The following is a 54,273-nucleotide window of genomic DNA, read 5'->3' as shown; positions in this document are numbered from 1 at the left end:
GGTAAAACCGTTTTCCCGGGCGTACTGCCGCAGCCGCTCCATCTGCCGGTCCAGGTTGCCCGCGTCGGCCTGCTTTTTTGTCGATACCCGGGCGTAAAGCACAACTGTTTCTTTTTCGTCACCTAACTGACCGGATGTTAAAAGCCGGTTCAGTTCGTCCATGGAATAACGGCGCTGGCCTCCGGGCAGACGAACAGGCTTGATTAAGCCGCGCTTTTCCCAGTTGCGCAGGCTGTTGGGATGTACACCTAATTTTTTTGCCGCTTTGCTGATGGTTAACAGTTCCATAATTTTATGGTAGCATTATTGTTATATTTTGTCAAGTATTATTGGGATACTGGTAGCTGCTGCAAACCTCCTTCGCTAATTATAAAATATTTCCTGAAAACTGTCCAGTATAACGTTATACTGAAAAGAAATTTTCCAACGGCTTGCCGGCTCGTTCGCCTGCCAGCCGGCCGTCTCCTCCGGTGTAACAATACCATTTTCCACGGCCAGGGCCAGGGCCAGGCTGTTCCGCGTCCAGTCGGGAAAACGCCCGTTAAGTCCGGCCGCAATGCCACCCCGGCTTTCTTTCCTTCCAGCCCCAGCATCCGCACCAGCATGGCCAGGGCTTCCTCCCTTTTAATACTTGCTTCCGGCAACCCTGTGGTCAGATGAAAAAGGTGCGGCGTTATCCGGAGCGAACGATATACTTAATCGCCGGTAACTGCATCCATGCCATTCACCGAGCCCTGGCTATGGAGGACGCCAGGGAAACCAGCCGGGATAATTGTAGCAGGAGCAACCGGTGCTGAAGAATTATCGCCGGAAAAAGCTCCATACGTTCGTTGAAATTTAACGCCAAAAGATGTACCATATTCATATCTGATTAACAAAGGGGAAATGCCTGGTGATCACTGCGGGGGAATTGATGAGGCGTGACGTTTATACGGTACACGCCCGGGATAAGGTGCGGGATGTGTTAAACCTCTTTGTGGAAAAGCATGTAAGCGGCGTCCCGGTGGTGGATGACCGGAACAACCTGGTGGGAATCATAACCGATGCCGATATATTAAGGCAGGTTCATGAGCCTCCTTCTTTTCTGGACTTTATATCTTACATTGTGTTCTATGACGGCGAGGCGGCGCTGGAGGGGAAAATACAGGCCATGCTGGAAGAACCGGTGCGAAAGCTGATGACCACCGATGTGATCACGGTAACCGAAGACACCGGCCTTTCCGATGTGGCGCAAATTTTAAGCCGCCGCCGCTTTAAGAAGGTGCCGGTGGTACAGGGGCGCAAGCTGGTGGGTATTATCAGCCGCAGCGATGTGGTCCGTTACCTGGTCCGGGAATTCTTAAAAAAGGGCGGCGGTGAGCGTTCAAGCCGGCAAATTTGAAACCATGGGCCGCAGTTCCTTTGCTTCCTCCAGCCCCCTGTAAACCCGGGGTATGGATTCCCGCAGCACGGTGCGCCTCACGGGAAGAAGGGCGGGCATACCGATATCCGCCTCCGGAATATTGCCCACATCCACACAGCTCAGGTTCATCCCGATACGCCCCACCACCGGGGCCGTCTTTCCGTTTATTCTGACGTGGCATGTGCCCCAGGGCAGCCCGTAAAAAGCACCGGCCGTTTTAACCAGCACTTTGAGTAAATCCATAAAACCCGCCGGCCGGGGAGTCACATCCACACCAAAACCATCGGCGTAACCCACGGGCACCACGGCCAGCACCGTATCCCGCCGCACCCGGTAGGTTCGGCCGTAGCCCACCGTGGTTCCCCGGATCACGGGCAGCAGGTGGACGATCCTGGCCCAGAAGGACCACGTATCCTGCAGGGAAAGGGAAACATCCGTCACACCGGCCGGCAGTTGCCCGTATAAAACAGTGCCGGCCCGGACCATATCCAGGTGCATCTCCGGATAGAGCAGGAGGGCCGCGCTGTTGCACACGTGGCGGAGGGGGATGCGGATACCCCGCCTTTCCAGATCATTGACCAGATCCATGAAGGTTTGAAACTGGTGTAAGGTAAAGGCGCGATCCGTAGCCGCCGCAAAGTGGGTATAAATGCCTTCCCAGATCAGTTCCGGAAATTGCAGCAGTTCGTCCACATGCCCGCGCAACGCCTCCGGGGTGAATCCCGTGCGGGACATGCCCGTTTCTATCTTGGTATGGACACGAACCGCCTGCCTGGCCCGGCGGGCGGCGGCCGCCAGGCGCCCGGCCTGCTGCACATCACTCAACGAGGCAGTCAACCGGTAAGCAACAATTGTTTCCTCCTCCCCCGGCAGCAAAGGGCGAAAAACCAGAACCGGCCCATTGATGCCGCTCTCCCGCAAAATCACCCCTTCCTCGGGATGAGTCACCCCCAGCATGGTGGCCCCGCGGGCCAGGGCCACCCGGGCCGTTTGCACCAGACCGTGGCCGTAGCCGTCGGCCTTCACCACGGCCATCAACCGCACACCGGGTTTTAACAACAGCCTGACCTGCTCCACATTATGGGCAATGGCCTGTAAATTGATTTCCAGCCAGCGGGACCGGCCTGTCCCATTGCCTTCCATACCCATTCCTCCTCCTTCTCCGGGGAAACATCATTCTTCTACCGTAGCCGGCGGCACCTGTTCCGAAGATTGTTTTTTCCGGCGCAACCAGCGGAGAAACCGCTGGTATGAGGGCAGGACCCTGGTCCACAGGAAATACCAGAAGGGCGAAAAGACCAGATCGAATTCCCCGATGAACTCCGTAAAGGTAGCCGCAAATCCTTCCTTAAAACGGTACAACCCGTGCAGCGGGTTTGCGGGGTCGGCATCACCGGGTGCGCCCCGGAAATCGTAAATGCGGCACCCCAGGGATTTGGCCCAGCGGATCATGGTCCACTGCAGCAGGTAGTTGGGCATGACATTGCGGTATCGGTTTCCCGAAGCGCCGTAAAGGTACCAGACCAGGTCCCCATAGTGAAAGGCCAGAGTACCGGCAATCACCCGATCCTGGTATTCGGCCAGAAAAAGCCGGGCCGTACCCGGAACCACAAAAAGGTCCCACATCTTTTCAAAGTAATCGTACGACCGGATTAGAAAGCGATCCCGGTTGGCTGTTTCCGTGAGTAACTCATAAAAAACAGCCAGATCTTCCTTGTTCCCGGCCAGCCGCACCCGGACCCCCTTGCGTTCCGCCAGACGGATGTTATATCTGGTTTTGGGTTTCATGGCCGCCAGGAGCTCTTCCTCGGAAGGGGCCAGATCCAGGCGGAAAACAAAGCGGGGCTGCACCCCCCCGAAGCCTTCCCGGTGGCCCTGGGAGATAAACCCCCACCTTCGCAATCTGGCCCGGTATTCCTGATCATCTTTATTTACGTCGGGATCTATTTTCAAAAAAATGGCGCCGTGCTGCCGGGCAATTTTTTTGACCTCCGCCCAGAAAAAATCTTCCCCCTCCCGGTTACAATCCTCCCCCAGGATGGGGCCCCGGGGCGCGTAAAAAATGCACCGGTTGAAAAAGGGAAGCCGCCGCTTTAACAGGGATATGGCCGCCACCGGCCGCTTATTATCTGTGATCAGCAAACGTATGGGCTCCCAGCCCGTACCCTTCTTCAGTTCCCCCCACTCGTAACTCTGCAGGAAATGGGGTTTTAACGAGGATTGAATGAATTGATTAAAAACATCTTTTTCTTTCTCTCCAATCAAAAACGCCTCATACAAATGTCCCCTCCCCCCCTCCGTGGACGCAGACCTGGTGCTTGATATGATAGTCCGGGAAACTTTCGACATGATGAATCAAAAATCCTGCCCCGGGGAAAATATTCCCCTTACCGGGTTTTTACCGTGAAAAAAGTCATTTCCTATGGGGAAGGAATTGGACGACAAAAGTCAAAATCTATTATGGGGAGAAAGAGGCATTTTCCCGCCCGCTTGCCTGTCCGTCCGGCCTCCGGCAAAGGAGGGATTTATATCAACGATCCGCTGTCTATATTAAAAGATCTCGAAGAAAAATACGTAACGTTTTACCGGCAGGGCCGGTACGCCGATGCGGAAGCGGTAGCCGAAAGGGCGCTGGACATCGCCCGGCAGACCCTGGGCCCCGGTCACCTTTATACGATCACCTTTCAGAATAACATTGCCTGCCTGAATAGAATACGGCAAGACAAAGCCGGGACTGCTATCCAGCCGGCGGAAAGGTCCACCGGAAAAGCAACCCTTTCCCTCTGGCTGGCGGCGGTACTGCTGGTACTTACCCTGATCATCCCGGTCACCTGGTCCGTATTTCCCTTTTTTTCCCAAAGCGGCCCCGTTTCCGCCGCTCCCGCCCTTAACCCCGGGGAAGGGGATGCGCTCCCTTTTTACCGGGTCAGGGCGGTCTTTTACCCCCGGGAAAAAACAATTGCCGGGGAAGAGGAAGTCACCTTTGAATGTGCCGGACCAAAGAATGAGATCCTGTTTAACCTCTATTTTAACCGTTACCGGGACGTCGGCCTGGACTCCTCCGAAATCCGCCAGTACGCTTTTCAGCGGGGGAAAGACCGGGGATATATCAGCATCCAGCGGGTTTTGCATAATGGAACCCCCGTTCCTTTTAAAGCGGAGGGGGAGGTCCTCCAAATTCTACCTCCGGAAGGCGTCTTTCCTCCGGGCAAACAGAACATCACCATCGACTTTGAACTGAAAATCCCCTACATAGCCGACCGGTCGGGAGGGAATGAACGGGGTATCTGGCTGGGCAACTGGCTGCCCACCTTAAATGTGGACGGCCGCCCTTCACCCCCTACCGAAATCGGGGACCCCTTCGTAAACCTTTCTTCGACTTATGAAGTGCTTTTCACCGTGCCCAGGGAATACAGCCTGGTTTTAAGCAATGTGCAAAAGATCCGGGAGGAGGGGAACCAGCAGGTTTACCACGGCATTGTGGAAAGGGTCCGGGATTTGCCCATTTTCTTGAACCGCTCTTATAAAGAGGCGGTGATCACCCTGGGTGACGTGCAAATTCATTATTATTTCTATTCGCCGTCGTCCCGGGTGCAAACGGTGCTGGAAACCGCCAAAAGGGCTCTGGCCTATTTCCAGGACAATGTGGGCGAATATCCCTGGCAGCAGCTCAATATCGTGGAGAACGACATGTACCTGGAGGGAATGGAATATTCCACCATGGTACTTGTTTCCACAAGGGCGCTGCAGAACAATCCGGCGGGGACGGTATTTCACGAAGTGGCCCATCAGTGGTTTTACAATATCATCGGCAGCGACCAGATCAATGCCCCCTATATGGACGAAGGATTGGTCCAGTTCTTCACCGCCTATGCCTTGAACGGACAGGAACCCCGCTTCCACGGGGATGTTTACGGGTTAGACAAAAGCGTGGATGAATTTAATACCTGGTCCCGGTATCAAAACGTGCACTACCGGAACGGCCAGAAGCTGTTTGAAAACCTGTACGTGGTCATGGGAAGGGATAAATTCCTGCAGGCCATCCGGGAGTATTACCGGCAGTACCGGTTCAGCCTGGTTTCCCCTCTGGAGTTCAAGCACTTTTTTGCGGAAAAAACCGGGGATGAGGGTTTATTGCCTGCCGGCCGGCGTAATTAAACGGACGCGGCAGGCAAAGGGCCAACCGGCCTTTTCCGGGATTAGCTCATGCTCTGATGGGAAGGGGCCGTTGACTCCCCCTTCTGACCGCGCCGGTGCAGGTACCATCCGGCCAGCAGAACCAGCACAGTGATGCCCACCTGCACGGCGGTTTCCACCGGCAGGTGATCGATACCTGTAATTCCGGTCAACTGCCGGACCAGCCTGTCTTCCACCAGCATCCGGCCGGCGGTCCAGGCCAGCACCGCCGCCCCGGCAAAAAGCAGCACCGGATATTTTTCCACCAGCAGGGACACCAGCTGGCTGCCGCCAATGACAATGGGGATGCTTAAGGCCAGCCCGAAAACAACCAGCCCCGGATGGCCGTTGGCCGCCCCGGCCACCGCCAGCACATTATCCAGGCTCATGACCACATCGGCCATAATGATGGTCTTGATGGCACCCATGAGGCCGGTGTTATGGCAAACCCCGTTGTTTACACATACCTGCTTTTCCGGCAGCAACAGTTTTAAGGCCACCCAGATCAGCAGTATACCACCCAGAGCCTGCAGGAAGGGGATGACCAGGAGCAGGGTAACTCCGCCGGTCAGCAAAATGCGCAGGGCCACCGCGCCGCCGGTACCCCAGAGCAGCGCCAGGCGCTTGTGTGCCGGCGGCAACCCCCGGCAGGCCATGCCGATAACCAGGGCGTTGTCACCGGCCAGCATCAGGTCGGCCATGACAATGGTCAGCAGAGCAAATATTTTTCCCCCACCAAAAAAATCCACTTCGTCTTTCACCTCCATACTTGCATTTTACTTTCACCGGGAGCGGCAAAATGAAAAGACCTCCACCTTGCGGTGAAGGTCTCGCAACCGGCAATTACCGTCCCGATCGCGGGCCTGGAGGCCGGATTGACGCAACCGGGAAAATTTGCTACTCCCCTTCTTTCCTGTTTAAACATACCAGAGGATGGGGGCTTTGTCAACACTTCATTTTTAAAGATAAACGAAGAAAAACTGCTCTTTTACAAACCAGAAGGGGAATAAACGCCGCTTAAGTCCATTTTTACCGGACTGGCCCAAAAGAACTCCTTTCCCATTATGGGGTCCAGGATATCCAATCCCGAAACTTACCTTTCCGGGAACCCGGCACCCCATGCCGGGCCGGTTCCGCCCATGAGCCGTTTGTTCGTATAGCCGTATTGTTTGCCTGAAAGTGGGAAACGAGGCACTCTACCCGCCGGGCGTTGTTCATAACGCTTCAACCAGGGCTGTGCCTAAACTGTACCGGCCGGCATTAATATACCACCGGTTTCACTCCGCCACAGGTAATTCCCTCAGGGCCGTTTCTACCGGCTGCAGGGCGGCCAGCTCCTTTCCCGGTGGTCCGGCGCCCAGTTCTTTTAAACGCCTGGCCCCCGGCACCACCCGGCCCTCCCAGGAGCCCACGGCCTGGTTATAGGACTGGGCAGCCCTTTGCAGACCGTCCCGGATTTTCCCAAGATGTTCGGCAAATTTACAGATCCGCTCGTACAGTTCCATCCCCGTCTCCGCTATACGCCGGGCATTTTCCGCCATGTGATGCTGCTGCCAGCTTATAGCCACCGTACGTAACAGGGCGATTAAAGTGGTGGGTGTGGCCAGGATCACCCGGCTGGCCAGGCCGTCTTCAATCAAACCCCGGTCCTGCTCCAGGGCGGCGCTGAAAAAGGATTCCCCCGGCAGGAAGAGCACCACGAAATCGGGGCCGGGAGTAAACTGGCTCCAGTAGGACCTGGAACCCAGGGACTGCATATGTGCCCGTACCGCCCGGGCATGCCTCTGCAGGGCCAGGCGCCGCCCGTTTTCATCGGCGGACTCAATGGCCTCCATATAGGCCTTCAAGGGCACCTTGGCATCCACCACCACCGTCCTGTCCCCGGGCAATTTCACCACCAGGTCCGGACGAGATCGCCCCCCTTCCGTTTCCACGGACAGCTGTTCCACAAAGTCGCAGTAAGGGGACAGGCCGGCCACTTCCACCACCCGCCTCAGGGTAATTTCCCCCCAGCGCCCCCTTACCTGGGGAGATTTCAGGGCGGTGACCAGGTTGCCCGTTTCCCTTTGCAGCAACTGCTGGGTCTGCTGCAGGCTTTCCAGTTGCTTTTGCAAACTGCCGTAGGCCTCCTGGCGAACCCTTTCCATTTCCCGCACCCCCGCCGCATAACGCTCCAGTTCCTGCTGCAGGGGTTTGAGCAGGCTGCCTATGGCCTCCTGACGCTGTTGCCAATCCCCCCGGGCCTCCGCCAGCACCCTTTCCATGACCTGCCGGGCCAGGTCCAGAAAGGCCCGGTTGTTACTCTGCAGAGCATCGGCCGACAGCGCCCGGAAGGCATCGCTGAACCGCCGGCCCGTTTCGTCCAGAAACTTCTTCTGTTCCGCCAGTTTTTCAGTAGCCTCCCCCAGAGAAGTTTCCGCCTTCACCCGGGCTTCCCGCTCGGCTTCCAGCCTCTGCCGCTGTTCCACCAGTTCCTGCTGCAGCCGGCCCACCTGCTGGCGCAATTCCCCGGAAAGGCTCTCCGCCGCCCGGGCACGGCTCTCTACCTCCAACAACTGCCCGGCCAGGACACCCCGCCAGCGGGCCCCGGCCAGCAGCCAGCCGGCCAGCAGCCCCAGTACTGCTCCAGCCGCCAAATAACCCATCTCCACTTTCGGCCCACCCTTCGCAATGAAAAGAATGTCCGCTCTCCGGGCATAAACCGTTTCCCGGAAAGAAACGATAGGGAAAAATTTCCGCCATTCTTTCCCCTTAAAACATTCGTTGGTCATCCATAGCTTTCCTGTTCCCGGTTGAAATCTATTTTCCTGGGCACTCTTTCAGGGGTAACCCGCGAAAAAAATTTTTAAGCCCGCAGGCCCGCAGGACATAGCTACTTTTAAAATCACCGGCCCTGTGGTACAATTTGCCTGTAGGTAAAGGCAAAGAATACCGGCATGAATGTCCCGGGGAAGGACGAAAGTTTCCGGCCACCCTTTAAAAGATAGGGGAGTTGTGCCTTTATGCAGATTCCGGGCATCATCCTGCAACCCGCACCCGGGCTACAGCCAGCCCGGCAAATACAACCCGGCCAGCTGGTACCTGTGGAAGTGCTCTCGCTGGAGGGCGGCTCCGCCGCGGTACGGGTGGCCGGGCAGGTCATGTGGGCCGGGGGGGAAGTGGCTACCCTGCCCGCCAGATTCTGGGCGCAGGTAACGGCGGTCACCCCGGAAATGTTGCATTTGCAGCGTCTGACGGAAACCCCCACCATGGAAACCGCAGTATTTAATCCGACACGCCTCCTCAACCTGCCTGCCGGACCGGACACGGACCAACTGCTGCAGGAAATGTTCCGCTGGCGCCTGCCCCTGGACCGTTCCCTGGCCCTGACCCTTTTACGCTCCGCGGCAGAATTGCCCCCGGAAGAACGCCCCGCCTTCCTGGCAGCCAGGGCGTGGCTGGAGACCCTGGATCTGAAAACCGGTCCCGCCGGGGTGCGGACCGCCCTGGCCTATCTCCTGGGGGAAACCTGGGCCTCCCCCCGGGGGCAGGAAATATTGAATGGAGCGGTTCCCCTTTTTCCGGGCCAGGAGATGATCAGCTTTTTTACCTTCCGCGGGCGGGATGGGAGCGGGGAACTCTACCTGGTGGAAAAAGAGTCCGGGGACAGCCGGGAACAAAAAAATGGGCGGAAATTCCCTCTCGCCCTGGTGGTACGGGTGGACACACCCGCCCTGGGGGAAACCTGGGTCTACCTGGCCCGGAAGGAAGCCGGGTTGACGGCCAGGGTGAACGTATCCGCGGAATCCTTCGTACCCCTTTTTCAAAAAGCCGCCGCCGGATTAAAGGATAGGCTGGCCGCCCTGGGGTACCGGGTGGAAGACATTCAGGTGGCCGCCCGGCCGGTTAAATGTGTTTGCCAGTTGCTGCACCCGGAAGGCCTGCCACCATACCGCCCCCTGGATGCGGTGATTTGAACCGGAAGGCAGGCTGCTGGCAAAAAATCGTGACAGAAAGGCGGTATTGAAATCATGACTGAAAACAAACCAGGGGCTGCCGCCGCCCTGACCTACGACCCGGAAAAGGATGACGCCCCCCGGGTGGTGGCCGCCGGCCGGGGCCGGCTGGCCGAAATAATTGAACGGCTGGCCCGGGAAAACAACGTGCCCGTTTACCGGGATGAACGGCTGGCTCTTACCCTCACCGGACTGGGCGCCGGCCGGCAAATCCCTCCGGAGCTGTTTCAAGCAGTGGCGGAGGTCATTGCCTGGGTATATGAAACAGAAAAAAAGGCGGGGAAATAATTCCCGGTCCCCGGCGAATAGAACACCTGTCCCCGCCGTATGCGTCAGGGCTTTTAGTCACCCGTCGCCCGGGTCGGCGGGCTTTTTTCCGGCGCCGGGCTGCCTGCCGAAACATATTTAGCTTCCCTTTGCCCGGGAAAAGCCTTCCTGCATTATCTCCCTGTTCATGGGACCGGTATGCACGTAACGGATAACCCCTTGAGCATCAATGAAAAAGGTGGTGGGAATGTACCGGATGAGATATTGCTTTGCCACATCACCCTTCACGTCCAGCAGGACCGGGAATGTATAACCACCGTCCTTTAAAAACCGGGGCACCTCCCCGGGAGTCCTTTCACTGGACGTGAGGTTAACCGCCACCACCTGTATCTCCTGTCCCCTGGTGGTAAAAAACTGCTGGACGGCGGGCATCTCTTCCCGGCACGGGGGGCACCAGGTGGCCCAGAAATTGAGCATTACCGGTTTTCCCCGTAAAGATGCAAGGGAAACCGTTTTCCCTTCCGGAGTGCCCAGGGAAAAATCCGGCGCCACCTGGCCCACCTCCGTACCGGTTTGGCCGCTTTTTTGCTCTTCGCCACCGGCCCGGGGCGCACCGGCACCGGGAGTGTTGGCCGGCTTTTCCCCCCGGGCGGACCAGAGCAGCGCTCCAATCACACAGATGACCACCACGGCCAGTATAGTTATGGAAACAACCTTTTTATTCACCCCAAACCCCCCTCGGAAAATAGTCGCCGGTCATCCCATTAAAATGAAAAGGGAACGTATCCCGACAGCCGGCCAAAGGAATTGGTCAGTACCAGCAGGCCCACGCCAATCATCAGCCACCCCCCCGCCCTGGCAATCAAAGGCAGCAGGGCGGCATGGCGCTGCAGCCCCTGCACCAGGAAGCCCAGGGCCAGGGCGGCGGCCAGGAAGGGCAGGGCCAGGCCCAGGGAATAGATCAGCAGCAGGCCCGCCCCGGTCCAGAGGCTGGCGCTCTGACCGGCCAGCAGCAAAATGGAAGCCAGAATGGGGCCGGTACAGGGCGTCCACCCGGCGGAAAAGGCCATTCCCATGAGCAGGGAATTCACACCCCCCGCCCGCCGGGGTAAAAAGTGCACCCTTTTTTCCCTCAGCAGCCAGTTAAAGGGCAACAGACCGGCCATATACAGGCCAAAAAGGATGATCAATACCCCGCTCACCTGACGCAAAAGGTTCTGATGGCGGATGAGCAATTTTCCCAGGGCGCTGGCTGAAATTCCGAAGGCCAGGAAAACCAGGGTGAACCCGGCGATAAAAAGCAGGGCGTTGACCAGCAGGGACAGGCGCAGGCGCGCCCCCTCCGGTGCGGTCAGTTCCGTCACGGAAACACCGGTGAGGTAGGTCATATAAGTGGGTATCAGCGGCAAAACACACGGGGATAGAAAAGAAACCACCCCGGCCAGAAAGGCCATACCCAGCGAAACATTGGTTTCCAGAAACACCCCCCCTGAGTGTCGCTTTAATAACATTATTTACAAGAGGCGTCCGGCTTTCCCGCCAATCAGGCAATACCCGTACGGGTTTGCCGTATTCATTTTACACGAACTTTAAAAAACGCAATATCCGCTGGATGACAATTGGCGGCAAAAGTCCCGGAAAGTAATTAGCCCCGGCGGTTCACCTGTTTTCATGACCGGCGGACAAATACCATCATACTGGAATTATATGATACCGGGCCTTCCCGGACAAGTGCCGGACAATACCCCCGGGAGCCGAAATAGAAACCTGCCGGGGTAATTGGGGTAAATTTACACCGGCAGGGTTGGCTGTAATATTTTTCTTTTTACTGAACGCTGATCTTTTCTATTTTGCCGTCTTTTATCTGCGCCTCCACCATGTATCCTTCCAAATGCGCCAGGTCCGGTGACTCCCCTTCCCCGCCCGTGATTACCACACCGGCCATTACGGGGAAGGTAAAATTCCGGCCGCCAATATCCAGGGTCAGCCGCCATTTATCCCGGTTGACGCCGGCCACCCGCCCTTCCACGGTCAGGTTCCGGTCATCCAGCACCTCCAGTTCATCCACCCGGCCGTCCTTCAGCAAAATGCGCGCCCTGGAGCCGGGTATGACATCACTCAGGTTGATTTCATCCCCATCCCGTAAAATGGTGGCCCCGGCGGCCACATCATAATCCATCTCCAGTCCGCTGCCGGTCACAATGGTTATATTCGGGGGACCCCCATAGGTGATATATTTTAAAGTACCTTCAAATTCCCCCTCTTTCTCGTCCAGGACCTCGATATAAATGAGGCGTCCCTCTCTGTCCAGCTCATAATGCACATAATCCCCCCGGTTCAACCTGTCCGGGTCCACCGTGCGGCCGTTTTTGATTACTTCCGCCCCGTTATCCAGTTCATAACGTTTTTCTTCCTTTCCCACATAGAGGTAGACGGCATCATCCCGTACCCGGGAAACCATCCCCATCTGGTCCGCATCCCCACCGCCGGAAAGGCAATCAATCTGGAACACCGTGCGGTTCATAACCACCGCTTCCACCCGGTCGCCCTGCCTGAGTTCGTCGTAGTTCATTTCACGGATGTAGTTTCTGGTCACCCGCACCTGCTTGCTCACGTCATAGGTAACTTCCCTGCCCCGGCTGCGCAGGGTCAGCTCCCGGTCAGCCACCTTCACTACGGTAGCGGCAATTCTCTGCGGGGTGAACACCTCAATGCTCACCACCCGCCCGTCCTCACTTAAGCCGGCTTCCACATAGTCTTCCTTTAATACATCCCGGGCGTCCAGCTCTTGTCCTCCTTTCTCCAGAAGGGCATCATCCTCCACCGGATAAGTAACCCGGTCACCTGTACCGTTTTCCAGGGTCAGGGAATAACCCCCGTCCCCCCGGTCGAAAGCCACCACCATGCCCTCCACCCGGGAATCCACCGGCGGGCTTTCGTCCAGCAAGCTGGCATAGCGGACACGGCCCTGGCTGTCGGCGATACATTTTAAACGCTTACCTTTATCCAGGGAGGTCGGGGAGACCGTTCCCGTAGACGTGTATATTGCCAGATCAGTGGGTAAATAGACGCTCTTTTCACCAACCAGATTACGCAATGTTACTTTTTGTTCATCCTTGTTTATTTCAGTAATCCGCCCCCGCACCAGGGCCATTGATGAAGGCGGGGCCACCATCTTCCGGTCGATCAAACGGTTCAATATGGTGCACATTTGCGCCCGGGTAACCGGCATACCGGGCAAAAACATATTTCCGGGCATACCCATTATGATCTTGTTTTTCACCACAGCACCCACATAACCCCGGTACTGCTGTGGAATATCAGCGGTATCATTGAAGGTTAAATACTCGGGAGCGGGCGGCAAACCCAGGGCCAGACAAACCATGGAGGCCACCTCCACCCGGCTGGCCAGCCGCCGGCTATCAATCAACGGCAAACCCTGACGGGTTAACATGCCCCTTTCCGCTGCCAGAGCCAGATGCCCTTTGCCCCAGCTGACGGTGGGATGAAACTGCAGGCCGGACAGGTCCACCCGGCCGGCCTTTTCATTCAAGCCCAGGGTGTTGATGATCATCACTACCGCTTCCAGCATGGTTACCTGATTATCGGGAAGAAACCGCCCGCCGGGGTAACCATGTACAATGTCGTAGGCGTTCATTTCCAGCATGGATTTTTCCGCCCAGTGGCCACGGATGTCGTTAAAGGGCTCTGCCGCCCCCATAACCACCCCCGGAAAGGCCAGAATAAAAAGTAACAGGACGGTCGGTATCACCCCGGGGCAGATTATCCTCCATCTGTATCCTGACAATGCCCATACCCCCCTTGTTCTTTTTCCCTATCCCCTTTCGACAGAAGATCAGGCAAATCCTGCAAAATTTTCCTCGGATGGCAGGGCACCTTTATCTGCTAAGAGAAACGCCCGTGAAAGGCCGGATAACCCCTTAAGCCGGCATGTCCTGGCAAAAGGGTTTGCCGGAAGCGGCAAATCCGGACGCAAACATAATTTAAACCTCGCAGGTTTCCCCTTCCTTTGGTAAAGCCACCTCGTGGACACTGGCGCAGCGTTTGCGCTTCTCCACAAAGCCGATTTTCTCTTTAACCATTTTTACCCTGGATTCCAGATCCCCGGTGACTATGGTATAGGGCACATTCATGATATCCAGGAAATTCTTGATTTTGGCGTCCACAATCACGGCAAAATCGTTATCTTGATACCGGATGCCGTCCTTTTCCACGGCAAACTCCCGGGGCACGTAAAAAATATCATATTCCGGCAGGTCCCGCATGGCCCATTCATACAGCTTCATCAGGGCATAGACTTCCTTGGGATTCTTGAAGTCACAACTCAAAAGGCCGTAAACATAATTCAAAATGGTGGCGTTGTCGCAAAAGATGATATCGCAGTAGGACAGCTCGTCTTCCCGCCTTTTCTGCCCTTCGTAAAGCAAAAACTGCTCAAAAATGCTCCGGGGTACCCCGTACCAGGCAATGTAGGTACGGGCAAATTCCAGGCAGACATCGCTGATGTAGCCGGCCATGCTGTAATCCACGTCCAGTTGCTTGCACAGGGTGGTTTTCCCCGTCCCCGGACCGCCCAGGATGGCAATCTTTCTGGTTTTCTTTTGATCGGGCATGAAAATAGACCTCCCCTTCCATGAATGTGCTCGTCCGGCAGCCACGATAAATACGGTGATCGCCGTAATTACTAAAGTGTGCTAACTCAACTAAAGCGATCCCGGTATTTATGTCTAAATTCGCCGGGGGGTGGCCAGTTCCCTTTTCCCGTCCCGGTTAACTTTAAGCCGGCCTGTACCAGCTTTTCGTTAAAAACGATTTTTTGTTCGGCGGGTATAAGGCGGGCTTCGTTTTGCAAACCGTCCCGGGGCCCCACCTCCCGGATCAATATCTCTTCCGGCCACAGCAAATTTACCACCACCCAAAGTAAAAGTTTGCGTGCAACGCAGATTGTGGTATTATTTTTTAAGCGGGTTCATGATGGCCCGGAACCGCTTACGCCGCCATACTCTACCGGAAAAGAACGGTTAAATACCGGAGCAAACTTTTCCGGTCACCCGGTTTTCGCTGCCCTATCGCTTATACATTTTCATTATACCGTACCAACTACCTGCAGGAAGGAGAACATTATGCCCAGGCGTACGGATATAAAAAAAATCCTGCTCATCGGCTCCGGCCCCATAATCATCGGTCAGGCCTGCGAATTCGACTACTCCGGCTCCCAGGCCTGCCGGGCGTTAAAACAGGAAGGCTACGAAGTGGTGCTGGTGAACAGCAACCCGGCCACCATTATGACCGACCCCCACATGGCCGATAAAACCTATATCGAACCCATCACCCCGGAAGTGGTGGAGAAGATCATCGCCCGGGAACGCCCCGACGCCCTGTTGCCCACCCTGGGCGGCCAGACCGGCCTGAATACGGCGGTGGAGTTATATAAGCGGGGTGTTCTGGAGCATTACGGGGTGGAACTGATCGGCGCCCAGTACGAGGCCATTCAGAAGGCCGAAGACCGGGACCTGTTCAAGCAGGCCATGGAGCGCATCGGTTTAAAAGTGTGCCGCAGCCGCCACGTAAACACGGTGGAGGAGGCCCTGGCCTTCGCCGCGGCAGTGGGGTACCCCATCATCATCCGCCCCTCCTTCACCCTGGGGGGCACCGGCGGCGGCATCGCTTACAACGTGCAGGAATTGCGCCAGCTGGCCGCCAGCGGCATCGAGCAGAGCCCCATCGGGGAGATCCTGGTGGAGGAGTCCATCATCGGCTGGAAGGAGTTTGAGCTGGAGGTGATGCGGGACCGCCGGGACAACGTGGTGATCATCTGCTCCATTGAGAACTTCGACCCCATGGGCATCCACACCGGCGACAGCATTACCGTGGCCCCCGCCCAGACCCTGACCGACCGGGAATACCAGGACATGCGGGATGCGGCCATCAGGGTGATCCGGGAAATCGGGGTGGAAACGGGCGGCTCCAACATCCAGTTCGCCGTCAACCCCGCGGACGGACGGATGATCGTGGTGGAGATGAATCCCCGGGTTTCCCGTTCCTCGGCCCTGGCCTCCAAGGCCACCGGCTTCCCCATTGCTAAGATTGCCGCCAAGCTGGCCGTGGGCTACAACCTGGACGAGCTGCCCAACGACATCACCCGGGAGACACCGGCCTGCTTCGAACCCACCATCGACTACTGCGTGGTCAAGATCCCCCGCTGGGACTTCGCCAAATTCCCCGGTGCCGACCGCACCCTGACCACCCAGATGAAATCGGTGGGCGAGGTGATGTCCATCGGCCGCACCTTCAAGGAGGCGCTGCAGAAGGCCATCCGGTCCCTGGAACAGGACCGCTACGGCCTGGGCGCCGACGGGAAGGAAGAGATCACCCCGCCGGTATCCGCGAAGGAAAGAAACGGCCTGCTGGAGGAAGTACGGGCGCGGCTGGTCACCCCCGGGCCGGAGCGCATCTTTTACCTGCGCCACGCCCTGCGTTTGGGCATGAGCATTGACGAAATCTACGCCGCCACGGGCATCGACCGCTGGTTCCTGGATAACATCCGGGAAATAGTGGAAATGGAAAGGGAACTGGTGGCGGAGTTGCAGGGTAACGGCGGCGTGCATGTTACGGATGACCGGTGCCTTCCGGCAGGGGAAACAGCAGCCGCTGCACAGCCGAACGGTGGTCAGGATGGCATTGCAGGGCCGGTTAAGCCGCCTTTGGAAACGGGCGGTTGCGGACTGTCCAATCACGGGGCAGGCACCGGTCAGGCCCGGGCAGGTAACAAATTGAACCATTATTCATACGAAGCAGACGGCCCGCACGAAACCGCCCTTGCCCCCGGCGGGGCGTCAGACCAGAAGACGGCCGGCGCCTGCAGGGAAAACGGGAAGGATGCCGCACGTCCCCTGGACCGCCTTTCCCCCGCCACCCTCTACCGGGCCAAGCAGTATGGCTTTTCCGACCGCCAGCTGGCCCACCTGGCCGGTACCGACGAACTGGCGGTGCGCCGTTACCGGCTGCAGCAGGGTGTTAAGGCCGCCTTCAAACTGGTGGATACCTGTGCGGCGGAATTCGAGGCCTACACCCCCTATTTCTATTCTACCTACGAGCGGGAAAACGAAGTGGCCCCGGCGACGGGCAAAAAGGTGATGATCCTGGGCGGCGGCCCCAACCGCATCGGGCAGGGGATTGAATTCGACTACTGCTGCGTCCAGGCGGCCTACGCCCTGAAAGAAGCCGGCTACCAGGTGATCATGGTCAACTGCAACCCGGAAACGGTGAGCACCGACTACGACACCTCCGACAGGCTGTATTTCGAGCCCCTGACCCTGGAGGACGTGTTAAATATCTGCGATCTGGAAAAACCCCATGGGGTGATTTTGCAGTTCGGCGGCCAGACGCCCTTGAAGCTGGCCCGGGCTCTGGAGAAGGAGGGCATCCCCATCCTGGGCACCAGCCCGGCCAGCATCGACCTGGCCGAAGACCGGGAGAAGTTTTCCGCCCTGCTCAAAGGGCTGGGACTAAGGCAGCCGGCCAGCGGCACCTGTGTGACGGTGGAGGAAGCCAAAAGAATTGCCGGCGCCATCGGCTACCCCGTGCTGGTGCGGCCCTCCTACGTGCTGGGCGGCCGGGCCATGGAAGTGGTTTACGATGAGGAATCCCTGGCCGACTACATGACCCGGGCGGTGGCCGTGTCCTCGGAACGCCCGGTACTCATTGACAAGTTCCTGGAAGGGGCCATCGAGGTGGATGTGGACGCCATCTCCGACGGCCGCACCACCATCATCGGCGGGGTGATGGAGCACATCGAGGAGGCCGGCATCCACTCCGGGGACAGCGCCTGTTCCCTGCCGCCCTTCGGCCTGGCGGAAGGGCACATCGAGGAAATGAAGCGGCAGGCCCGCCTGCTGGCCCGGGAACTGCACGTGGTGGGTCTTTTGAACATCCAGTTTGCCGTGGAAAACGGCCATGTCTATGTGCTGGAGGTAAATCCCCGGGCCTCCCGCACCATCCCCTTTGTAAGCAAGGCCACCGGCATCCCCCTGGCCAGGCTGGCCACCCGGGTCATGCTGGGCGCATCCCTGGAGGAACTGGGCCTGACGCAAGAAGTGACGCCCCGGCACATCGCGGTGAAGGAAGCGGTGTTTCCCTTTATCAAATTCCCCGGGGTGGACATCATCCTGGGGCCGGAAATGCGCTCCACCGGCGAGGTGATGGGCATCGACCACAGCTTCGGCATGGCCTTTGCCAAGTCCCAGCTGGCCGCCGGCACCCCGTTGCCGCTGCAGGGCACGGTACTCCTCACCGTGGCCGACCGGGACAAGGAGGCCCTTTTGCCGGTGGCCCGGGGCTTCGCCGAACTGGGCTTCAAGCTGCTGGCCACCCCGGGCACGGCCCATTTTCTGAAGGAACACGGCCTGGCGGTAAAGGTGGTGCACAAAATCGGCAAGGGCCGGCCCAATATCGTGGACCACATCAAAAACGGCGACATCGACCTGGTGATCAACACCCCCATCGGCAAGGGGCCGAAATACGACGAATACCACCTGCGCCGGCAGTCCATCACCCACAACGTGCCCATCATCACCACCATCCGCGGCGCCCTGGCCGCCCTGGAGGGGATCAGTGTCTTACGCCGGGGCGGCATGCGGGTGAAGTCACTGCAGGAATATATGCAGAGTGCCGGGGTGTCTTAAGGGAAAAGCCCCCGTGAACCATTTGACGGGGGCTTTATATATTTTATCAAAAAATACTTCTTTATTGATCCGGGCCCCTTTCCCTCCCCAGATGGGTGTTGCTGATCTCCTGGGGCCGGTTCTGGGTGGTCGACCGGGAAACCTTAAATGGGGGCGGAAAATAGGAACTGAGGAATTTGTTCACTTTACCCTTTTGGAATATGTTCCGGGTTTTGATCATAAACGGCACCTCCCGCCCATAGGATGTCCTGCACCGTCAGCTGACATTCGAGGAAGACGGCGGGAGAAAAGCGCCTCCCGCCCACAGGATGACCTGCACGGGGTGTGAATATGTTTTTGACGGCAAAAAAGCCGGTGTCTTACCGGCACCGGCCCTTATCCCCTGGCCTTTTCCCGCAAATAGGCGGCAATAAATTCATCGATTTCCCCGTCCATGACCGCCTGGACATTGCCCACCTCCACCCCGGTGCGGTGATCCTTGATCAGGCTGTAGGGATGAAAGACGTAGGAGCGGATCTGGCTGCCCCAGGCGATTTCGCTCTGCTCCCCCCGCAGGGCGGCCAGTTCACTCTCCTTTTTCTTCATCTCCAGATCCAGCAGTTTGGCCTTCAACAGCTTCATGGCCGTGTTACGGTTGGAGATCTGGGAGCGCTCACTCTGGCACTGGACCACTATGCCCGTGGGCAGGTGGGTGATGCGCACGGCCGAGTCGGTCTTGTTCACGTGCTGGCCGCCGGCGCCCCCGGAGCGGAAGGTGTCGATTTTTAAGTCCTCCGGGTTGATTTCCACATGCACATTCTCCTCCACCTCGGGGAGGACATCCACCGAAGCAAAGGAGGTGTGCCGCCGGCCGTTGGCGTCAAAGGGGGAAATGCGCACCAGGCGGTGCACCCCCTTTTCGGCCTGCAGGTAGCCGTAGGCGTTGGGACCGGCCACCATCAGGGTGGCGCTTTTTATACCCGCCTCGTCCCCGGGGAGCACATCCACCAGGTCCACCCGGTAGCCCTTTTCTTCCGCCCAGCGGGTGTACATGCGTAAAAGCATTTGCACCCAGTCCTGGGCTTCGGTGCCCCCGGCCCCGGCGTGCAGGGAAAGGATGGCATTGCCCCGGTCGTAGGGACCGCTTAAGAGCACCTCCAGTTCCATATCCTCCACCTTTTTCTGGAGCACCCTGAGCTCTGCCGCCACCTCCCGGGCCACTTCTTCATCTTCCTCATCTTCACCCAGGGAGAGCAATTCATCCAGATCCCGGTGGGTGCGGGCCAGTTCCTGAAAGGAGGACACCCGGTCCTTTAAAGCAGCCAGGTCTTTCAGCACCTGCTGGGCTTTTTCCTGGTCGTCCCAGAAGCCCGGAGCCAGCATGGCTTCTTCCAGGCGGCCTATTTCCTGTTCCTTCCTGGCGATGTCAAAGAGAAACCCTCAAATCGGCAATGCGTTTGCCCAGATTTTCCAGCTCCCGGAAAAGTTCGGGATACATCTGCATCACCCCTGATCGAAATAATTACCCCGGCTGACTAGGATGCCCGGCCGCAGCATTTTTTATATTTTTTACCACTGCCGCAGGGGCAGGGGTCGTTGCGGCCCACCTTCTGCTCCCGGCGCACGGGCTGCGGCGGCCCTTCCTCCTGGTAGCGGTTTTCCACCGTCTGGCGCTGCCGGGGGGTTTGGACCACGTTCACCCGGTAAATATAGCGCACCACATCTTCCTGGATGCTGGCAATCATGTTCTGGAACATCTCGTAGCCCTCGAACTTGTATTCAATCAGCGGGTCCTTCTGGCCGTAGGCCCGCAGGCCGATGCCCTCCCGCAGCTGATCCATGGCGTCCAGGTGGTCCATCCACTTTTCGTCCACTATGCGCAGCAGGACCAGGCGCTCCAGTTCCCGCATCAACTCGGCGCCCAGTTCCGCCTCCCGGGCTTCATAGGTCTCCAGGGCCATTGCCAGCAAACGGTCCCGGATGTGCTGGCGCCCCGCATCCTGAAAATCTTCCGGGGCCAGTTTATGACCGGGCAGGTAAAGCTGTTCCGCCTGGCGCAGCAGGCCGGCCAGGTCCCACTCCTCCTCGTGCACCCCTTCGGGACAGTAGGTATCCACCGTCCGCTGCACCGTTTCTTCGATCATCTGCCGGATGACTTCCTGCAGGTTTTCCCCCGTCAGTACCTGCCGCCGCTGCCGGTAGATGATCTCCCGCTGCTGGTTCATCACATCGTCATACTGCAGTACGTGCTTGCGGATGTCGAAGTTGCGGTTTTCCACCCGTTTCTGGGCCGATTCAATGGACCGGGTGATCAAATTATGCTCAATGGGCATGTCTTCTTCAATGCCCAGGCGGTCCATCAGGCCGGCAATGTTTTCCGAGCCGAAAAGGCGCATCAGATCGTCTTCCAAGGAACTGAAAAACTGGCTGGAACCGGGATCCCCCTGGCGGCCGGACCGGCCCCGCAGCTGGTTGTCTATGCGCCTGCTTTCATGGCGCTCGGTACCGATGATGTGCAGCCCTCCCAGGGCCACCACCCTTTGATGCTCCTCTTCCGTCACCCGCTTATACTTTTCCAGGGCGGCCCGGTAAAGGTCCTGCACCCGGGGATCGGGATCGTGGGGATCATACCCCTGCCCCCGTATTTCCGCCGCGGCCAGGAACTCCGGGTTGCCCCCCAGGAGGATATCGGTACCCCGGCCGGCCATGTTGGTGGCGATGGTCACCGCCCCCAGCCGCCCGGCCTGGGCCACAATTTCCGCCTCTTTTTCATGGTACTTGGCGTTTAAAACCTGGTGGGGAATGCCCCGTTTTTTGAGCATCTGGCTCAATATTTCCGATTTTTCAATGGAGATGGTACCCACCAGCACCGGCTGGCCGGTGGCGTGGCGGCGGGCAATTTCCTCCACCACGGCATTGAACTTGGCCCTTTCGGTCTTATAGACCACATCGGGCAGGTCCTTTCTGATCATGGGCATATGGGTGGGAATGACCACCACATCCAGCTTGTAGATTTTGCGGAACTCCTCTTCTTCGGTGGCCGCGGTGCCGGTCATGCCGGCCAGTTTTTCATACATGCGGAAGTAGTTCTGGAAGGTGATGGTGGCCAGGGTCTGGGACTCCCGCTCCACCCGCACCCCTTCCTTGGCCTCTATGGCCTGGTGCAGGCCGTCGCTGTAACGCCGGCCGAACATGAGCCGGCCGGTAAATTCGTCCACGATAATCACCTGGCCGTCCTTCACCACGTAATCCCGGTCCCGTTTCATCAGGGCATGGGCCTTCAAGGCCTGGTTCAGGTGGTGGGTCAGCTGCATGTGCCGGTCGTCGTAAAGGTTTTCCACCCCCAGCATTTTTTCCACCCGGGCCACGCCCTCTTCGGTCAGGGCCACCGTGTGGGCCTTTTCGTCCACGGTATAATCCACGTCCCTGGTCAGCCGGGGCACCAGCCGGGCAAAGGTGTGGTACAGGTCCGTGGCTTTATCCGCCTGGCCGGAAATAATCAGGGGCGTGCGGGCTTCGTCGATGAGGATGCTGTCCACCTCGTCCACAATGGCGTAATACAGTTCCCGCTGCACCAGCTGGTCGGGATGCAGGGCCATATTATCCCGCAAATAGTCGAAACCAAACTCGTTGTTGGTGCCGTAGGTGACATCGGCGCCGTAGGCCCGGCGGCGTTCGGCCGCGTCCAGCCCGTGCACGATCAGGCCCACGGACAGGCCCAGAAAGCGGTATATTTTACCCATCCACTCACTGTCCCGGCGGGCCAGATAATCGTTTACCGTCACCACATGGACCCCCCGGCCGGTAAGGGCGTTCAGATACACCGGCAGGGTGGCCACCAGGGTTTTTCCTTCGCCGGTTTTCATCTCGGCTATGCGCCCCTGGTGCAGCACTATGCCGCCCATGAGCTGGACATCGAAATGGCGCATTCCCAGGACGCGCCGGCTGGTTTCCCGCACCACGGCAAAGGCTTCGGGCAAAAGATCGTCCAGGGTTTCCCCCCGTTCCAGGCGTTCCTTGAACACGCCGGTTTTAGCCCGCAAATCATCGTCCGCCAGGGCCGACACTTCCGGCTCCAGGGCGTTGATGCGTTCCACCATCCGCTGCAGGCGTTTCACTTCCCGGCTATTGTCATCCAACCAGTTACGAATTATATTCAGCATAAAAATCACCTTTCGTAAAGAAGAGGAACCACAAAGGTTCCTCTTGCAAATAACCCTTATCTATTGTAGCACCGCGCGGGTGGGGTTGCAAGTGCCTCCTTCTTTTTCCAGATTAAAATTCGGGTTCGATCAAGCCGAAATTGCCGTCTTTGCGCCGGTAAACCACATTCACCTGCTCCGTTTCGGCATTGGAGAAAACAAAGAAGCTGTGCCCCAGCAGGTTCATCTGCATAACCGCTTCATCCACGGACATGGGCTTGATGGCAAAGCGCTTGGTGCGTACCACCCGGGGGCCGTTTTCCACCACCCTGTCCCCACCCTCGGGAACCTGCAAGCTGTTCCGCTCCAGGCGGCGCAGCAGTTTACCCTTATAGCGTTCCACCTGTTTTTCCAGCTTTTCCACGACCAGATCGATGGAAGCATACATGTCGCCCGTGGATTCTTCTCCCCGTAGAATGATTCCATTAAGGGGGATGGTTACTTCCACCCGGTGGGAATCCTTTTCCACGGTCATGGTCACCTGGACTTCGTTGATCTGTTCCAAGAATTTTTCCAGCTTACCCAGGCGCTTCTCCACGTACTCCTTTAGTGCGTTGGTTACTTCCACGTTTCTGCCCCGTACCTGTACTTCCATACGGTACCAGCTCCTTTCTGGTCTGTCGTGTTAATATTATTCCCGAAATTAACCAGAATTCCTGCCAATCCCGGTAGAATCTTCAACAAAAAATAACGACTAAAAAAGCCCGGTCCTTTTAACCGGGCTTTCGGTCGGCCGATGTTAGATTTTTATCACATTGGCTGCCTGGGGACCGCGGGCGCCTTCGACGATATCAAACTCCACCAGCTCTCCCTCGTTCAGGGTTTTGAAGCCTTCCCCCTGAATGGCCGAGAAGTGGACGAAAACATCCCCTCCGTCCTCCCTTTCAATGAAACCGTAACCCTTCTCGGCGCTGAACCATTTGACTCTGCCTTGCATTACTAAACATTCCTCCCAAATTAAAATCCCGTGGGTCCAGAAGATCTCACGTGGGTGTATGTTAACACATACAGACGCCTTTGTCAAGGGCTGCCATTCTATTTGCACTTGTCTTATTAGTATATATACCCATAATATCCATAATTATCATGTCAAAACACCCGAAAAACAGGTCCCTGTGGACGAAAAACCTGTGGATAATGTGGATAAGTCTGTTGATAACCCGTCATATGGGGCTTTTAGGTCTGGATAAAATGCGGGTAAGTAAAAATTTTGTTAAATTATGTCACCATTGATTGACATATTTGCCACATCATGATGAAATTTCCCGCCATGTCCCTCCGGCCACGGTGGCCACGTAGACGGCAGTAACGCCGGCTTCTCGCAGAACACGGGCGCATTCGGCAGCCGTGGCCCCGGTGGTTAAAACATCGTCAACCAGCAAAGCCACCTGTCGAGGAGCCGGTGGCGGACCGGTAAAAGCAAAGGCCCCCTGCAAGTTGACCAGGCGTTGTGTCCGGGGAAGGCCCGATTGGGGCGGCGTTTCCCGGGTTCTGAACAGGGCCGGCCACAGGGTCCAGTCCAGTTCCAGGCAAATCTCCCGGGCCAGCAGGAGTGACTGATTGAAACCCCTTTCAGCCAGGCGCCCGGCCGGCAGGGGAACGGGCACCACCAGGGGACGGCTGCTGGAAGGCACCAGTTCCCGGACAACGGCAGACAATAGCCTGCCCAGGGGGCGGGCCAGCTGGCGCTGCCGCCCGAATTTGAAACGGTGGATGGCTTCCCTGAACAAAAGATGGTATGGTCCAGCGGACCGGGCGGCGGTAAACGGGGGTCGCTCCATCCGGCAGTCGGGACAGAGCATTGATAAGGAAGGGATGCCTGCGGGGGAAACGGCGGGCACTGACGGCCGGGTTTTTGCCGCAGGGCCGGCCCATTGTCCCGTCGATTGAACAGGTAATGGGGAAAAAACCGGCATAGATGGCCGGATTTCCGGGGCAGGAAACCGGTTGTCAGGGGTTGTCCGCCCGGAGAACAAAGGGCCTGCTTCCCGGAAACGGCCGCAACAGGAGCAGATATCCTTTGACTGCCAGGCAGCAAGCACCTCCGCGCAGCGCGGGCAAAGCCGGTCCTGTTCCGCTGCCGCTTTGCAAAGGGGACAGGCCCGGGAGGGGGGAAACAACAAATCCAGAAAGTCGCGCCACAGCCAGCGCATACGAGCCAGCAATCCAGCCAAATAAACCATCTCCTATTTTCATGCCAGCTATTACTGCTCCCGGTACAGCACCACACAATCCTTGCCCCTTTTCTTGGCCCGGTAAAGGGCCTGGTCCGCCCGCTGCACCAGGTCGTCCACATCCCGGGCGTCCCCGGGACAGGCGGCCACACCCAGACTGATTCTCACCTGTACGGAAAGCCTGTTCAGAGGAAAGGGGTGTTCCCGCACCATTTGCCTTAAATTTTCGGCCAGGGAGCCGGCGGCCGGGGCATCCGTACCGGGCAGAAGCACGGCAAACTCCTCCCCGCCGTAACGGCAGACCACCCCTGCCTCCCCAACGCCCTCCCGCAACAGGGCGGCCAGCTCCACCAGCACCGCATCCCCGGCCGGATGACCGAAGGAATCATTGATGCGCTTGAAGTCATCCACATCCAGCATGATCAGGGCCAGGGGCAGGCCGGACGTACTGGTGCGCCGGTACTCTTCGGACATCCGGCGCAGGAAATAGCGGTGATTGTAAATGCCGGTCAATCCATCGGTATTGGCGCTTTCCTCCAGCCTGTGAACCAGCAGGGCATTGGCCATGGCCACCGCCGCCTGGACGGCAATAACGGTCAGGGTATCCAGGTGGTTTTCGTCAAAGGCCATGCGGCGTTTTTCCCCGAGCAACAGCAAACCAATCACCCCGGCATCGGCCACCAGGGGAATGAACATCAAAGAACGGTAAACCCGGGACAGCCCTCCCTCCCCGGACACCCGGGGGTCCTCCCGGGAATCATAAATCAATTCCGGCTGCCCTTCCCGGAGTATCCGGCCGGCAAAACCTTCACCGGACCTGACCATGGTACGCAGCAAATCATCCTGAAAGGGGCCGGTCGCCGCCTTTGCCCGGTAGCAGCCGGGCTCCTCCGCAAGCAGGTAAACCACCCCGCTGTGGTAATGAACCACCCGCCCGGCTTCCCGCAGGATCAATTCGGCAATCTGCTCCGGATCCAGCCCTTCACCCAGTTTCCGGGCCACCTGGTACAGGGCAATTAATTCCCGGTTGGCCAGTTCCAGGTGCACATACATCCGCAGCACCAGTTGCACCACCAGAACGGGAAAGAAAAATAAAAGAACCCCGCCATACCCCATCTGGCTGTAAAGCAGGGCCATGAGTACACCCAACGGGGCGGTGAACAGGTAGGTCAGCGCCCCCCAGCGAAAGACATCCCACCAGGAAAGGGTTATCCGGCGATAACCGGGCATTTGCTGCTGGTAAAGGGCGACCAGCAGGAAATTGGCACCAAAATAGACCAGGACAAAGGCCAGCAGGGGCAGGGCCAGTTCCAGGGAAACACCAATCCCCGTCCGGCCGCCGGCGGCAGAAAAAACATAGCCGGCCGCCGTAACTGCCAGCACGTGCTGGGTGGCGTTGAAAAGGATGGTGCGCAGGGGGTTGCCCCGGTTCACAATCCCCTGGGCGCACAGGGTGGCCAGGGCGCCCACCCAGGCCGCCGCCGGGGTGCCGCAGGTCAAAAATACCGCCATTACCACAGCAAAACCGCCGGAAAGCTGCCCCCGGGGAAAGTTCACCGCCAGCCACTCGGTGACCACTCCCATGGCCATAAAAAGGACAAAGAAACGGCAGTAGTCCAGGTCCAGGGAGGAAAACTGGCGCACCAGGCCCCATAACCCCAGAATGATAATCAACCACGTGTAAGCAATATGGGTAAGGTTGCGCCCGCCTTTCACCATTGTCACCTCAAAAATTATTTCGACAGAAAAAGGGAATCACCTTTGCTTGTTGGAGAAGTTGGTGACAATTGTTCCGGGACCGGGGTTGCTTATTGAACCGGTTTACAAAACCATCGGCGGGGACGCAAATTCCCTTTTTACGGGTTGGCCCTGGACATCCCTGCCCGGCGGGCCGCCAGGTAGTCTACGAACTGCCGGGCGGTGCGGCCGGAACGGCCGTTGTGCCACATTTCCCAGTGCAGGGCCATTTTACGCAGTTCATCCCGGTCTATTTCCAGGCCGCGCTGTTCCGCCAGCCCTTCCACGATCCGCAGGTACCCTTCCTGATCCGGGGCGGGGAAGGTCACCGTAATGCCGAAACGGTCGGCCAGGGCCAGTTTTTCTTCCATGCTGTCCCTGGCATGCACCTCATCCCCCTGGCGTTCGGAAAAGCTTTCCTTTACCAGGTGGCGCCGGTTGGAAGTGGCGTAGATAAGCACATTGCCCGGCCTTACCTCCAGACCACCTTCCAGCACCGGCTTCAACGCCCGGTATTCCGGCTCCGTTTCATCAAAGGACAGGTCGTCCACGAAAATGATGAATTTTTGTGTCTGATTGGCCAGTTGCCGGGTGAGAAGCGGAAAATCACCCAGATCGGCTTTGGCCATTTCCACCAGGCGCAGGCCCCGGCAGGCGAAGGCATTCAGCAATGCCTTGACGGTGGAGGATTTGCCCGTGCCCCGATCGCCGTACAGGATCATATTGTTGGCCGGAAGGCCGGTCAGGAAGTGTTCCGTGTTTTCCAGTATTACCTTCTTTTCCCGGTCCAGACCGATCAACTCTTCCAGACGCACGGGGTCGGGAGAGGCAATGCCTGCCAGAACGCCCCCGCCGCCGGGACTTTTCTGCCAGCGAAAGGCCACATAACGGCTGAAAACGCCCCATCCCACCCGGTGGTAATAGCGGGCCAGCTCATCCACGGCCCCGCCCCAGTTCCGGCTGCGGAGCAGGGCCATTTTAACCCTGCGCCGGCACAATGCCAGCCACCGGGCGGCGCCGGCGTCCCGCCCATTACAGGTGCCGGCCCCGGAAAGGTTTTCCCGGACCGCATCCGGATTTCCCGGATCCACTGCCGGTACCGGCTCAAGGTAACCGGGCATTTCTTCCCACCCCGGCCAGTTTTCCGGCGCCAGCGGATCGTACGGGGCACCGGTGGAACTAAAAATGCCCGCCGCCACCTGTTTTAACTGTCCCGCATTAATTTGCGACAGCTCCTGCAGGATGGATAGATCCCTGGCGGCCAGGGCCATGATCCGCCGGTCCACGTTCTCCGGACCCGCCGCCCCGACCCGCCGGCTGAAGCTATTATCGCTGTCCAGAATTAAATCCAGCAAATGGTCCGGCCAGCGGCATTCCAGCGCCAGGGCGCAAAAGTGATGATACCTTTCACACACCTCCCGGGCTGACGGCCCGGAAGAAACCAGACTTTCCAGTAAACTTTGCAGGGCCTGCACCACCGGGTCCCGGGCGATCTGTTTATACAAAATCAGACCGCTGGTCAACAGGATCATTCGTTCTAAAGCATCGCCATCTATAAATGGGGTTTTGTTCATAATTTATATGCTCCCTGATCGCCGGCAGAGGGGTTAACCGGCCATTTTCATTCCGGTACCATGTTACTGTATTCCACCGGGCAAGTCAAGAACCGTCACTACCTGTCCGTGGGAAAGCCCCAGTTGGCCGGTTTCGCCGGCGAAAGGTATTTGTTGCTCCATAAAAGACCGCGCAAAAAAAGACCCCTGCCCGGGGGGTCTTTTTGTTGCGCAATTCCCGCCCATCAACCGCTGATTTCCATCTGTCCCGCCGCACCGGCGGTTCTTTGCATTTCCAGCGCCCGCTCCTTTACCTGCTTGAAGTACAGGGCAAAGGGCCGGTAGGCCAGGTGCGCCCACTTGGTGAAGGGCACCTCCAGGCCTAAAAGGGGCACGGTAAAGGCCAGGTGGATGGCAAAGGTATAGTAGGTGGCCAGCGGCAGATCCAGGTACTTGAATACGTGGGTTAAAAGCCCCGTAAATACGGTCAACCAGAGCAGGATTAAAAACATCCAGTCGGTGGAGTGGGAGTACTGGTGTATGGGCTCGGTTTTCCGCAACCTGCTGATGATGGATTCGGTGGTGACATACAGCAGGGCTATGGTAGCATAATAGCCGAGAATTCTTGCGGGATGGAAAACCGAGAGATACTCGTTGGTCAAAAACCACTTGGAACCGGCGTTCACCAGCAGGAAGGCCACCGTATATCCCGACATCAACAGCCAGTGTTTAATCCACCGGCTCTTGTTGGAGCACAGGCTGAACCGTTTCTGGGTCAGGAAGTTATAAATCAGGGTGTACAGTTCCTGGACATACACGGAAAGGGGGATGTTAATTTTAACCTTTTCTCCTCCGTCCATGACAAACCGGTACATGCGGTAGATGTTACTCAAAAGGATAATGGACAGAACCCCGCCGAAAATCCATCCGGCCGGGTCAACCACGTGCCGCGGGGCAAAGGTTTCCAGTTCCGTGTGTTCCAGCACCATGGGCCCGTGCAGGGCATTGACCACCAGCAGGGTGGCAATAAAAAGAACGACAACGGACAATATTTCCCAAACCTTGGAAGTATAAAGTTTCGTAGCCAGACCGGTCCAATCATACAGGGAAGTGAGATAACGGCGCAAGGACATCATCACTTCCCCCGGATTGGCCTGACGGGGACAGTTTTTCTGGCAGTCGCCGCAGTAGTAGCAAAGCCAGGGTTCCAGGGAATGTTTGATCTTATCTTCCATGCCCAGCTGCACATAGCGCATAAATCGCCGTGGAAACTGATTTTCATCGGTAACCAGGGGGCAGACGGCCGTGCAGGTGCCGCAGTTAAAACAGTCGGTGGCTGTTTTGGCACCAAACTTCTTTAGCTTTTTCGCAAACTGAGGATTAACAGTAACCAATTAGCTCTCCCTCCCCATTGATGCGCTCAGGAGCTCAGAAAGTTCCATTACCTGGATTTTTTCCTGTTTATCCAGAGCCAGGGAATCGGCTTCGAGCATGATTACACAGTAGGGGCAGGCTGTAGCCAGAATGTCGGCACTTTTTGCTTCCGCGTCCAGTACCCGGAGTTCGCCAAACCGCTCTCCCCTGGGTACCTCCGCCCATAACCGGCCGCCGCCGCCGGCACAGCACAAACTCCTCTCCCGGGAGCGACTCAATTCCACCGGTTCCACGCCTGGAATGGCCCGTATCAATGTACGGGGCGCGTCAAAAATGCCGTTGTGGCGTCCCAGGTAACAGGGATCGTGGTAGGCCACCCTTTTATCCAGGGGAGTTTTTAATTCCAGCTTGCCTTCCTGAAGCAATCCGGCCAGGAGCTGGGTGTAGTGCACCACCTCGAATTCCCCGCCCAGGGCCGGATACTCATTCTTAAAGGTATACAGGCAGTGGGGGGAAGTGGTGATAATTTTTTGCACTCCTTTTTCCCTGAACAGCCTGATATTGGATTCGGCCAGTTTGGTGAACAGTTCCTCGTCCCCGATTTTGCGGACGGTTTCACCGCAACAGCTTTCCTCCACACCGATGACGCCGAAGTTCACCCCGGCCCTTTTGAGCACGTCCACCACACTCCTGGCAATCCGCTGGCTGCGGGGATCGTAACAGGAAGTGCAGCAGACAAAAAGCAAATACTCGGTACCGGACGTGAAAGCCGGTACATCCACCCCCTTTTGCCAGTCCATGCGCTTTTCCCGGGGTCCCGACCAGGGGTTGCCGTTGGCATGCAGGCTGCCCACCACCGACCGCACCGCAGAGGGTACAAATCCCGCTTCCACGGTGGTGCTGCGCATGGACCGCACGTTGTCGATAATCTTTACCTCCCGGGGACAATTGAGCTGGCACATGCCGCAGGTGGTACAGGCAAAAAGCACCTGTTCGTCGTCAAAGCCTTCCAGTCCCAGCTGGCCCAGGCGCATCATCCGGCGGATATAAAAGGCTTCACTGGTTTCGCCCGGTACCAGACGCCACGGGCAGAGGCCGGAACAGAGCCCGCACTGCATGCAGTAATCCAGGGTTTGCGCTCCGGCTTCTACCAGGTATTCTTTCATTTCCAGGGATATTTCTTTGGTTTCCATATGCGAAGCCCCTTTGGCTTATGATTTTTTAACCTGCTGGTGCCGGCAGGAATCATGTACGGTTGCCCGCCGGGTCCTTCTTCCGGCGGGCAACCGGATAAGGTTTACCGCCTCTAATTCGAACATTTCCCCATAGTTACATATTCTTAATAAAATGTTTTCTTCCGGCCGCCCGGCACGCCCCTTCTTAGAAGCCTTTATAGGGGTTGGGGCCCACTTCTTCCAGTTTTTCCGCAAATTCGGCGATAATCTGCGGAATGCGGTCGTAATCCATGATGCTGACCTGCTCCATGCGCACCCGGTCGGACTCCAGGGCCAGGCGGTCCAGGGTTTCGGAAATCTTGGACAGGCGGATGCTGGCCAGTTCACTGCCCTTGATGAAGTGGCACTGATAGTCGTCCCCGTGCTTGCAACCCAGCAGCAGGATGCCGTCAATGCCTTTGGAGAGGGCGTCGGCAATCCAGATCAGGTTGATGGAACCCAGGCAGCGCACCGGAATGATCCGTACCCACGGGCTGATTTCCTGCCGGTTCATACCGGCCATGTCCAGAGCCGGATAGGCATCGTTTTCACAGGCAAAGATCACAATGCGCGGCTTTTCCTCATCCTCTTCCGGTACTTCGATGGACTTGACCATGCTGCCGATAATGGGCACCGAATAGTTCTTGAAGGATATGATCCGCTCCGGACAGGCCCCCATGCAGGTACCGCAACGACGGCAGCGGGTGGGGTTGGGCAGCGGGTTGAACTTTTCATCTTCGTTGATGGCGCCGAAGGGGCATTCCACCGTACACCGCTTGCACTGGGTGCACCTTTGCATAAAGAATTCCGGGAAGGAGAGATCCCATACCCGCGGGTGCACCGCCGATCCCCGGGCTGTCAGTTCGATGCACTGGATGGCCTTTAAGGCTGCTCCGGTGGCATCGGCAATGGTGGAAGGAATATCCATGGGCGCCCGTACGCTGCCGGCGGCATAAATGCCCGTACGCCGCGTTTCATAGGGGAAGCAGATAAAATGGGAATCCGCAAAACCATATTTTAATGTGGGCATTTCCGGACCCTGCCGGTACTGCAGGTTCAGGATGTTGGACTTGATAATTTCGTCCGCCTTGGGCCCTTCTTCTTCCTTCTGATCGTCGGCTTTGACCTCTATTCTTTCACCGATGGCCGTGGTGGGCACCATACCGGTGGCCAGCACCACCAGGTCAATGGCTTCCGTGCGGATGCGGTCCCCGGCCAGCACATCGTCAAATTCAATGACCAGGCTGCCGCCCTCTTCGGCAATGCTGGCCACCTCACCCCGGAAGAAAAGCGTCCCTTCCTTTTGCGCCCGCTGGTAGAGGAACTCGTATTTGCCCAGAGCCCGCATGTCTTTGTAGAAGATGTAAACAGTGGACCCGGGGTCCTTTTCCTTCAGGTACAGGGCCTGCTTCAGGGACTCGGTGCAGCAAATGGTGGAGCAGTAGGGCAGATGCTCCGGGTCCCGGGAGCCGGCACAGAGGATAAAGGCCACACTCTTTACTTCCCGGCCGTCGGAAGGCCGCTTGAATTCGCCCTTTTTGGCCATCTCCTCGAACATTTCGCCGGTGATCACATCGGGATACCGGCCAAAGCCCAGGTGACCCAGTTTGCCGGCATCATAGGCCACCGCTCCGGAAGCCATGACAATGGCGCCCACCCGTTCGCTGGACTGGCCGCCGTTCTGATTGATGGTTACGTCAAACATACCGGGGGCGCCGGCAATGGATGCAATCTGAGCACCCTTATAAACTTTAATGTCGGGGTTTTCTTCCACCTCTCTGATCCGGGCGGCTATATCCACTTCTTCCAGTTCATTATAGGGTGGTTTAAGCCCCACCTGCTTGTATAACCCGTTCACCCAGCCGCCCAGGACCGGTTCCTTTTCCACCAGCACGGTTTTGTAACCGGCCCGGGCCGCTTCCGCCGCCGCCGTTACACCGGCCAGGCCGCCGCCCACCACCAGGATGGCTTTGGACAGATCCTGGACCTGGTAGGGTTCCGGCAGGGAGGACTGCTGGGCCTTCACCAGGCTCATACGCAGCTGATCTTCCGCCAGCATCTGGGTATCCTCATCGTTGGCCGGATGGCACCATACGCCCTGCTCCCGCAGGTTCACCCTTTCCACCAGAGCGCCGGGAAAGTCAAACACACCGGTGTTCACCCGCATGGAGCAGGCGGCAATCACTATGGTATTGATCCCTTCCCCTTCCATGTCCCGCTTGATCATATCCACACCTTCGGCCCCGCAAAGGAAGGGGTGGGATTTACAGAACTGAGCCTTATTATCCTCGGCCAGTTCCGTAAGGGCGTCAATGTCCAGGGCATCCCCTATGCCGCAACCGGTACAGATATAAACTGCCATCTTTTTGTCCACCGTCATTACCTCCCCAGCGTCGATTGAATGGCCTTGAGGGCAGCGGCCGTGGCATCCTCCACGCAGGAAGCCACATCCATGGGCTTAACCGCGCAACCGGCGCCATAGATACCAGGCGCTCCACCCACCACAAAGCCACTGGCATCGTAAACCAACTCGGCCGGCGCTTTGGCTTCCCGGGTCACCGGGTCCATACCGGTAGCCAGTACCACCAGGTCAAACTGCTCTTTCATCAACTTCTGTGTTTCCTGGTCTTCCACCACCACCGTCAGGTTCCCGGTAGCCGGATCTTCGGTAATGTCACCGGCCTTTCCTTTCACCAGGTGTACGTTGGGCATATCTTTTACTTTATTATAAAAGTCTTCGTATCTGCCCCGGGCCCGGATGTCAATGAAATAGATGTACACCTGGGCCTCGGGATTGCGTTCCAGGATGTAGGTGGCCTGCTTCAGGGAAGCCAGGCAGCAAATCCCGGAGCAATAGGGCAGGTGGTTTTCATCCCGGGAACCGGCGCACTGGACGAAGGCCACCTTTTCCGCCGGCTTGCCGTCGGAAGGACGCAAGATCTTACCGCCGGTGGGGCCGGTGTTGGAGGCCAACCTCTCCAGCATCACATTGGTGATCACATTGGCGTACTGGCCGCCGCCGTAGTAACTGATCCTGGAGGCGTCGTACGGCTTCCAGCCGGTGGCCCAGATGATGGAACCCACCTGCAGGGTCATTTCCCTGGGTTCCGCGTTTAACTCAATGGCATTCACCGGGCAAACCTCAACGCACTTATTGCAGGACGCCCCCTGGCAGGCCGACGGATCAATGACATATTTGGTGGGGTAAGCAAAAAGGTGCGGTAGATAAATGGCTTTTGTTTTGTCCAGCCCGTAGTTGAATTCGTTGGCCCTTTCGGCCGGACATACCTCCCCGCACTTTCCGCAGGCGGTGCAATTTTCATTCACATAACGGGGGTTGATCTTTACTTTGACTTCAAAATTTCCTTCCCCGCCCGAAACCGCTGTGACCTCCGCCAGGGTAAGAACGTGAATCCTGGGATTGTTTTTAATCCTGCGGAAGTTAATCTCCAACCCACAACTGGGAGGACACAGCTTGGGGAAATACTGGTTCAGCTGGGCTACCCTGCCACCAAGGTAGGCGTTCTTTTCCACAATGAAAACTTCCTGCCCCACTTCCGATGCTTCAATGGCAGCAGTGAGCCCGCTTATGCCCCCTCCGACCACCAGAATGGCCTTGTTTCCCATTTTTTCATCACCGTCGCAGTTAGTTTTAAAAAATAAGGATAAGCCGTGGCCGCGAACAGCCACGGCTCTCGCCACATATTGAGATAACCGTCTCTCGCTATTAACTAGTCAATGATGGAGATAATGGGCCGCTTGCACATTTCCCATTCGCCGGTCTTGGGATCCCACTTGCAGTTGACGAAGCACTTCCAGTTTTCCTGGTCCATGTTCGGGAAGTCCGCCCTGATGTAGTAGCCGGGCCACCGGGTCTCTTCCCGGAACATGACGGACCTGATATGGGCTTCGGCCTGCCACATCCGGTGGACGTTTTCCCAGCAACGCATCAGTTCGTGCAGGTTTTCGGCGGCCAGTTTCTCGGAGTCTTCCTTCAGCATGGTCAGCAGCTCCATGCCCTTCTCCAGCAGGTGCTTGTTGGTGGTGAAGGACTTGGACACACCACCGGCATACTCGTCCATGATCTTCTGCAGGCGGAACATGAACTGCTTCGGCCGGATGTAGTTGGGGTTCACATCCGGGTCGGTGGTGGCACCCTTGAACTGCTCGAACAGATCCAGGGGCTTTAAGATACGCTCTTTCAGGGCTTCCACCTGGGCGTCGTCCACACTGGGCTCCTGGTTATTCTCCACAATGAACCGGATGGCGGACTTACCGGCAATCCGGCCTTCAGTGAAGGAACCGGAGGAGAACTTGTGGCTGGAAGCACCGGAAGCGTCGCCGGCGCAGAACAGGCCCTTCACAGTGGACATATTGGTATAGCCCCACTGATATTCAGGCGGAGCGATGTCCTCGGGACCGCTGACCCAAGCGCCGGAAGCACCGGAGTGGGAACCGATGAAGTAAGGTTCGCAGGCGGCAATTTCAGAGGGCTTCTCTTCCGGCCGGGTGTTGGTGGCCGCCCACAGCAGGGCCTGGGAAATGGTCATGTCGAGGAAGTCTTCCCAGGCTTCCGACTCCAGCTCTTTGAGTTTTTTCTTGCGCTGCTTCTCATCGGGCATTTCCTCGGACAGGCGCTGGATGGCCTCGGCCGTCTGCATGTAGATGGGACCCAGGCCGGCCCGCTCGTCAATGAGCCCCAGGTGGTTCCGCAGGTTGGCCGGGATGGGCTTGGTCATACCATAGGGAGCGTACTGCTCCAGCACATCCGGGTGGGTCTTCATGTAGTCCTCGCCAAAGGCGTTGGTGGCTACGGACTTGAAGAGCAGGAACCAGGCACCCACCGGACCGTAGGCATCCTTGAACCGTACGGGAATGAAGCGCACTTCCTGGCAGGTCATTTCAGCGCCGGCCTTCAGGGTGAAGTAGGTGGAGGAACCGGTGTTGAAGGGCGGGTACCAGGAACGGCCCAGACCTTCGCCGGTGGAACGGGGCCGGAATACGTGCACGGCGCCGCCCATGCCCACCAGAACGGCTTTGGCCTTGAAGACGTAGAACTTGTTCTCCCGGACGGAGAAGCCCACAGCACCCACGCAGCGGTCGCCGTCCAGCAGGGGCTCCACGATGAATACCCGCTCGTAAATTTCGCCCTTGTCGCCCAGGCTGTTGATGGAGTTCTTGGCGGCCTCGGCCACGATGATCTTGTAGGACTCGCCGTTGATCATGATTTGCCAGCGGCCTTCATGGACGTACTTGCCGTCTTTATCCTTCCAGATGGGCAGGCCCCACTTTTCAAACAGGTGCACGGTGGAGTCTACGTGCCGGGCGATGCTGTATACCAGGTCTTCCCGGGTAACGCCCATGAGGTCCTGTCTCACGTAACGGACATAGTCCTCAACGGTGTTGTCGCCGGCAGCCTGGCCGATATACAGGTTGATGGCGGACAGACCCATGGCCACGGCGCCGCTGCGGTCCATGGCCGCCTTGTCCACCAGGGTGACTTTCAAGCCGTGTTTCTTGGCCCAGTATGATGCTTCCACGGCCGCGCCGCAAGCGGACATGCCGCCACCGACAATCAGCAGATCGGTATTGACTACAACAGTCTCAAAATTCGCCACTTGCCAAACCTCCTCTACAAGTTATTTCTTAATGGTCGGAACTTCACAGCCCAGGGATGCGGGTTCTGTAAACAGCACGTAGCTCTTCAGATCGTCGGTACCGGTTTCCAATCCGGCATCGGGAACAATGGTGCCTTCCGCCGTGGTCCGGATGGGGAACTTAAACCGTTTAATGGAGCCATCCCGGAACTTGATGGTCCACATAATGTCCTCAGAACCACGCAGAGGAATGGTGCTGGCACCCAGAGGAATAAAATCGGCATAACCCCGTACGTCCATGGCCTGCTGCGGGCAAATCTTTACGCAGCACATGCACTCCCAGCACATCTGGGGATCCCGGTTGTAGGACTTCATTCTCTCTTTGTCCAGAACCATCAGGTCGTTGGGGCAGATATACATGCAGGCGGTCTTGTCCTGCCCCTTGCAGCCGTCGCATTTTTCGGTAATTACATAACTCGGCATCTACTCTCTGACCTCCTTAATTTTTGTTTGCTGAGCACACGTTCCCCCAACAACTCTCCCCTCTCTTCTCCCCTACCTCACCTCCAATGCTTACTTATTTGGATATTCATTTAGTAGTTGGCCAGAAAATCCCCCATGACATCCAGTTTTTCCTTCTCCACCACTAAATCGAAAATCTTGTCCTTCACTTCCCTGGGCAGAAGTTCGATGCTTTTGGTGGTAGCAGAGTCATATTTGGCCGTGGGGAAAACCTGCAGGATCTTGTCTTTTTGCTCTTCCGAAACGGGAACCTTCAGCACTTTCAAGCCGGCCAGCACTTCTTCGGCCATATCGGCCAGCCCGGCCTTCTGCAATTTGGCGTACCGTTCTTCATTAATCCAGACGTTGATGGTAATGGACATCTCGCCACCTCCCAGCGATTACTTCAAATCCGCAAGGGTAAACACGGGGTTCCGCTCGGCCAGGTACTTGTCGTTAACAAAGGGAGAACCAAACCCGTATTTTTCCGCACATTCCATAATCAGATCGAACACTTCGGGTCTGAAGATCAGGCGGGGCGGCTTGACGCCATCCTGAATGATGCTCCGGATCAGGGTGCCGCTGAAGTTCATGGCCTTATCCTTGTGACCGCACAGGCCGGAATAGGTGACCTCGCCGCAAACCGGGCAGTACCACCAGGCCAGCACCCGCACCGGCTTGATGTTCAGATCTTCCAGCGGAAACTGGTCGAATATCCGGTGGGCGTCATACGGATCGTAGTAAGTGCCCACGCCGGCGTGGTCACGGCCGAACATATGGTGGGAGAGGCCCAGGTTGGACCGCAAAATGGCATGGAACACGGCCTCTTTGGGACCGGCGTAACGCATATCCCACAGGGCGATGGAGGTCAGGTGCACGTCCTCCCGGAAATATCCGGCCTTGCGCAATACGTCGTGGCACAGGACGATGGCCTCGTCGATGTAATCGCCCTTTCTCTTTTCGCCGATGATGGCGTTGACCACAACGCCGGTGATGGTCTTTTCTACGGGAAGCTCGCCATGGGCGGACAGCCAGGCCCCTTTCATGAGCCACTCATGTCCGGTGTGGGGCACGTTGCGGGTTTGGTGGGCCACTGCTCTCTGCCAGCCCTTTTCCGCAAATTTCTGCCTCATCTGGATGGGAGTAAAGAAGAACTGATCAAAGGGAGGATTGATAATGGGCTTGTTTACCAGGGTAATCTTGCCGCCGATGAACTTGTCCTTGTAATTATATGTCCGGGCCACGCCGGGATGCTTTTCTTCGGTGGTGCCGTAAACCTTTTGAGCCATTTCCTGCTTGTCGAAGGTGAAGATTTCCTCCACTTCCAGGATGGCCATGGGTTTTTCCCGGAAGGTAAGTAAGACCTTGTCCCCTTCCTTGATCCCTTTTTCCTTTAGTTCCTCATCGGAAATGTCAAAGACGATGGGAATGGGCCAGAGCACGCCATTGGCCAGCCTCATGTTGTTGCAAACGCCGGCCACGTCCGCCCTGGTCATAAACCCTTCCAGGGGGGTAAAGAATCCGTAGGCAATATCCACGATTTCCCTGGCAATCTGCCCGCGGATGGGTACGGGGGTTAACCCTTTAATAGCCTCAGCAGCCTCTTTCGGTTCCAGAACCCTTTCTATAATTTCCTTGCCGCCATGGCCGATATAGGTCATATCCCTTCTCCTTCCTTAAATAAGTAGTTCTGGTTGATAAGCACAGTGGGTTCGACCAATCCGGAGAACCTCTCCCAGCTATCCCCTCCCCTTCTCTTTGAAAGTATGACAGCAAAAATACACTCCTCAGCACGACACCCGGGAGCATGCTGACATTTATATTTTCTAAAATGACGTTATATAAAGCGCTACGATAATAAAATTATGGCACCATCTGCCATTTTATACTGTCACATTCCTGACAGCAACGGGAATTTTTTATGCCCGTATAACCGGCGAGAGGAAATGGCAGAAAAATACATACCCACAAGCCTTGCCCCGCTGCCAAGTACCTTTAAACACAAAATACTAATTCGACATAATAACGAAACTTCCTGCTTACAAATTTAAGAAATGTGTATTTTCTTTTGACATAAAGCGACCTGATGGCGAGGAGAGAGCAGGTATTCAGGGCGGGTCTTTTTTGTGATGGTGAAGGCTATCACTTAATATATCATAAAGAACGATAGCTGACAAGCATTTTATAAAAGCCGGATAGTATACCATTATAGATATTTTCCGCCCCCGTCCATTGATCAAAATATCGCCCGGCAAATTTGCCGGGCAGGAGCTGATCCATATTGGTATAACCACACCGGGGTCCCCTGTATTGCCGGTACTGGCCGATCATGCCGCCCTTTTCCGGTCCCGGCCGGATTGGAGCCGGGGAAAATAATCCGGGACAAACCCTATCCGCCCACCCGGTTGCAGCCCCGCCATCCGGCGTGCTTACCGTATGTAAGTACGGCCATTCTTCAAAGGAGCTGCCCACGGGAACTATCGTTCCCTCCGACGGGGTATAGCGGCTTAAAGTTCATTTCGCCCACCCCCATCTTCTGCACTAAACGTGGCGAAACTTCATACCCAAACCATAGGTATGGTTACAATCCCACCTTTCCCCGGCGGCAGCCCCATTTATCATTTCTATATTCCCCGTCAACATCCTTTTCCCGTTTAAACTTTATTTAACACCATCGCCATGACTACGGTACCCTGGTTAACTTCTGATTCAATCTCCAAATGGTCCGCATTTTTTTTGATATTGGGCAACCCCATACCGGCTCCGAAGCCCATTTCCCTGATGTGGGGTGGAGCGGTGGAATAACCTTCCTGCATGGCCAGGGGGATATCGGGGATACCGGGGCCCCTGTCCCGGGCCACTATTTTCACCATCTCCGGACTGATATGGGCCGTTATGGTACCGTGACAGGCGTGAATGACAATGTTCAATTCCAGCTCATAGGCGACGATGATCACCCTGCGCACGGTACCCGCGGGCATACCCGCCTGCTGGAGCACTTTTTTTATCTGTGCCGCCGCCTGCCCGGCCCGGGCAAAATCCATTCCCCGGATGTCAAACTGCAACTGCATATAAAGCCTCCACTCCCATTCTTGAAGGGATGGGGACGATAACACCCCTTCCCCCTTATAACAGGTAAACAATAGATTGTATTGTGGACCAATGCTGAACTTATTTTGGTGAAAAGAGAATCCGCCCCTTTTTGCACGCATATCCGAAATACCTGGCCAGCCCTTAACCGGCCCTGAAAAAGAAGCCGACTTTCCAATAACCGGCAACGGTTAACGGAAAACACCTGTAAAGGTTCTCCACTAGAAACTTTTTAGCCCTGCCTGATATAAAATACCGCAGCTTTCAAAGAGAAACAGATCGGTGGTTAGCAGGGGTAACCCCTTTTCCCGGGCTTCGGCAATGACGTCCTCCCCGGGCCGCTTGCCCCGCACAAAAACGATGGCCCCTGCATCCACCATTTCGGCAATGCGTAAAACCTGGATGTTGGTCAGACCGGTGAGCAGAAGGCAATTGGGCCGGGCAAAGGCGAGGGAATCGCTGAGCAGGTCGCAGCCCAGTCCACAGGTTACCTCAATATTAAGCCGCTCCTGGCCGCACAGAACTGTGGCGTTCAATTTTTCCCGGACTTCGGACAGTTTCAACACCGATCACCTGCCACAAAAATACCTTTATTGGATAGAGAAATACCATACTCTATTTTACCGCCGTTACGCCCCCGTGAATAGTACGGGTTTGACGAAAGGGCGGGATGATGAAAAAATACGGTTACGGGAAAAGGAAAGGGGGAAGAAAAAAAGAAATGTATCCAGAGGCTATTACCTGGCAAAATACACCGAACAGCAACATGTCCTTTCATAATACTCCTGAAAAGGAAAGATAAGGAATAAACGGGCAAAAGGGAGTCATCCTGTTTTATGAAACAAATTAAAAAAATGAGATATCCACGGCTGAAGGGATCTTTCCCATCCGCGAAGACATTCCAGCTCCGACCACAACCGGCCCGGGGCAGCGCAAGCTCGATTTCCCGGAGAATTTCCCTCACTAACGGACGGGCGAGATCTCTTCCGGGGTGATTGGGAAGAGTTGTGGTTCGCCAGTCAGGATGCCGATAGAAAACATGACTTCCTTTCTGGCGAATTTTTTTCAAAACCCATTTTTAGCAACAGTCTTTCCATGGTTTTAAAACTAACAACAGGAATTTTACTCATCCAGCCACCTCAATTTGCTGCAAGTCAACAAATTGGGGGAATTCAACAGACTCTCCTTGTTTTTTCAGCTCTTCCAGACACAACTCAAGAAGTCAGAGGCATAGTCACAGTGACCATGCCTCATTCTGTTTGCTTTTTCATTTTCCCTTTGAGAAAACGCCAATGGCCATAAGGAGGGCCAGTAATATTATTGCTGCCATGAATCCGAATTTAACCAGGATGAAGAGGAGACCGGCGAATAGGCCGAAGCACCGTATAGTCTACGGTGCCTGCTAGACAGGATATAATCAAACAGTATGCTGTTCCAGCCAGGACCGAACATCGCTCACAGCCATAGAGCCCACAGCCACAGCTTCCATGAGAGCCACCACTTCGGCACTAGAGGCAGCCAACCGCAGGCCATTCTTCCTGAGAACAACAGCAGCAGTCACAAAGGCCGTACGCTTATTCCCGTCCACAAACGGATGGTTTCGCGTTAGCCCGCACAACAAAGAGCCACCTTGGCAAGAAGACCCGGATAGAGATCTTCACCGCCAAAGGTGGCCAGGGGGTTCATCACCGCACTATGGAGCAGGCCATAGTCCCTGACACCAAGCGCACCGCCACTAACCTTAACTACCTCTTCATAGATCTGCTCCACAACCCGAACAGTTATCCATTTCACCTGGACGCCAACTCCTCAAGGGCCGGCCTATACTGCTCAATAATCTCTCTAGCCAACTTCACGTCCTGTTGGGCCCTAAGCCGGTCAACGAGAGTGGCCAGCACCTGCAACAGTTCGGCAGGTGAAAGCTCTAAAAGCTGCTCCACAAGGGTGTCACGGGCCATAAAACCACCTCCTGCAAGTATTATAACACTACTTCACCAAAGAAAGAAGCAGGGCCCAAAGCCCCCGGGCTTGTCCCGGGGAGGTTCACATTCGAGTTTTGGATCAGCCCCGATGACAAATGGTTCAAAACCCAGAAACCGGGAAAAGCTGCGGAACGAAAAATACCCTGTTCATCCAGCGTTGCGCGGCCCATTCCTTATCTGTATGCAGGGGGTACCAGTCTCCACTGAAAGCAGCAAACATAACGAGGTCGGTCTCGGTGATCGTCCTGCCCCTCGACCGCCAGCGGTCCCCAACCTGTAATTCATCAAAATACTTATCAAACATAAAATTTCCCCCTACCTGTGCCCCGTGGGCCCCCTGGGAATGCGGCCGGTGCGGATGCACTCGCTGCGCAGCCGGCGGCCCACGATTTTTTCCACCATGCGGCCGATCTCCAGCACCCGGTCCACATCCACCCCGGTGTCTATGCCCATTTCGTCCATCATGACCACCATGTCTTCCGTGGACACCAGGCCCACAATGTTGGGGTCCTGGTAGTAGTAGGAACCTGTGCCGGCCACGGGCACACCGTCCACAAAATTGGCCGGCTGGCCGCCGGTGCCGCCCATGGTGCTCTCAAAATGGGTGATGCCCGCCAAAAGGGCGGCCAGCACGTTGGCCAGTCCCCACCCCCGGGTGACGTGGAAATGGGCGATGTGCAGGTCCGGGTTGGGGAAGGCGTCCAGGATCATGGAAAAATACTCGTAGACCCGGTTGGGGGGCGCCGAGCCGTCGTGGTCGGCGTGTTCAATGTCGTCGGCCCCCAGTTCCAGAAAGCGCCTGGTTACTTCCACGGCGGCCTTTAATTCCGTGGGGCCTTCAATGGGGCAGCCCCAGATGGTGCTCACCGTGCCGTTGAATTTCATGCCCGCATCGTGGGCCTTCCGGATGCAGCGTTCCACCTCCGCCCAGTAGGCCCTGTGGTCCAGGCCGGAGTTCTTGATCTGGTGGGATTCGGAGGTGGAGACCATCATCAGAATGCGGTCGGGGCCGTGTCCCTCTTTGCGGGCCTGGATGGCCCGGTCCACGGCCCTTTCCCGGATGGTCACCGCCGTCAGTTCCACCCCGGAAAGTTTATCCTTCACCTTTTTGCTGTTGTACAGGAGTTTGAAAAGTTCATCGGCGTCGGCAAACTGGGGCATGCCCCGGGGGTTGCCGAAGTTGGTCACCTCCAGCCGTTTAAAGCCAGCCAGGATCAGTTCTTCCAGCACCCAGAGTTTGGCCGCGGTGGGAATAAATTTTTCTTCGTGCTGGAACCCGTCCCGCACGGTGATTTCCCCTAAAACCACCTTTTTGGGATAGTCGAACATGGTGTTGCCCCCTTAAAATCAGATGTCAGAGGTCAGAAGTCGGAAGTCGGAAGGAAGAGGTCGGAAGTAGATTTAGGCGGCATTCGCTCCGGTTGTATAGGAAAAGCCTTCGCCGGTGCGCCGGCCGGCGGTGGGTAGCGGCATTGTACCGGCAGGAGAGAGATATCACCGGCCCCTGTACACCGGCTTTCTCTTTTCATTGAAGGCCCTCAGGCCCTCGTCCCGGTCCTCGGTGGCCAGGCAGACGTTGTAGCATTCCGCCTCCAGGGCCAGGGCGGTGTGCAGGTCCAGCTCCACCCCCAGGTTGACGGCCCGCTTGGCCTGCTGCAGGGCGATGGGGCCGTTTTTGACTATTTCCTCCATAATCTCCATGGTCCTGGTCATCAGCTGTTCCGGTGGAACCACATAATTCACCAGACCCAGCTGAGCTGCTTCCGTGGCAGAGATGCGCCGGCCGGTGAAGATCAGTTCTTTTGCTTTGTTGCGGCCGATCACCCGGGGCAGCAGCTGGGTGCCTCCCCCGCCGGGAATGATGGCCAGGCCCACTTCCGGCAGGCCGAAGGAGGCGTTTTCCGAGGCAATGATAAAGTCGCAGCCCAGGGCAAATTCGCAACCGCCCCCCAGGGCAAAGCCGTTTACCGCCGCTACCAGGGGTTTTTTGAACATGGTCACGGCGGTGAAAGCCTTCACAAAAAGTTCCCTCTGCTTTTTCATTTCTTCTTTGCTCATGTTCTTACGTTCTTTTAAATCCGCCCCCACACAGAAGGCCCGGTCCCCTTCGGCTGTGAGCACCGCCGCAAACACTGCGTCGTCCTGTTCCAGCTCTGCCAGGGCCGCCAGCAGTTCTCTGGCCATTTGGGTGCTCAGGGCGTTCATGGCCCGGGGGCGGTTGAAGGAGATGATGCCGGTTTTCCCCACCTGCACCTTAATGGTTTCGTATTCCATATCCCCACCCTCCTATACCGGGTACACCGGATGCTTGCGCTCGGAGAAACGCTGCCTTTTGGATTCGTAAAGGGTGAAGCGGGCAATCAGTTCCGCCCGCAGGTGTGAGGGCCGCACGATGTGGTCCACCACCAGTTCCGCCGCCAGCTTGTAGATGTCGATGTCCTGCAGGTATTCCTCCTGCTTTTGCCGGATGAAGGCCGGCCTTTCCTCCGGCGGCAGGGCGTTGATCTTGTTTTCATACACGGCCTTGACCGCCGCCCGGGGACCCATGACCGCCACCTGGGCTCCGGGCAGGGCCAGGCAGCAATCGGGTTCAAAGGCCGGGCCGCACATGGCGTACAGGCCGGCCCCGTAGGCCTTGCGTACCACCACGGAAATCTTGGGCACCGTGGCTTCGGAAACGGCGGAAATGAATTTGGCCCCGTGGCGGATTATCCCCTGCCGTTCCACATAGCCGCCCACCATGAAACCGGGCACGTCCATGAGAAACAAAAGGGGGATGTTGAAGGCGTCGCAGAGGGTGACAAAGCGGGCGCCCTTGTCGGCCGAGTCCACAAAAAGGACGCCGCCCTTTTCCCGGGGCTGGTTGGCCAGCAGCCCCACCACCCGGCCGCCGATGCGGCAGAAGCCCGTGATCAGTTCCGGGGCGAAGAGTTTTTTAATTTCAAACCAGGTCCCCCGGTCAATCAACCGGTCAATTACTTCGTACATATCAAAGGGCTCGCTCTCTGTAACCGGAATTATATCCGCAATCTCCCGCCCTTCAAGGGGTGGTTCTTCCATGGCCATGGGCGGCCGGCCCAGGTAATTCTGGGGCATATAGGTCAGGTAGCGGCGGCAGGCCTCAATGGCCTCGGGTTCGGTCAGGCACAGCATGTCGCCGCAGCCGCTGACGGTGCAGTGCATCCGGGCGCCTCCCAGTTCCTCCAGGGTGGTCTTTTCGCCAATGACCATTTCCACCATGCGGGGGGAGCCCAGGTACATGCTGGCGTTGCCGTCGACCATGAAGACCACGTCGCAGAAGGCCGGGATGTAGGCGCCGCCGGCCGCCGAAGGGCCGAAGAGCAGGCAGATCTGGGGCACCATGCCGGACATCTTTACCTCGTTGTAGAAGATGGCCCCGGCGCCCCGCCGGCCGGGAAACATTTCCACCTGGTCGGTGATCCTGGCCCCCGCCGAGTCCACCAGGTAGATCATGGGCACCTTCATGTCCTGGGCCGTTTCCTGGATGCGGATGATCTTTTCCACCGTCCGCCAGCCCCAGGACCCGGCCTTCACCGTGGAGTCGTTGGCCATGACGCAAACGGTGCGGCCGTGGATTTTGCCAATGCCGGTGATCACCCCGTCGGCCGGCAATCCTTCGGCCAGGTTGTTGGCAAAAAGACCGTCTTCACAAAAGGGGGTATCCGGGTCCAGCAAAAGCTGCAGCCTGTCCCGGGCAAAGAGCTTGCCCTTTTCCGCGTTGCTCCGGTGATATTTGGGGGCACCGCCGGCTTTGATTTGCTCCTCCTTTTCCTGCAGCCGGGCGTCAAGGGCTCTTAAATCCAGGTCATCCATAACCTCATCTCCCCGTCATCCTGTTTTCCCGGACAAATGTCCGGCTATCCATGAGTTCCCGCACTCCCTCCCACTTCCACAGGCTTCTTCCGGCCGGTAGAATAGAAACAACCCTCTCCCCTTCCGCAAGATAACCGCCGGCCAGCAAGGCCCCGGTAATGGCGGCCACCACGGCCGGCCGCAGGCCGGGGAAGGAAAGCGGGTGATCAATATTTTCCTCTTCACAGCAATATTCCATGCACAAGGCAAAGGCCCCCTTTGATAACCGGGTCCCGTTGCGAATTTTCCGTCAACGATAAAGCCCGGAGTGTACCTCCCACAGCTATGGCAATAATTATAATTATGGCTATAACCCCGCTATAACCCGGCGGGACACACCTGCCGGTGGAGATATCTCTAGCAATAATCATGGCAATAAACCCGCAGAAAACCTTAACTGCAGGAAATAAACCCTTAATGGATAAAAAACTATTCCCAAAGGAATTTCCGCCCGGACAATCCCCTCAACCCGGAAAGCCAGTGTCAGTTTTGGTATACAGAGTCACAGAAGGCCGGCTTTTAAACCCCCCGGCCTTTACCACGGGGCACAATTTAAAACGACACGACCTGGCTAAAAACAACCCACCCATTAAGACAGGTATACAGAATATGGAAGACAGGGCCTGTCTGTGATTGTTTACATTGCGCCCTGGCAGCAGAACAAAAAGACCGGGATACCACGTCCCGGTCCCGTCTCTTTTGGCACTGCTTACCCCTTTGACACTCTACCAGTTGCGCACTTCAGGGCCGGACATGGCTCCCGGCCCCATGCCCGGTGCCATTCTTCCCATGGGACCCTCGGGTCCCCGGATGCCGGTGGCCTCCGCCCCCATGGGCGTACCGGTGAATACGGGATCCAGCGGGTACCAGCCCCGGGAATGCATGAGATCGAAAATTTGCTTCTGGGTCTGCAGCTCTTCGTTATTGATATGGATCAGCGTGTTGCGCACCCGGTCGTTGGCGGCCTCCAGAACAGCCATATGATAACCGGAAGAAATCATCTTGGTCCCCACCAGCAAATCGGTGAGAATATCCCGGTCGCTAAATTCCACTTAATGACACCTCCCGTACATTGAAAATTTACTCGTTAGTGACGGGCCATTCCCGATAATCCGGCATCCTGAAGCAAATTGTTCAGGGTGCTCATGTGGCGCTGTCCCTTGTCCACGCACTGCTGGAGCAACCCCTGCAGGGCCGGGTCCCTGGTCTGGTTGAGGTAAAACCGCGCCTTCCTGGTGCAAAGTTCCTCCGCCCTCAATTGTTCCATGATGTGCAGCTTTTCCATTTCAGTCATACGCCAGTGATGCATTCAGAAATCACCTCCTTTTCTCCGGCCTTAGTATGTCATAAAAATCCCGTTTTATTCCTTCAGCAGGAATATTACAAACCAGTGACTCCCAATAAGCGTACCCCTGCCCCATTAAAGAGAACTGCCCCAAGCCCCGGGCACCGGCCGTTTCCACCCACCACCCGGTGGAACCCTCCCCGGCAATACGCCGGAAGACGCCAGGGGCCCATAGCTTTTTACGCCCGGACAGCCGGTTCGTCCGCCACCGGAGGCCGGCAACCCATAAAGAGCCCTCCGCATATTATCCTTTAGTCCCATCACACCATGAAATCCACATCTTGTGGCGTATAACTTATTACAGACACCGCCCGGTACTTTCGCCTCAAATTTCTTTATTCCTGGCTTTTTTTGTTATGACAGCAGGGAATTTCACCCTTTTTCGCGAATGTTTTTGTGTTATGTACGTCCACCCAAACCTGAAATGTGATGGGAGAGAAAACCGGCATGGGAGCATCCGACAAAACGGGTCGCAGGAAGGTACGCCACGGCACCTTTCGCTACGATCCGGCGGAGCTGGACCGGGTGCTCAAGCAAACCCTTTCCGCTATCGAACAGGGCAAGAGACAAATCTTCGATATTGCGGAAAACACCCGGACGGAACTCCGGCGGGTGCAGGAGGAATTAAATCAGGTCAGGGAAGAAGTAGCCGAAATTATTATCCTGGTCGATACCCAGAAAGAAATAGAACTAAAAGCCCGTATTCACCTGGCTGAAGTCAGCCGCAATTTTAAAATTTATACCGAGGAAGACATCAAACAGGCCTACGAGGAAGCACAAAAAGCCCAGCTAAAGCTACTGGAACTGCGGGGCAGGGAAAAGCTGCTCCGTTTCCGCCGGGATCATCTGGAAGTGAGCCTGCGCCGGTTGACGGCCATACAGGAAAAGGCCGAAAACATGCTCACCCACCTGGGCACCGTATTAAATTATCTGGCCGGGAACCTGCAGGACCTGGGAGCCCAGATTGGTGAACTGCAGCAGCTCCACCAGCTGGGGTTGAGCATTCTGCGGGCACAGGAAGAAGAGCGGCGCCGGGTGGCCCGGGAAATTCACGACGGTCCGGCGCAGGTACTGGCCAACATTGTCATGCAGGCCGAGTTCGTCCAGGCCCTGATCGAAATGGATCCGGCCCGGGCAAAGGAAGAGATCAAATCGTTGCGTGACATGGTGCGGCAGAGCCTGCAGGACGTGCGGCAGATTATTTTTGACCTGCGGCCCATGGTGCTGGACGATCTGGGCCTCGTTCCGGCCATCAAAAAGTACGTGGAAGACTTTAAGTGCCGGTCGGGCATACCGGTGGAACTGCTGGTCATGGGATCGTCCCAGCGCCTCCCCGCCGCCCTGGAGGTGACCCTGTTCCGGGTGTTGCAGGAAAGCCTGCACAACATACGCAAACACGCCGGTGAGTGCCGGGTTACGGTAAAACTGGAAATCCTGCCCCAGAAGGTAAACCTGATGATCCGGGATACCGGTAAGGGGTTTGATCCGAAAGACCATAGGGATCAGGACGAGCACCAGGGTTACGGCCTGGTGGGTATGCGGGAAAGGACACAACTCCTGAAAGGAGAGCTGTCCATTTCCAGTGCTCCCGGGCAGGGAACAGTCATTCTGGTTTCCGTGCCCTTGAACGGACCCAAAAGCTAGTACGCAAAGGAGACGCGATCCATGGAACCAATTAAAACCTTAATTGCCGACGATCACGCTCTGATCCGGGAAGGGCTGCGCAAGGTGCTTTCCCTGGAACCCCGCATCCAGGTGGTGGGGGAAGCCGCCAACGGGCCCCAAACTGTAGAGATGACCCTGCATCAGGATGTGGACATCGTTTTGCTGGATATCAATCTGCCCATAATCAATGGTATCGAAGTATGCAGGCGGATCAAAGAGGAAAAACCGGACATCGGTATCATCGCCCTGACCATCCATGATCAGGAAGATTATGTATTTGAAATGATCCGCAATGGAGCCTCAGCTTATCTGCTTAAGGACATCAACCCGGAACAGCTCATCCGGACCATTATCGGCGTGGCCAACGGCGAATCCTTTATTTCACCGCGGTTGATGTCCCGGGTTTTTGCCGAGTTCAACCGCCTTTCCACCCCGGAAGGCGCCGGAAGACGGGACGGCCGGTCCCTGACATCCCGGGAGTTGCAGGTGCTGCGCCTGGTGGCCAGGGGGGAATCCAACCGGGGCATTGCGGAAAAGCTGTTTATCAGTGAAAAAACAGTAAAAAATCATATGTACAGCATCTTTCGCAAACTGGGCGTTACCGACCGCACCCAGGCCGCATTGTATGCCATCAAGAATAAAATCGTCCAGCTTTAAATTCCTCTGCGCAGAGCATGTACGCAAAAAAGAAAAGCCTTCCAGGGAGGCTTTTTCTTTTTTTTCAGTGGGGCTTTTGTCCATGGATCCGTGACCCGAAATATCTAACTTTTAAACCGGGGCCTGTTCCCCGTGACCATGGTCATATTTAAAGCCCGACCCTATACGTTGAAACGGAAGTTGATAATGTCTCCGTCCTCAACGATATAGTCCTTGCCCTCCAGCCGGGCCAGGCCTTTTTCTTTTACCCCCGCCATAGAACCCTGTTCGTAAAGATCTTTATAGGCCACCACTTCAGCCCGGATAAACCCCCTCTCAATGTCCGAGTGGATCTTGCCGGCCGCCCGTTTGGCGTCGGTACCCTGCCGGATGGTCCAGGCCTTTACTTCATCTTCACCCACCGTAAAGAAGGAAATCAACCCCAGCTGATCGTAAGCCGTACGCACCAGACGGTCGGAACCCAGTTCCCCCACGCCCAGATCGGCCAGAAAAATCTCCCGGTCCTCCGGTGACAGCCGGCTGATTTCCAGCTCCATCTCGCCGCAAATCTCAATGGTTTTCAAACCCCGGGCGGAAGCTGCCTTCTCCAGAGCATCACGCCCCGGATAGCTCCGGGATTTAAACTGTTCCTCATCGGTATTGACCACCAGAATGACCGGTTTCTCGGTTAAAAAATTATAATGACGCAACGCCGCCCTCTCTTCTGCAGCAAGCTCCTGCCGGTGCAGGGGGGTTTCATTTTCCAGGCCGGCCAGACATTTTTGCAGCACTTCCATTTCAAAAGCAGCCTCTCTGGTAATCTTTTTGCCGCCCTTAATGCGGGAAACGCGTTTTTCCAGCAGCTCCATATCGGCAAAAAGCAGTTCCATGCTCACCGTTTCCAGATCCCGCACGGGATCTATTTCCCCGTCCAGATGGGGAACATTCGGGTTGTTAAAGGCCCGCAGTACGTGCACCAGCAGGTCTGCCTCCCGAATGCCCTCCAGAAACTGATTGCCCACCCCCTGGCCTTCGCTGGCGCCCCGCACCAGGCCGGGCACATCGCTACACTGTATCTGGGCGTACACGGTACGGCGCGGCTTGAAAAGATCGGAAAGAAAATCCACCCGGGGATCCCGCACCCGGGCCATGCCCACATTGGTCCCCGTCTTACCGGTCATAAAGCGGGAAGTCTCCGCCCCGCCCCCGGTAACCAGGTTGAAAACGGTTGTTTTGCCCACCATGGGCAGGCCGACAATACCAAAACTAAGCATTATCTCACCCCATTCCACCCTATTTTAACAGATGGAATCGGGGCTGAGCAACTCCAGGGCATAAACGTCCGTGCGCCGGTGACGCAGCAAAGGCAGTTCCCCACGCACCTGTTCCACCAGATCCAGATCTATCTCCACGCAGAGGATTTCCTCCCCTTCACCGGCCCGGTCCACCACATTGCCCCAGGGATCCACCACCAGGGAATGGCCGTAGGCCACATAGGAAGCCATGGGATCCCGCGCCGGGGAAGCCCCGATGAAATAGGCTTGATTATCTATGGCCCGCATACGGAACAGCAGGTCCCAGTGGGCCGGTCCGGTGGTCATATTGAATGCGGCCGGTATAACCACCACCCGGGCACCCTTGAGCACCATCAGGCGTATCAGTTCGGGGAAACGCACATCGTAACAAATGGCCACTCCTAGGGGACAAAGGGAAGTGGAAACCACCGTCACCCGGTTTCCGGCCCCCAGGGTGCTGGACTCCCGGACCCTCAGCCCCCCGGGCAGGTCCACGTCAAAAAGATGCATTTTCCGGTGCCGGCCGAGCATGGTCCCATCGGGTGCAAAAATAAAGCTGGTATTATAGACCTGTTCACCGTCCTTCTCCGGCAGCGATCCGCCCACCAGGTAGACACCTTCTTCCCGGGCTGCCCGGGCCAACATTTGAATGCTTTCACCTTCCGGATAACTTTCGGCGTAACCGGGAAAAAACCGGGCCACATAGGGGCAATTGAACATTTCCGGCAGAACCACCAGCGCCGCTCCCTCCCCGGCCGCCCGGCCAATCATCTCCCGGGCCCGGCTCAGGTTTCTGACCTTTTCCTCAACTACCTTAAGCTGGCAGACGGCCACTTTAAATTTGCGATCCAAACCTTTTATCCCCCCATAAAATTGTCGTTGATTGTTGGACATATGAAAAAACCCCTGCCGCTGCAGAGGTTTCTAGTTGCTTAGACCTGAACGACTTCCTTTATTTCCGGAATGGCCTGCTTGAGCGACCGCTCAATCCCCATCTTCAGGGTATATGTGGACATGGGTCAACCGCCGCAGGCACCCTTGAGCTTCACCTTCACCACGCCGTCGGCACCGACATCCACCAGTTCCACATCACCGCCGTCCCGCTGCAGGGCCGGACGAATTTTGTTCAGGGCCTCTTCCACCTTCTCCCGCATCTGCTGCCCCCCTTTCCTCATGGTCTGGCTACCTGTAGTATGGAATAGCCCCAAGGAACTTATTCCACCATACCTTATCCTATTTTACCTGTATCCGGTCACCCTGGCAAGAAAAATCTTCTTCCCATGGGAAGAGAACGTCATCCATGGCCCGGTACGGTTCCAGGGAACATTTTACCCGGTTTTCAAAACAATCTGTACGGTTGTCCTCCGGACAGCCTCCGTCAGGGCGTGCAGTTTGCCTTCCGTCTTTACGATCTCCTCCTGGAGTTGCTGCAACTGCCGCTTTTGAGAATCCCCATTGGTGGTTAAGAGCCCTTCCTCCTTTTCCCTCAAAAGGGAAAGACTTTTGGAAAGGTTGTCATATTCCAGAGTAACATCCCGGGAACGAGTTTCAGGCACCCCCATCTGCCCCAGTCCGCCCATGTCATGCAGCATGGCCGGCCACTGGTTATCGGGAACCAGAAATACCACCCTGTTTTTTCCTGTTTCGCCCGGTCCTTCAGGCTCCACCAGGGCATTATACCTGGAGGCCAGGCGAACCAGTTCAGCCCGTGCCCGGTTAACGTCCGGAACCTGGATGGTCAGCGCTATTTCTTTTATGATTTTTACATCAGAGCTTTTAATTTCGTTTATAGATCTCCCGGGCATTTCCTTTTTTGCGTATGATTGCCCGTCATTAACCTTTTCGTCCGCGGCCGGAGGGCGCAGTTCCCCGTTCTTCCCGGAACGGCTAACGCCAGCACCGTAATCAGGTGCTTCCGGTACGGCCGGTGAAGAACTGTAGGCCATCAAACCGGGTTCGGGGCTGGGCTGTGGTTGCGCCACCCCGCCGGTGCCGGTTTTATTTTTATCCCCGCCTCCGCTGGGAGCGGTATACCGGTTCTGGGAGTTCCCGCCGGCTGATTGCGGGCTCCGGTGTTTTTTTTGCTGGACATCCCCTTCCTGTTTCCCGACCCCGTTATCCGGCGCCCCGGTCCCTTCCGGAGCGGACCGGAGTTGCAGCCCCGGCCAATTATCATGGATTGTCGTATTTGCCACATTATCCCCTTTTTGTTGGTAATTGCCAGCCATCTGCGGTGGGGAATGCTGTTTATCCTTCCATGACATAAAGATCTCCGGTTGAATAAAACAGGCCCAAAGGGAAGTCAGGCCCAGGGCAACCGCCAGCACCGCCGCCACGGCAAAGATTCCACCCCGGCCAAACCACCTTGCGGTTCGGGATGGAGAAAAAAGGTTCCGTCTCTTAAGCTTTTGTTTTAGTTGTTCACTAAAATTGGCCGGAGGAGCAATGTCGGGAAGATCCCGCAACATGTCCATGGCCGCCTTTAAATCTTCCCACTGGTTCCGGCAGGCGGGGCACCGGCATAAATGAGCTTCGATTTGTGATAGACGGGAGGGTTCCAGTTCACCATCCAGGTAGGTGGAAAGCAGTTCCTGGATCTGCTGACAGCGCATTTCTCATCCCCCCTTTACTTTACCAGACGAGGCCGGAACGCCAAAAGTTCCCGGCGCCCGGATATTTTTTGCCGGAAAGCCTGACGGGCACGACTCAAACGGGATTTCACCGTACCCAGGGAAATATCCAGCGTCGCCGCTATTTCATCATAGGAAAGCCCCTGGATTTCCCGCATGATCAGGACCAGCCTGAATTCTTCGGGCAGCTCATTCAGGCAACCCTGCACCATTTCCTGAAACTCCCTGCGTTCCAGGGATTCGCATGGGGAAGGGCACTGATCCACGGGAAGGGAATTGCCGGCGGAACTGGCCAGCATTTCGTCCAGTGAATTCTTTTTTTGCCTCCCCTGCCGGCGCAACTCATCCCGGCAGAGGTTGGCCGTAATCCTGTAAAGCCAGGTGATAAAACTGCAATCCCCACGAAAACGGGGCAATGCCTGATAAACCCGGATGAAAACTTCCTGAGCCAGGTCGCAGGCGTCACTATAATTGCCCATGATGCGATAGGCCGCCGTAAAAACCTTTTTCTCGTAACGGCACACCAGATCCGTGAAGGCATCCAGATCGCCGTTTCTGGCACGATCTATCAATTCCTGTTCTCCGGGGTGCAAAAGGATCCACTCCCATCGGGCCAAATTAGCCCCTCAGCCCTGTCATTCCTATTCGACGGAAGGAAAGGCCGCTCCTGCTCATATCGACAAGAGATGGAACAAACCGCCGGAGTGGTTATATAATCATGCCCATGAATTAAATTACCGGCCACAAGGGGAAAGGCCGTGTAAAATTTCAGTAGGCACCAGAAGGGGATCAGCCCCCTGAAAAAGAAATGAGACCTCGCGCGCCCAAAAAACACCAAAAATCAAGCTAAAGGAGTGTGAGGTCTCATGTTAAATATTCGC

At 56.7% G+C, this 54,273-nt stretch carries 51 protein-coding genes; 8 read left to right on the top strand and 43 right to left on the bottom strand.

The window, feature by feature from the left end; genetic code table 11:
* A partial coding sequence (locus GFC01_RS10115) for a MerR family DNA-binding transcriptional regulator (RefSeq protein WP_152946842.1) occupies positions 1-288 on the bottom strand: 288 nt, incomplete at its 3' end.
* A 604-nt stretch (positions 289-892) separates the two neighbouring features.
* Here GFC01_RS10115 and GFC01_RS10110 point away from each other — a divergent pair.
* On the top strand, positions 893-1,381 hold the full coding sequence (locus GFC01_RS10110; protein WP_152946840.1) for a CBS domain-containing protein: 489 nt from the start codon (positions 893-895) through the stop codon (positions 1,379-1,381).
* Here GFC01_RS10110 and alr read toward each other — a convergent pair.
* Positions 1,364-2,545 carry an alanine racemase gene (gene alr, locus GFC01_RS10105; protein WP_194174890.1) on the bottom strand — a complete coding sequence of 394 codons (1,182 nt, stop codon included), beginning with the start codon at positions 2,543-2,545 and terminating at the stop codon, positions 1,364-1,366. The two genes, GFC01_RS10110 and alr, sit on opposite strands and share 18 nt — an antisense overlap.
* Positions 2,546-2,575: 30 nt before the next feature.
* The gene (locus GFC01_RS10100) at positions 2,576-3,682 is read right to left on the bottom strand and encodes a lipid II:glycine glycyltransferase FemX (RefSeq protein WP_152946836.1); all 1,107 of its coding nucleotides are present in this window, start codon (positions 3,680-3,682) and stop codon (positions 2,576-2,578) included.
* 180 nt (positions 3,683-3,862) lie between these two features.
* On the opposite strand from GFC01_RS10100, the gene GFC01_RS10095 reads away from it, so the two are divergent.
* The gene (locus GFC01_RS10095) at positions 3,863-5,560 is read left to right on the top strand and encodes a M1 family aminopeptidase (protein WP_152946834.1); all 1,698 of its coding nucleotides are present in this window, start codon (positions 3,863-3,865) and stop codon (positions 5,558-5,560) included.
* A gap of 41 nt (positions 5,561-5,601) precedes the next feature.
* Here GFC01_RS10095 and GFC01_RS10090 read toward each other — a convergent pair whose 3' ends face one another.
* Complete coding sequence (locus tag GFC01_RS10090; protein WP_341473889.1) at positions 5,602-6,327, bottom strand: TerC family protein; 726 nt, start codon at positions 6,325-6,327, stop codon at positions 5,602-5,604.
* A gap of 528 nt (positions 6,328-6,855) precedes the next feature.
* A complete protein-coding gene (locus GFC01_RS10085) occupies positions 6,856-8,223 on the bottom strand; it encodes a DNA recombination protein RmuC (protein WP_152946854.1) in 1,368 nt (455 codons plus the stop codon).
* A gap of 357 nt (positions 8,224-8,580) precedes the next feature.
* Between GFC01_RS10085 and fliK the strand changes: the two genes are divergently transcribed.
* Together fliK and GFC01_RS10075 are read left to right on the top strand one after the other, a co-directional pair.
* A complete protein-coding gene (fliK, locus tag GFC01_RS10080) occupies positions 8,581-9,534 on the top strand; it encodes a flagellar hook-length control protein FliK (RefSeq protein ID WP_152946830.1) in 954 nt (317 codons plus the stop codon).
* Positions 9,535-9,588: 54 nt separating this feature from the next.
* Positions 9,589-9,861, top strand: a complete 273-nt coding sequence (locus GFC01_RS10075) for an EscU/YscU/HrcU family type III secretion system export apparatus switch protein (protein ID WP_152946828.1) — start codon at positions 9,589-9,591, stop codon at positions 9,859-9,861.
* A 117-nt stretch (positions 9,862-9,978) separates the two neighbouring features.
* On the opposite strand, the gene GFC01_RS10070 is transcribed toward GFC01_RS10075, so the two are convergent.
* From GFC01_RS10070 to GFC01_RS10050, 5 genes are all read right to left on the bottom strand, one after another.
* Positions 9,979-10,566, bottom strand: coding sequence for a TlpA family protein disulfide reductase (locus GFC01_RS10070; RefSeq protein WP_341473888.1), 588 nt, complete (start codon positions 10,564-10,566; stop codon positions 9,979-9,981).
* A 38-nt stretch (positions 10,567-10,604) separates the two neighbouring features.
* Positions 10,605-11,324 (bottom strand): cytochrome c biogenesis protein CcdA, encoded by a 720-nt coding sequence (locus GFC01_RS10065; RefSeq protein WP_194174889.1) that lies wholly within the window; start codon positions 11,322-11,324, stop codon positions 10,605-10,607.
* A 341-nt stretch (positions 11,325-11,665) separates the two neighbouring features.
* Positions 11,666-13,648 (bottom strand): S-layer homology domain-containing protein, encoded by a 1,983-nt coding sequence (locus GFC01_RS10060; RefSeq protein WP_152946824.1) that lies wholly within the window; start codon positions 13,646-13,648, stop codon positions 11,666-11,668.
* 196 nt (positions 13,649-13,844) lie between these two features.
* The gene (locus tag GFC01_RS10055) at positions 13,845-14,474 is read right to left on the bottom strand and encodes an ATP/GTP-binding protein (protein ID WP_152946822.1); all 630 of its coding nucleotides are present in this window, start codon (positions 14,472-14,474) and stop codon (positions 13,845-13,847) included.
* Positions 14,475-14,560: 86 nt separating this feature from the next.
* The gene (locus tag GFC01_RS10050) at positions 14,561-14,764 is read right to left on the bottom strand and encodes a hypothetical protein (protein ID WP_152946820.1); all 204 of its coding nucleotides are present in this window, start codon (positions 14,762-14,764) and stop codon (positions 14,561-14,563) included.
* Positions 14,765-14,984: 220 nt separating this feature from the next.
* Between GFC01_RS10050 and carB the strand changes: the two genes are divergently transcribed.
* Complete coding sequence (gene carB / locus GFC01_RS19045) at positions 14,985-18,545, top strand: carbamoyl-phosphate synthase large subunit (RefSeq protein WP_207707609.1); 3,561 nt, start codon at positions 14,985-14,987, stop codon at positions 18,543-18,545.
* Between the two features lie 375 nt (positions 18,546-18,920).
* Here the strand turns inward: carB and prfB are convergent.
* From prfB to GFC01_RS20195, 18 genes are all read right to left on the bottom strand, one after another.
* Positions 18,921-20,022, bottom strand: a protein-coding gene (prfB, locus tag GFC01_RS10040) for a peptide chain release factor 2 (protein ID WP_152946818.1) whose coding sequence is annotated in 2 segments (ribosomal slippage) — positions 18,921-19,952 and positions 19,954-20,022 — 1,101 coding nt in all. Because the reading frame shifts where the segments join, the coding sequence is not laid out codon by codon here.
* Positions 20,023-20,059: 37 nt separating this feature from the next.
* Positions 20,060-22,687 carry a preprotein translocase subunit SecA gene (secA, locus tag GFC01_RS10035; protein ID WP_152946816.1) on the bottom strand — a complete coding sequence of 876 codons (2,628 nt, stop codon included), beginning with the start codon at positions 22,685-22,687 and terminating at the stop codon, positions 20,060-20,062.
* 112 nt (positions 22,688-22,799) lie between these two features.
* Positions 22,800-23,321, bottom strand: a complete 522-nt coding sequence (gene hpf / locus GFC01_RS10030) for a ribosome hibernation-promoting factor, HPF/YfiA family (protein WP_152946814.1) — start codon at positions 23,319-23,321, stop codon at positions 22,800-22,802.
* 144 nt (positions 23,322-23,465) lie between these two features.
* The gene (locus tag GFC01_RS10025; protein ID WP_152946812.1) at positions 23,466-23,663 is read right to left on the bottom strand and encodes a cold shock domain-containing protein; all 198 of its coding nucleotides are present in this window, start codon (positions 23,661-23,663) and stop codon (positions 23,466-23,468) included.
* A gap of 313 nt (positions 23,664-23,976) precedes the next feature.
* The gene (locus GFC01_RS10020; RefSeq protein WP_152946811.1) at positions 23,977-24,900 is read right to left on the bottom strand and encodes a ComF family protein; all 924 of its coding nucleotides are present in this window, start codon (positions 24,898-24,900) and stop codon (positions 23,977-23,979) included.
* A gap of 30 nt (positions 24,901-24,930) precedes the next feature.
* Positions 24,931-26,619: a sensor domain-containing diguanylate cyclase gene (locus GFC01_RS10015; RefSeq protein ID WP_152946809.1), complete on the bottom strand. Its 1,689-nt coding sequence runs from the start codon at positions 26,617-26,619 to the stop codon at positions 24,931-24,933.
* A 137-nt stretch (positions 26,620-26,756) separates the two neighbouring features.
* Positions 26,757-28,211, bottom strand: a complete 1,455-nt coding sequence (locus tag GFC01_RS10010; RefSeq protein WP_152946807.1) for an ATP-binding protein — start codon at positions 28,209-28,211, stop codon at positions 26,757-26,759.
* A gap of 224 nt (positions 28,212-28,435) precedes the next feature.
* Positions 28,436-29,584, bottom strand: coding sequence for a 4Fe-4S dicluster domain-containing protein (locus GFC01_RS10005; RefSeq protein ID WP_152946805.1), 1,149 nt, complete (start codon positions 29,582-29,584; stop codon positions 28,436-28,438).
* Positions 29,585-30,757 carry a (Fe-S)-binding protein gene (locus tag GFC01_RS10000; RefSeq protein WP_152946803.1) on the bottom strand — a complete coding sequence of 391 codons (1,173 nt, stop codon included), beginning with the start codon at positions 30,755-30,757 and terminating at the stop codon, positions 29,585-29,587.
* A gap of 187 nt (positions 30,758-30,944) precedes the next feature.
* Positions 30,945-33,152, bottom strand: a complete 2,208-nt coding sequence (locus GFC01_RS09995) for a hydrogenase iron-sulfur subunit (RefSeq protein WP_341473887.1) — start codon at positions 33,150-33,152, stop codon at positions 30,945-30,947.
* A 5-nt stretch (positions 33,153-33,157) separates the two neighbouring features.
* Positions 33,158-34,405, bottom strand: coding sequence for a CoB--CoM heterodisulfide reductase iron-sulfur subunit A family protein (locus GFC01_RS09990; protein WP_152946798.1), 1,248 nt, complete (start codon positions 34,403-34,405; stop codon positions 33,158-33,160).
* 104 nt (positions 34,406-34,509) lie between these two features.
* Entirely contained in the window at positions 34,510-36,396 is a 1,887-nt protein-coding gene (aprA, locus tag GFC01_RS09985; RefSeq protein WP_341473886.1) for an adenylyl-sulfate reductase subunit alpha, read from the bottom strand.
* A gap of 21 nt (positions 36,397-36,417) precedes the next feature.
* Positions 36,418-36,858 carry an adenylyl-sulfate reductase subunit beta gene (aprB, locus tag GFC01_RS09980; protein ID WP_152946796.1) on the bottom strand — a complete coding sequence of 147 codons (441 nt, stop codon included), beginning with the start codon at positions 36,856-36,858 and terminating at the stop codon, positions 36,418-36,420.
* Between the two features lie 110 nt (positions 36,859-36,968).
* On the bottom strand, positions 36,969-37,259 hold the full coding sequence (locus GFC01_RS09975) for a DUF6955 family protein (protein ID WP_152946794.1): 291 nt from the start codon (positions 37,257-37,259) through the stop codon (positions 36,969-36,971).
* 18 nt (positions 37,260-37,277) lie between these two features.
* Positions 37,278-38,537, bottom strand: coding sequence for a sulfate adenylyltransferase (gene sat, locus GFC01_RS09970; RefSeq protein ID WP_152946792.1), 1,260 nt, complete (start codon positions 38,535-38,537; stop codon positions 37,278-37,280).
* A gap of 993 nt (positions 38,538-39,530) precedes the next feature.
* Complete coding sequence (locus GFC01_RS09965) at positions 39,531-39,947, bottom strand: ATP-binding protein (RefSeq protein ID WP_152946790.1); 417 nt, start codon at positions 39,945-39,947, stop codon at positions 39,531-39,533.
* Positions 39,948-40,187: 240 nt separating this feature from the next.
* Complete coding sequence (locus GFC01_RS09960) at positions 40,188-40,532, bottom strand: DRTGG domain-containing protein (RefSeq protein ID WP_341473885.1); 345 nt, start codon at positions 40,530-40,532, stop codon at positions 40,188-40,190.
* Positions 40,526-41,035, bottom strand: a complete 510-nt coding sequence (locus tag GFC01_RS20195; RefSeq protein ID WP_207707608.1) for a type II toxin-antitoxin system HicA family toxin — start codon at positions 41,033-41,035, stop codon at positions 40,526-40,528. The genes GFC01_RS09960 and GFC01_RS20195 overlap by 7 nt, the downstream gene beginning before the upstream one ends.
* Between GFC01_RS20195 and GFC01_RS19040 the strand changes: the two genes are divergently transcribed.
* Positions 40,972-41,268: a hypothetical protein gene (locus tag GFC01_RS19040; RefSeq protein ID WP_207707610.1), complete on the top strand. Its 297-nt coding sequence runs from the start codon at positions 40,972-40,974 to the stop codon at positions 41,266-41,268. The two genes, GFC01_RS20195 and GFC01_RS19040, sit on opposite strands and share 64 nt — an antisense overlap.
* Positions 41,269-41,383: 115 nt before the next feature.
* Here the strand turns inward: GFC01_RS19040 and GFC01_RS20190 are convergent, their stop codons facing one another.
* The 10 genes from GFC01_RS20190 to GFC01_RS09905 all read right to left on the bottom strand — a co-directional run bounded on the left by GFC01_RS20190 (position 41,384) and on the right by GFC01_RS09905 (position 47,130).
* Positions 41,384-41,554, bottom strand: a complete 171-nt coding sequence (locus GFC01_RS20190) for a hypothetical protein (protein ID WP_423244385.1) — start codon at positions 41,552-41,554, stop codon at positions 41,384-41,386.
* 17 nt (positions 41,555-41,571) lie between these two features.
* Entirely contained in the window at positions 41,572-41,760 is a 189-nt protein-coding gene (locus GFC01_RS09945; RefSeq protein WP_152946787.1) for a hypothetical protein, read from the bottom strand.
* Entirely contained in the window at positions 41,757-41,924 is a 168-nt protein-coding gene (locus tag GFC01_RS09940; RefSeq protein ID WP_152946785.1) for a hypothetical protein, read from the bottom strand. The genes GFC01_RS09945 and GFC01_RS09940 overlap by 4 nt, the downstream gene beginning before the upstream one ends.
* 124 nt (positions 41,925-42,048) lie before the next feature.
* A complete protein-coding gene (locus GFC01_RS09935; protein WP_152946784.1) occupies positions 42,049-42,252 on the bottom strand; it encodes a MaoC/PaaZ C-terminal domain-containing protein in 204 nt (67 codons plus the stop codon).
* Between the two features lie 11 nt (positions 42,253-42,263).
* Positions 42,264-43,277, bottom strand: a complete 1,014-nt coding sequence (locus tag GFC01_RS09930; protein ID WP_152946782.1) for a beta/alpha barrel domain-containing protein — start codon at positions 43,275-43,277, stop codon at positions 42,264-42,266.
* A gap of 165 nt (positions 43,278-43,442) precedes the next feature.
* A complete protein-coding gene (locus tag GFC01_RS09925) occupies positions 43,443-44,222 on the bottom strand; it encodes an enoyl-CoA hydratase-related protein (protein WP_152946780.1) in 780 nt (259 codons plus the stop codon).
* 12 nt (positions 44,223-44,234) lie between these two features.
* Positions 44,235-45,782 (bottom strand): acyl-CoA carboxylase subunit beta, encoded by a 1,548-nt coding sequence (locus GFC01_RS09920; protein ID WP_152946778.1) that lies wholly within the window; start codon positions 45,780-45,782, stop codon positions 44,235-44,237.
* A gap of 4 nt (positions 45,783-45,786) precedes the next feature.
* Positions 45,787-46,026, bottom strand: a complete 240-nt coding sequence (locus GFC01_RS09915; protein ID WP_152946776.1) for a hypothetical protein — start codon at positions 46,024-46,026, stop codon at positions 45,787-45,789.
* Between the two features lie 520 nt (positions 46,027-46,546).
* Positions 46,547-46,873 (bottom strand): spore coat protein, encoded by a 327-nt coding sequence (locus GFC01_RS09910; protein ID WP_152946774.1) that lies wholly within the window; start codon positions 46,871-46,873, stop codon positions 46,547-46,549.
* 35 nt (positions 46,874-46,908) lie between these two features.
* Positions 46,909-47,130 (bottom strand): hypothetical protein, encoded by a 222-nt coding sequence (locus GFC01_RS09905; protein WP_152946772.1) that lies wholly within the window; start codon positions 47,128-47,130, stop codon positions 46,909-46,911.
* A gap of 483 nt (positions 47,131-47,613) precedes the next feature.
* On the opposite strand from GFC01_RS09905, the gene GFC01_RS09900 reads away from it, so the two are divergent.
* Positions 47,614-48,810, top strand: coding sequence for a sensor histidine kinase (locus GFC01_RS09900; RefSeq protein WP_152946770.1), 1,197 nt, complete (start codon positions 47,614-47,616; stop codon positions 48,808-48,810).
* A gap of 21 nt (positions 48,811-48,831) precedes the next feature.
* Complete coding sequence (locus tag GFC01_RS09895) at positions 48,832-49,488, top strand: response regulator (RefSeq protein WP_152946768.1); 657 nt, start codon at positions 48,832-48,834, stop codon at positions 49,486-49,488.
* A 161-nt stretch (positions 49,489-49,649) separates the two neighbouring features.
* Here GFC01_RS09895 and ychF read toward each other — a convergent pair whose 3' ends face one another.
* The 5 genes from ychF to GFC01_RS09870 form a co-directional block, all read right to left on the bottom strand.
* The gene (ychF, locus tag GFC01_RS09890; RefSeq protein ID WP_152946766.1) at positions 49,650-50,741 is read right to left on the bottom strand and encodes a redox-regulated ATPase YchF; all 1,092 of its coding nucleotides are present in this window, start codon (positions 50,739-50,741) and stop codon (positions 49,650-49,652) included.
* A gap of 24 nt (positions 50,742-50,765) precedes the next feature.
* Positions 50,766-51,614, bottom strand: a complete 849-nt coding sequence (locus GFC01_RS09885; RefSeq protein WP_152946764.1) for a carbon-nitrogen hydrolase family protein — start codon at positions 51,612-51,614, stop codon at positions 50,766-50,768.
* 80 nt (positions 51,615-51,694) lie between these two features.
* Positions 51,695-51,916: a NifU family protein gene (locus GFC01_RS09880; protein WP_152946763.1), complete on the bottom strand. Its 222-nt coding sequence runs from the start codon at positions 51,914-51,916 to the stop codon at positions 51,695-51,697.
* A 174-nt stretch (positions 51,917-52,090) separates the two neighbouring features.
* On the bottom strand, positions 52,091-53,374 hold the full coding sequence (locus tag GFC01_RS09875; protein WP_152946844.1) for a zf-HC2 domain-containing protein: 1,284 nt from the start codon (positions 53,372-53,374) through the stop codon (positions 52,091-52,093).
* A gap of 14 nt (positions 53,375-53,388) precedes the next feature.
* Complete coding sequence (locus tag GFC01_RS09870) at positions 53,389-53,985, bottom strand: RNA polymerase sigma factor (RefSeq protein ID WP_152946761.1); 597 nt, start codon at positions 53,983-53,985, stop codon at positions 53,389-53,391.
* Between the last annotated feature and the right edge of the window lie 288 nt (positions 53,986-54,273).

The organism is Desulfofundulus thermobenzoicus (assembly GCF_009428905.1).
GTDB lineage: Bacteria > Bacillota > Desulfotomaculia > Desulfotomaculales > Desulfovirgulaceae > Desulfofundulus_A > Desulfofundulus_A thermobenzoicus.
This window is presented reverse-complemented; position numbering and strand designations above follow the sequence as displayed.

Bases quoted from the DNA above. Each gene is read 5' to 3' on its own strand.
- alr (WP_194174890.1), bottom strand. From the start codon at position 2,545: ATGGAAGGCAATGGGACAGGCCGGTCCCGCTGGCTGGAAATCAATTTA.
- sat (WP_152946792.1), bottom strand. From the start codon at position 38,537: ATGACCTATATCGGCCATGGCGGCAAGGAAATTATAGAAAGGGTTCTG.
- GFC01_RS10025 (WP_152946812.1), bottom strand. From the start codon at position 23,663: ATGCAAGGCAGAGTCAAATGGTTCAGCGCCGAGAAGGGTTACGGTTTC.
- GFC01_RS09975 (WP_152946794.1), bottom strand. From the start codon at position 37,259: ATGTCCATTACCATCAACGTCTGGATTAATGAAGAACGGTACGCCAAA.
- GFC01_RS09965 (WP_152946790.1), bottom strand. From the start codon at position 39,947: ATGCAGTTGCAGTTTGACATCCGGGGAATGGATTTTGCCCGGGCCGGG.
- GFC01_RS09920 (WP_152946778.1), bottom strand. From the start codon at position 45,782: ATGGATGACCTGGATTTAAGAGCCCTTGACGCCCGGCTGCAGGAAAAG.
- GFC01_RS10095 (WP_152946834.1), top strand. From the start codon at position 3,863: ATGGGGAGAAAGAGGCATTTTCCCGCCCGCTTGCCTGTCCGTCCGGCC.
- GFC01_RS09895 (WP_152946768.1), top strand. From the start codon at position 48,832: ATGGAACCAATTAAAACCTTAATTGCCGACGATCACGCTCTGATCCGG.
- GFC01_RS10075 (WP_152946828.1), top strand. From the start codon at position 9,589: ATGACTGAAAACAAACCAGGGGCTGCCGCCGCCCTGACCTACGACCCG.
- ychF (WP_152946766.1), bottom strand. From the start codon at position 50,741: ATGCTTAGTTTTGGTATTGTCGGCCTGCCCATGGTGGGCAAAACAACC.
- secA (WP_152946816.1), bottom strand. From the start codon at position 22,687: ATGCTGAATATAATTCGTAACTGGTTGGATGACAATAGCCGGGAAGTG.
- GFC01_RS09900 (WP_152946770.1), top strand. From the start codon at position 47,614: ATGGGAGCATCCGACAAAACGGGTCGCAGGAAGGTACGCCACGGCACC.
- GFC01_RS09935 (WP_152946784.1), bottom strand. From the start codon at position 42,252: ATGTTTGATAAGTATTTTGATGAATTACAGGTTGGGGACCGCTGGCGG.
- GFC01_RS10010 (WP_152946807.1), bottom strand. From the start codon at position 28,211: ATGAACAAAACCCCATTTATAGATGGCGATGCTTTAGAACGAATGATC.
- fliK (WP_152946830.1), top strand. From the start codon at position 8,581: ATGCAGATTCCGGGCATCATCCTGCAACCCGCACCCGGGCTACAGCCA.
- GFC01_RS10015 (WP_152946809.1), bottom strand. From the start codon at position 26,619: ATGGTGAAAGGCGGGCGCAACCTTACCCATATTGCTTACACGTGGTTG.
- carB (WP_207707609.1), top strand. From the start codon at position 14,985: ATGCCCAGGCGTACGGATATAAAAAAAATCCTGCTCATCGGCTCCGGC.
- GFC01_RS09875 (WP_152946844.1), bottom strand. From the start codon at position 53,374: ATGCGCTGTCAGCAGATCCAGGAACTGCTTTCCACCTACCTGGATGGT.
- aprB (WP_152946796.1), bottom strand. From the start codon at position 36,858: ATGCCGAGTTATGTAATTACCGAAAAATGCGACGGCTGCAAGGGGCAG.
- GFC01_RS09925 (WP_152946780.1), bottom strand. From the start codon at position 44,222: ATGGAATACGAAACCATTAAGGTGCAGGTGGGGAAAACCGGCATCATC.
- GFC01_RS10000 (WP_152946803.1), bottom strand. From the start codon at position 30,757: ATGGAAACCAAAGAAATATCCCTGGAAATGAAAGAATACCTGGTAGAA.
- GFC01_RS10055 (WP_152946822.1), bottom strand. From the start codon at position 14,474: ATGCCCGATCAAAAGAAAACCAGAAAGATTGCCATCCTGGGCGGTCCG.
- GFC01_RS09990 (WP_152946798.1), bottom strand. From the start codon at position 34,405: ATGGGAAACAAGGCCATTCTGGTGGTCGGAGGGGGCATAAGCGGGCTC.
- GFC01_RS09940 (WP_152946785.1), bottom strand. From the start codon at position 41,924: ATGGCCCGTGACACCCTTGTGGAGCAGCTTTTAGAGCTTTCACCTGCC.
- GFC01_RS09930 (WP_152946782.1), bottom strand. From the start codon at position 43,277: ATGTTCGACTATCCCAAAAAGGTGGTTTTAGGGGAAATCACCGTGCGG.
- hpf (WP_152946814.1), bottom strand. From the start codon at position 23,321: ATGGAAGTACAGGTACGGGGCAGAAACGTGGAAGTAACCAACGCACTA.
- GFC01_RS09905 (WP_152946772.1), bottom strand. From the start codon at position 47,130: ATGCATCACTGGCGTATGACTGAAATGGAAAAGCTGCACATCATGGAA.
- GFC01_RS10085 (WP_152946854.1), bottom strand. From the start codon at position 8,223: ATGGGTTATTTGGCGGCTGGAGCAGTACTGGGGCTGCTGGCCGGCTGG.